General features: G+C 49.1%; 68 protein-coding genes and 2 other annotated features. All 68 genes read left to right on the forward strand.

Annotation, left to right across the window (positions count from 1 at the left end; genetic code table 11):
• Positions 1-195 precede the first annotated feature (195 nt).
• The 68 genes from KNP75_RS14870 (at position 196) to KNP75_RS15205 (ending at position 53,177) form a co-directional block, all read left to right on the forward strand.
• Positions 196-663 (forward strand): CtsR family transcriptional regulator, encoded by a 468-nt coding sequence (locus KNP75_RS14870; RefSeq protein ID WP_034781748.1) that lies wholly within the window; start codon positions 196-198, stop codon positions 661-663.
• Between the two features lie 148 nt (positions 664-811).
• Entirely contained in the window at positions 812-1,117 is a 306-nt protein-coding gene (locus KNP75_RS15890) for a UvrB/UvrC motif-containing protein (RefSeq protein ID WP_286038521.1), read from the forward strand.
• Positions 1,117-2,160: a protein arginine kinase gene (locus tag KNP75_RS14880; RefSeq protein WP_200881519.1), complete on the forward strand. Its 1,044-nt coding sequence runs from the start codon at positions 1,117-1,119 to the stop codon at positions 2,158-2,160. Before KNP75_RS15890 ends, KNP75_RS14880 begins: the two co-directional genes overlap by 1 nt.
• 24 nt (positions 2,161-2,184) lie before the next feature.
• Positions 2,185-4,620 (forward strand): ATP-dependent protease ATP-binding subunit ClpC, encoded by a 2,436-nt coding sequence (gene clpC / locus KNP75_RS14885; protein WP_034781743.1) that lies wholly within the window; start codon positions 2,185-2,187, stop codon positions 4,618-4,620.
• Positions 4,621-4,674: 54 nt separating this feature from the next.
• The gene (gene radA / locus KNP75_RS14890) at positions 4,675-6,051 is read left to right on the forward strand and encodes a DNA repair protein RadA (RefSeq protein ID WP_034781742.1); all 1,377 of its coding nucleotides are present in this window, start codon (positions 4,675-4,677) and stop codon (positions 6,049-6,051) included.
• Positions 6,052-6,166: 115 nt separating this feature from the next.
• The gene (locus KNP75_RS14895) at positions 6,167-7,231 is read left to right on the forward strand and encodes a PIN/TRAM domain-containing protein (protein WP_034781740.1); all 1,065 of its coding nucleotides are present in this window, start codon (positions 6,167-6,169) and stop codon (positions 7,229-7,231) included.
• A 59-nt stretch (positions 7,232-7,290) separates the two neighbouring features.
• Positions 7,291-7,968 carry a 2-C-methyl-D-erythritol 4-phosphate cytidylyltransferase gene (gene ispD / locus KNP75_RS14900; protein ID WP_332908975.1) on the forward strand — a complete coding sequence of 226 codons (678 nt, stop codon included), beginning with the start codon at positions 7,291-7,293 and terminating at the stop codon, positions 7,966-7,968.
• The gene (gene ispF, locus KNP75_RS14905; protein WP_021066582.1) at positions 7,965-8,438 is read left to right on the forward strand and encodes a 2-C-methyl-D-erythritol 2,4-cyclodiphosphate synthase; all 474 of its coding nucleotides are present in this window, start codon (positions 7,965-7,967) and stop codon (positions 8,436-8,438) included. Before ispD ends, ispF begins: the two co-directional genes overlap by 4 nt.
• 45 nt (positions 8,439-8,483) lie before the next feature.
• A complete protein-coding gene (gene gltX, locus KNP75_RS14910) occupies positions 8,484-9,941 on the forward strand; it encodes a glutamate--tRNA ligase (protein ID WP_215190755.1) in 1,458 nt (485 codons plus the stop codon).
• Positions 9,939-10,142 (forward strand) — a binding site (T-box leader). It overlaps the preceding gene by 3 nt.
• A 49-nt stretch (positions 10,143-10,191) precedes the next feature.
• Positions 10,192-10,881, forward strand: coding sequence for a serine O-acetyltransferase (gene cysE / locus KNP75_RS14915; RefSeq protein WP_034781737.1), 690 nt, complete (start codon positions 10,192-10,194; stop codon positions 10,879-10,881).
• Positions 10,850-12,247 carry a cysteine--tRNA ligase gene (cysS, locus tag KNP75_RS14920; protein ID WP_215190751.1) on the forward strand — a complete coding sequence of 466 codons (1,398 nt, stop codon included), beginning with the start codon at positions 10,850-10,852 and terminating at the stop codon, positions 12,245-12,247. The genes cysE and cysS overlap by 32 nt, the downstream gene beginning before the upstream one ends.
• Positions 12,244-12,651: a Mini-ribonuclease 3 gene (locus KNP75_RS14925; RefSeq protein WP_214755072.1), complete on the forward strand. Its 408-nt coding sequence runs from the start codon at positions 12,244-12,246 to the stop codon at positions 12,649-12,651. Before cysS ends, KNP75_RS14925 begins: the two co-directional genes overlap by 4 nt.
• A gap of 106 nt (positions 12,652-12,757) precedes the next feature.
• Entirely contained in the window at positions 12,758-13,510 is a 753-nt protein-coding gene (gene rlmB, locus KNP75_RS14930; RefSeq protein ID WP_034781752.1) for a 23S rRNA (guanosine(2251)-2'-O)-methyltransferase RlmB, read from the forward strand.
• A complete protein-coding gene (locus KNP75_RS14935) occupies positions 13,507-14,034 on the forward strand; it encodes a YacP-like NYN domain-containing protein (protein WP_034781731.1) in 528 nt (175 codons plus the stop codon). Before rlmB ends, KNP75_RS14935 begins: the two co-directional genes overlap by 4 nt.
• A gap of 221 nt (positions 14,035-14,255) precedes the next feature.
• Positions 14,256-14,897, forward strand: coding sequence for an RNA polymerase sporulation sigma factor SigH (sigH, locus tag KNP75_RS14940; RefSeq protein ID WP_034781729.1), 642 nt, complete (start codon positions 14,256-14,258; stop codon positions 14,895-14,897).
• Between the two features lie 127 nt (positions 14,898-15,024).
• Entirely contained in the window at positions 15,025-15,171 is a 147-nt protein-coding gene (gene rpmG, locus KNP75_RS14945) for a 50S ribosomal protein L33 (RefSeq protein ID WP_034781727.1), read from the forward strand.
• A gap of 34 nt (positions 15,172-15,205) precedes the next feature.
• Positions 15,206-15,376: a preprotein translocase subunit SecE gene (gene secE / locus KNP75_RS14950; RefSeq protein ID WP_012727692.1), complete on the forward strand. Its 171-nt coding sequence runs from the start codon at positions 15,206-15,208 to the stop codon at positions 15,374-15,376.
• 17 nt (positions 15,377-15,393) lie between these two features.
• Positions 15,394-15,945 carry a transcription termination/antitermination protein NusG gene (nusG, locus tag KNP75_RS14955; protein WP_034781725.1) on the forward strand — a complete coding sequence of 184 codons (552 nt, stop codon included), beginning with the start codon at positions 15,394-15,396 and terminating at the stop codon, positions 15,943-15,945.
• A 148-nt stretch (positions 15,946-16,093) separates the two neighbouring features.
• Positions 16,094-16,519, forward strand: a complete 426-nt coding sequence (gene rplK / locus KNP75_RS14960) for a 50S ribosomal protein L11 (protein WP_021066593.1) — start codon at positions 16,094-16,096, stop codon at positions 16,517-16,519.
• Positions 16,520-16,617: 98 nt separating this feature from the next.
• Positions 16,618-17,304, forward strand: a complete 687-nt coding sequence (gene rplA, locus KNP75_RS14965; RefSeq protein WP_034781720.1) for a 50S ribosomal protein L1 — start codon at positions 16,618-16,620, stop codon at positions 17,302-17,304.
• 59 nt (positions 17,305-17,363) lie between these two features.
• Positions 17,364-17,517: a sequence feature (ribosomal protein L10 leader region), on the forward strand.
• Between the two features lie 45 nt (positions 17,518-17,562).
• Positions 17,563-18,069, forward strand: a complete 507-nt coding sequence (gene rplJ, locus KNP75_RS14970; RefSeq protein WP_215190752.1) for a 50S ribosomal protein L10 — start codon at positions 17,563-17,565, stop codon at positions 18,067-18,069.
• Between the two features lie 59 nt (positions 18,070-18,128).
• On the forward strand, positions 18,129-18,494 hold the full coding sequence (gene rplL / locus KNP75_RS14975; protein ID WP_024372175.1) for a 50S ribosomal protein L7/L12: 366 nt from the start codon (positions 18,129-18,131) through the stop codon (positions 18,492-18,494).
• 85 nt (positions 18,495-18,579) lie between these two features.
• Positions 18,580-19,176 (forward strand): class I SAM-dependent methyltransferase, encoded by a 597-nt coding sequence (locus KNP75_RS14980; RefSeq protein ID WP_034781715.1) that lies wholly within the window; start codon positions 18,580-18,582, stop codon positions 19,174-19,176.
• 193 nt (positions 19,177-19,369) lie between these two features.
• Positions 19,370-22,918: a DNA-directed RNA polymerase subunit beta gene (gene rpoB / locus KNP75_RS14985; RefSeq protein WP_034781750.1), complete on the forward strand. Its 3,549-nt coding sequence runs from the start codon at positions 19,370-19,372 to the stop codon at positions 22,916-22,918.
• A 22-nt stretch (positions 22,919-22,940) separates the two neighbouring features.
• Entirely contained in the window at positions 22,941-26,540 is a 3,600-nt protein-coding gene (rpoC, locus tag KNP75_RS14990; RefSeq protein WP_034781713.1) for a DNA-directed RNA polymerase subunit beta', read from the forward strand.
• Positions 26,541-26,828: 288 nt separating this feature from the next.
• Positions 26,829-27,251 (forward strand): 30S ribosomal protein S12, encoded by a 423-nt coding sequence (rpsL, locus tag KNP75_RS14995; RefSeq protein WP_012727683.1) that lies wholly within the window; start codon positions 26,829-26,831, stop codon positions 27,249-27,251.
• A gap of 48 nt (positions 27,252-27,299) precedes the next feature.
• Positions 27,300-27,767: a 30S ribosomal protein S7 gene (rpsG, locus tag KNP75_RS15000; protein ID WP_021066600.1), complete on the forward strand. Its 468-nt coding sequence runs from the start codon at positions 27,300-27,302 to the stop codon at positions 27,765-27,767.
• A gap of 116 nt (positions 27,768-27,883) precedes the next feature.
• A complete protein-coding gene (fusA, locus tag KNP75_RS15005; protein WP_214755078.1) occupies positions 27,884-29,962 on the forward strand; it encodes an elongation factor G in 2,079 nt (692 codons plus the stop codon).
• 115 nt (positions 29,963-30,077) lie between these two features.
• Positions 30,078-31,265, forward strand: coding sequence for an elongation factor Tu (tuf, locus tag KNP75_RS15010; RefSeq protein ID WP_131437953.1), 1,188 nt, complete (start codon positions 30,078-30,080; stop codon positions 31,263-31,265).
• Positions 31,266-31,375: 110 nt separating this feature from the next.
• A complete protein-coding gene (locus KNP75_RS15015) occupies positions 31,376-31,885 on the forward strand; it encodes a nucleotidyltransferase family protein (protein WP_214755080.1) in 510 nt (169 codons plus the stop codon).
• 378 nt (positions 31,886-32,263) lie between these two features.
• Complete coding sequence (gene rpsJ, locus KNP75_RS15020) at positions 32,264-32,572, forward strand: 30S ribosomal protein S10 (RefSeq protein ID WP_012727678.1); 309 nt, start codon at positions 32,264-32,266, stop codon at positions 32,570-32,572.
• A gap of 61 nt (positions 32,573-32,633) precedes the next feature.
• A complete protein-coding gene (gene rplC, locus KNP75_RS15025) occupies positions 32,634-33,260 on the forward strand; it encodes a 50S ribosomal protein L3 (RefSeq protein WP_034781707.1) in 627 nt (208 codons plus the stop codon).
• A 28-nt stretch (positions 33,261-33,288) separates the two neighbouring features.
• The gene (gene rplD / locus KNP75_RS15030; RefSeq protein ID WP_034781706.1) at positions 33,289-33,912 is read left to right on the forward strand and encodes a 50S ribosomal protein L4; all 624 of its coding nucleotides are present in this window, start codon (positions 33,289-33,291) and stop codon (positions 33,910-33,912) included.
• Positions 33,912-34,193, forward strand: a complete 282-nt coding sequence (gene rplW, locus KNP75_RS15035) for a 50S ribosomal protein L23 (protein WP_034781704.1) — start codon at positions 33,912-33,914, stop codon at positions 34,191-34,193. Before rplD ends, rplW begins: the two co-directional genes overlap by 1 nt.
• Positions 34,194-34,227: 34 nt before the next feature.
• The gene (gene rplB, locus KNP75_RS15040) at positions 34,228-35,058 is read left to right on the forward strand and encodes a 50S ribosomal protein L2 (protein WP_034781701.1); all 831 of its coding nucleotides are present in this window, start codon (positions 34,228-34,230) and stop codon (positions 35,056-35,058) included.
• 66 nt (positions 35,059-35,124) lie between these two features.
• The gene (gene rpsS, locus KNP75_RS15045; RefSeq protein ID WP_012727673.1) at positions 35,125-35,400 is read left to right on the forward strand and encodes a 30S ribosomal protein S19; all 276 of its coding nucleotides are present in this window, start codon (positions 35,125-35,127) and stop codon (positions 35,398-35,400) included.
• Positions 35,401-35,420: 20 nt separating this feature from the next.
• On the forward strand, positions 35,421-35,753 hold the full coding sequence (rplV, locus tag KNP75_RS15050; RefSeq protein ID WP_034781699.1) for a 50S ribosomal protein L22: 333 nt from the start codon (positions 35,421-35,423) through the stop codon (positions 35,751-35,753).
• A 13-nt stretch (positions 35,754-35,766) separates the two neighbouring features.
• On the forward strand, positions 35,767-36,426 hold the full coding sequence (gene rpsC, locus KNP75_RS15055; protein WP_034781696.1) for a 30S ribosomal protein S3: 660 nt from the start codon (positions 35,767-35,769) through the stop codon (positions 36,424-36,426).
• Positions 36,427-36,458: 32 nt separating this feature from the next.
• Positions 36,459-36,896: a 50S ribosomal protein L16 gene (rplP, locus tag KNP75_RS15060; protein WP_016508922.1), complete on the forward strand. Its 438-nt coding sequence runs from the start codon at positions 36,459-36,461 to the stop codon at positions 36,894-36,896.
• A complete protein-coding gene (gene rpmC / locus KNP75_RS15065) occupies positions 36,883-37,086 on the forward strand; it encodes a 50S ribosomal protein L29 (protein WP_012727669.1) in 204 nt (67 codons plus the stop codon). The genes rplP and rpmC overlap by 14 nt, the downstream gene beginning before the upstream one ends.
• 33 nt (positions 37,087-37,119) lie before the next feature.
• Positions 37,120-37,380 carry a 30S ribosomal protein S17 gene (gene rpsQ, locus KNP75_RS15070; protein ID WP_021066611.1) on the forward strand — a complete coding sequence of 87 codons (261 nt, stop codon included), beginning with the start codon at positions 37,120-37,122 and terminating at the stop codon, positions 37,378-37,380.
• 43 nt (positions 37,381-37,423) lie between these two features.
• Complete coding sequence (gene rplN, locus KNP75_RS15075) at positions 37,424-37,792, forward strand: 50S ribosomal protein L14 (RefSeq protein WP_012727667.1); 369 nt, start codon at positions 37,424-37,426, stop codon at positions 37,790-37,792.
• A gap of 37 nt (positions 37,793-37,829) precedes the next feature.
• On the forward strand, positions 37,830-38,138 hold the full coding sequence (gene rplX, locus KNP75_RS15080) for a 50S ribosomal protein L24 (protein ID WP_021066612.1): 309 nt from the start codon (positions 37,830-37,832) through the stop codon (positions 38,136-38,138).
• Positions 38,139-38,170: 32 nt separating this feature from the next.
• A complete protein-coding gene (gene rplE / locus KNP75_RS15085) occupies positions 38,171-38,710 on the forward strand; it encodes a 50S ribosomal protein L5 (RefSeq protein WP_016508927.1) in 540 nt (179 codons plus the stop codon).
• Positions 38,711-38,730: 20 nt separating this feature from the next.
• Positions 38,731-39,000 carry a 30S ribosomal protein S14 gene (gene rpsN / locus KNP75_RS15090; protein WP_034781694.1) on the forward strand — a complete coding sequence of 90 codons (270 nt, stop codon included), beginning with the start codon at positions 38,731-38,733 and terminating at the stop codon, positions 38,998-39,000.
• A gap of 31 nt (positions 39,001-39,031) precedes the next feature.
• Entirely contained in the window at positions 39,032-39,430 is a 399-nt protein-coding gene (gene rpsH, locus KNP75_RS15095) for a 30S ribosomal protein S8 (protein WP_021066614.1), read from the forward strand.
• Positions 39,431-39,463: 33 nt separating this feature from the next.
• A complete protein-coding gene (gene rplF / locus KNP75_RS15100) occupies positions 39,464-40,003 on the forward strand; it encodes a 50S ribosomal protein L6 (RefSeq protein ID WP_034781691.1) in 540 nt (179 codons plus the stop codon).
• 34 nt (positions 40,004-40,037) lie between these two features.
• Positions 40,038-40,400, forward strand: coding sequence for a 50S ribosomal protein L18 (gene rplR, locus KNP75_RS15105; protein WP_012727661.1), 363 nt, complete (start codon positions 40,038-40,040; stop codon positions 40,398-40,400).
• A 20-nt stretch (positions 40,401-40,420) separates the two neighbouring features.
• A complete protein-coding gene (gene rpsE, locus KNP75_RS15110) occupies positions 40,421-40,921 on the forward strand; it encodes a 30S ribosomal protein S5 (RefSeq protein WP_021066616.1) in 501 nt (166 codons plus the stop codon).
• A gap of 15 nt (positions 40,922-40,936) precedes the next feature.
• The gene (gene rpmD / locus KNP75_RS15115) at positions 40,937-41,122 is read left to right on the forward strand and encodes a 50S ribosomal protein L30 (RefSeq protein ID WP_021066617.1); all 186 of its coding nucleotides are present in this window, start codon (positions 40,937-40,939) and stop codon (positions 41,120-41,122) included.
• A gap of 31 nt (positions 41,123-41,153) precedes the next feature.
• Entirely contained in the window at positions 41,154-41,594 is a 441-nt protein-coding gene (rplO, locus tag KNP75_RS15120) for a 50S ribosomal protein L15 (RefSeq protein WP_021066618.1), read from the forward strand.
• Positions 41,594-42,883, forward strand: a complete 1,290-nt coding sequence (secY, locus tag KNP75_RS15125; RefSeq protein ID WP_034781688.1) for a preprotein translocase subunit SecY — start codon at positions 41,594-41,596, stop codon at positions 42,881-42,883. The genes rplO and secY overlap by 1 nt, the downstream gene beginning before the upstream one ends.
• Before the next feature lie 78 nt (positions 42,884-42,961).
• Positions 42,962-43,612: an adenylate kinase gene (locus KNP75_RS15130; protein ID WP_215190753.1), complete on the forward strand. Its 651-nt coding sequence runs from the start codon at positions 42,962-42,964 to the stop codon at positions 43,610-43,612.
• On the forward strand, positions 43,609-44,367 hold the full coding sequence (gene map, locus KNP75_RS15135; RefSeq protein WP_034781687.1) for a type I methionyl aminopeptidase: 759 nt from the start codon (positions 43,609-43,611) through the stop codon (positions 44,365-44,367). The genes KNP75_RS15130 and map overlap by 4 nt, the downstream gene beginning before the upstream one ends.
• 105 nt (positions 44,368-44,472) lie before the next feature.
• A complete protein-coding gene (gene infA, locus KNP75_RS15140) occupies positions 44,473-44,691 on the forward strand; it encodes a translation initiation factor IF-1 (protein ID WP_021066622.1) in 219 nt (72 codons plus the stop codon).
• 30 nt (positions 44,692-44,721) lie between these two features.
• Positions 44,722-44,835: a 50S ribosomal protein L36 gene (rpmJ, locus tag KNP75_RS15145; protein ID WP_003156543.1), complete on the forward strand. Its 114-nt coding sequence runs from the start codon at positions 44,722-44,724 to the stop codon at positions 44,833-44,835.
• Positions 44,836-44,854: 19 nt separating this feature from the next.
• A complete protein-coding gene (gene rpsM / locus KNP75_RS15150) occupies positions 44,855-45,220 on the forward strand; it encodes a 30S ribosomal protein S13 (RefSeq protein ID WP_024372197.1) in 366 nt (121 codons plus the stop codon).
• A 16-nt stretch (positions 45,221-45,236) separates the two neighbouring features.
• Positions 45,237-45,632, forward strand: coding sequence for a 30S ribosomal protein S11 (gene rpsK / locus KNP75_RS15155; protein ID WP_021066624.1), 396 nt, complete (start codon positions 45,237-45,239; stop codon positions 45,630-45,632).
• A 92-nt stretch (positions 45,633-45,724) separates the two neighbouring features.
• Positions 45,725-46,669, forward strand: a complete 945-nt coding sequence (locus KNP75_RS15160) for a DNA-directed RNA polymerase subunit alpha (RefSeq protein WP_021066625.1) — start codon at positions 45,725-45,727, stop codon at positions 46,667-46,669.
• A 24-nt stretch (positions 46,670-46,693) separates the two neighbouring features.
• Positions 46,694-47,047 carry a 50S ribosomal protein L17 gene (gene rplQ / locus KNP75_RS15165; protein ID WP_012727650.1) on the forward strand — a complete coding sequence of 118 codons (354 nt, stop codon included), beginning with the start codon at positions 46,694-46,696 and terminating at the stop codon, positions 47,045-47,047.
• Positions 47,048-47,116: 69 nt separating this feature from the next.
• Positions 47,117-47,953: an energy-coupling factor transporter ATPase gene (locus KNP75_RS15170; RefSeq protein ID WP_021066626.1), complete on the forward strand. Its 837-nt coding sequence runs from the start codon at positions 47,117-47,119 to the stop codon at positions 47,951-47,953.
• The gene (locus KNP75_RS15175; protein WP_034781683.1) at positions 47,929-48,807 is read left to right on the forward strand and encodes an energy-coupling factor transporter ATPase; all 879 of its coding nucleotides are present in this window, start codon (positions 47,929-47,931) and stop codon (positions 48,805-48,807) included. Before KNP75_RS15170 ends, KNP75_RS15175 begins: the two co-directional genes overlap by 25 nt.
• Positions 48,804-49,595 carry an energy-coupling factor transporter transmembrane component T family protein gene (locus KNP75_RS15180; RefSeq protein ID WP_034781681.1) on the forward strand — a complete coding sequence of 264 codons (792 nt, stop codon included), beginning with the start codon at positions 48,804-48,806 and terminating at the stop codon, positions 49,593-49,595. Before KNP75_RS15175 ends, KNP75_RS15180 begins: the two co-directional genes overlap by 4 nt.
• Positions 49,592-50,332 carry a tRNA pseudouridine(38-40) synthase TruA gene (gene truA, locus KNP75_RS15185; RefSeq protein WP_215190754.1) on the forward strand — a complete coding sequence of 247 codons (741 nt, stop codon included), beginning with the start codon at positions 49,592-49,594 and terminating at the stop codon, positions 50,330-50,332. The genes KNP75_RS15180 and truA overlap by 4 nt, the downstream gene beginning before the upstream one ends.
• A gap of 154 nt (positions 50,333-50,486) precedes the next feature.
• On the forward strand, positions 50,487-50,924 hold the full coding sequence (rplM, locus tag KNP75_RS15190) for a 50S ribosomal protein L13 (protein ID WP_034781675.1): 438 nt from the start codon (positions 50,487-50,489) through the stop codon (positions 50,922-50,924).
• A 25-nt stretch (positions 50,925-50,949) separates the two neighbouring features.
• Complete coding sequence (gene rpsI / locus KNP75_RS15195; RefSeq protein WP_021066631.1) at positions 50,950-51,342, forward strand: 30S ribosomal protein S9; 393 nt, start codon at positions 50,950-50,952, stop codon at positions 51,340-51,342.
• Positions 51,343-51,484: 142 nt separating this feature from the next.
• A complete protein-coding gene (locus KNP75_RS15200; RefSeq protein ID WP_021066632.1) occupies positions 51,485-52,516 on the forward strand; it encodes an Mrp/NBP35 family ATP-binding protein in 1,032 nt (343 codons plus the stop codon).
• Between the two features lie 10 nt (positions 52,517-52,526).
• Complete coding sequence (locus KNP75_RS15205) at positions 52,527-53,177, forward strand: KinB-signaling pathway activation protein (RefSeq protein ID WP_034781671.1); 651 nt, start codon at positions 52,527-52,529, stop codon at positions 53,175-53,177.
• Positions 53,178-53,576 lie beyond the last annotated feature (399 nt).

The raw sequence follows: 53,576 nt of genomic DNA on the forward strand, positions 1-53,576 counted from the left end.
AAGTAGTTGGGGGTCTCCCCCTGTGAGGATAGGACGTTGCCAGGCCAACGCGAAGGACGATCAAGCATCCGCTTGGTCGTTCTTTTTTTTGTATATCTAGCGATGTCGCAGTTGCGACATCGCTTTTCGTTTGCCTTTTTTTGAATCAATGATAGAATATAGTCAAAAGTCAAAGATGGTCAGAGGGTGGTGGAGATGAGAAACATATCGGATGTAATCGAACAGTATTTAAAACAAGTGCTGAAGGAGAGCCAGGCCGAAGCAATCGAGATTAAACGGCAAGATATTGCCAAGCGTTTCGAATGTGTTCCGTCTCAAATCAACTACGTCATCAATACGCGCTTTACGGTCGAGAAGGGCTATTTGGTCGAAAGTAAGCGTGGGGGCGGAGGATATATTCGCATTCGCCGCGTAATTTTACATGAAAAGCAAGACGTGTTGGTCAGCTTGATGGATATTTTACAAGACCATCCTCGTCTTTCCGAACAGCTTGTCGAGAACATCTTGATTCGCTTATTTGAAGAAGGGATGTTGAGTGAGCGGGAAGTGCGCTTGTTGTATCATTTATTGTCTGATGAAGCGCTCGGCTTGAACGCTGAAGATCGACACTTGATTCGAAGACAACAGTTACTCGCATTAATGAAATTACTTAGTTACCATTGACTGACGGAGGCATACATCTATGCTATGTGAACGATGCAAACGGCGACCTGCCGTCAATGAAATTCAAGTAGTGGAGAATGGAATTCCTGTAACGCGTAAACTATGTCGTAATTGTACAGTAGAACTCATGTCAGGTTATGTGCCGGTCGTGAAACGCTGTCCCACGTGTCAACTGACACAAAACGAGCTGGCTCATTTACGAAAAGCTGGATGCGCTACTTGTTATACGGTATTTCGTGATGAACTGATTAAAATCACTCGGCAGTACCAGCAAGGCCATGATGTTCACGTCGGTTCGATGCCTGATGCCTTGCGCACACCCGACGAGCGAATCGAAGAGCGACTCCAAAAGTTAGCAGGGGAGTTACAACGAGCCGTCGAACAAGAAGATTATGAACGTGCAGCGCGAATTAAAAAAGAAATAATTCAGCTGAAAGGACAAGGTGAGGCATGATGGAACCATTTCTCAAGCATCCACTCGGTCCGAAGATGAAAGAGCGAGCGAAACTTGATGACTTAGTCATCTCCACTCGTATCCGTCTAGCGCGTAACTTAAAAGATACAGTCTTTTCTCCGGTTTTATCTAAAGAAAGTCAACATCAGCTTTGTCAACGTGTTGAAACGTCACTTGGCGGATTGCAAGGCTTCGAATATTTGCACATGGGCACTTACGATGTAGTGACACGACAAGCACTCGTTGAAAAACATTTGATTAGCCCAACGATTGCTGGAAAAGAAGAAAGTGCCGTCTTGTTAAGTGAAGATGAAACGATCAGTGTGCTTATTAATGAAGAAGATCACTTACGAATTCAAACGTTACTCCCGGGTTATCAAGTGGAAGAAGCGTTTGAACTCGCGAAACGAGTCGATGTTCTCTGTGGCGAATCTCTCCCATACGCATATGACGAACAGCTCGGATATTTAACGACTTGTCCAAGTAATATCGGTACAGGACTTCGAGCGTCAGTGATGCTCCATCTCCCAGGGCTAACGTTGACAGGGCGAATTACTCCTATATTGAAAGAGCTTCGCAAGCTCGGATATACGATTCGGGGACGGTATGGAGAAGGTAGCGACGCGGCGGGACGATTGTTTCAATTATCGAATCAACGCACACTCGGCAGTCATGAATCACAGTTGTTGACAGATTTTATGGAAGTTACGGAGCAAGTCATTCAGGCGGAACGACAAGCACGGGAAGAGCTACTGGCTAGCAACCAAGACGAGTTAGAGGACCAGTTTTATCGCTCATACGGAATTTTACGTTATGCGAAACTGTTATCATCGACAGAAGCGATTGAACGTCTGTCGGATTTGCATTTGGCGAGTGACCTTGGTATTTTGTCCGACTGGAGTCCACCTCAGTTTCACGAATTAATTGTAAAGCTTCAATCAGGTTTCCTACAAAAACATTTCGGGAAAACATTATCTACGAAAGAACGAGATCGCGAACGAGCGACTCTCGTTCGTCGAACGTTAGATCATGGCTTAGTTTGATCCAACTTTAAGGAGGTTTTGTCAATGATGTTTGGTCGATTTACAGAACGAGCTCAGCGCGTATTAGCTTTAGCACAAGAGGAAGCGGTACGACTTGGCCATCATAATATTGGTACGGAACATATTTTACTCGGACTCGTCCGTGAAGGGGAAGGGATTGCTGCTAAAGCACTGTTCGCCCTCGGACTCACGTCTGAAAAGATTCAACAAGAAGTAGAGGCACTCATTGGCCGTGGATCAGAAAACGGCTCAACGATTCACTATACACCGCGTGCAAAAAAAGTAATCGAACTCTCGATGGACGAGGCTCGAAAACTTGGACATTCTTACGTCGGCACCGAGCACATTTTACTCGGCGTGATTCGTGAAGGCGAAGGTGTGGCGGCTCGTGTTTTGAACAACCTTGGAGTCAGTTTGACGAAGGCACGTCAGCAAGTACTTCAACTCTTAGGAAACACGGAGTCATCTTCTAATGCGTCACAACCTGGAACGAGTGCCGCGACACCAACGCTAGACGGCTTGGCCCGTGACTTGACCCAACAGGCGCGTGAGTCGCGTCTTGACCCAGTCATCGGCCGCGCTGGCGAGATTCAACGCGTCATCGAAGTGTTGTCTCGCCGGACAAAAAATAACCCGGTCCTCATCGGGGAACCAGGGGTCGGGAAAACGGCAGTCGTCGAAGGTCTCGCTCAACAGATCATTAATAACGAAGTTCCAGAAACTCTTCGTAATAAACGTGTCATGGTACTTGATATGGGAACACTCGTCGCCGGAACGAAATACCGCGGTGAATTTGAGGACCGATTGAAAAAGGTAATGGATGAGATTCGCCAAGCTGGGAACGTCATTCTTTTCATCGACGAATTGCACACATTGATTGGAGCTGGCGGCGCTGAAGGCGCAATCGACGCGTCGAACATTTTGAAACCGTCACTCGCACGTGGTGAACTCCAATGTATCGGAGCGACGACACTTGATGAGTACCGGAAGTATATCGAGAAAGATGCGGCACTCGAACGCCGGTTCCAACCGATCCAAGTCAATGAACCGACAACGGATGAGGCAGAACAAATCCTCTTCGGGTTACGTGACCGTTACGAGGCGCACCATCGCGTCACGATCACAGATGAAGCGATTCATGAAGCCGTCGTTCTCTCGGACCGCTACATCTCGGACCGTTTCCTTCCGGATAAAGCGATCGACCTCGTCGATGAGGCTGCTTCGAAAGTAAGACTTCGTTCGTTCACGGCACCGCCGAATTTGAAAGAACTCGAGGCTCGTCTTGAGTCGATTCGCAAAGAGAAAGATTCGGCTGTACAGAGTCAAGAGTTCGAGAAGGCTGCCTCGTTACGTGATACCGAACAGAAACTCCGGGATGAGCTCGAACAGCTCAAGTCGGAATGGCAGAATAAGCAAGGGAACGAAAAACTCGAAGTAACGAAAGAAGATATCGCGCAAGTCGTCGCCAACTGGACAGGTGTCCCGGTGACGAAGATTGCCGAAGAAGAGACAGATCGTCTCCTCAAACTCGAATCGATTCTCCACGGCCGGGTCATCGGTCAAGATGAGGCCGTCAAATCGATTTCGCGGGCGATTCGCCGGGCTCGTGCCGGATTGAAAGATCCGAAACGTCCGATTGGTTCGTTCGTATTCCTCGGACCAACTGGTGTCGGGAAAACCGAGTTGGCTCGTGCTGTGGCTGAAGCGTTGTTCGGTGACGAAGACGCCATCATCCGAATCGACATGTCTGAGTATATGGAGAAACACGCGACGAGCCGTCTCGTCGGGTCGCCTCCAGGTTACGTCGGCTATGAAGAAGGCGGTCAATTGACTGAGAAGGTTCGTCGCAAGCCATATTCGGTCATCTTGCTTGATGAGATTGAGAAGGCCCATCCTGAAGTGTTCAACATCTTGCTTCAAGTGCTCGATGACGGTCGCTTGACTGACTCGAAAGGGCGTACGGTCGACTTCCGGAACACGGTCATCATCATGACGTCAAACGTCGGTGCGGCAGCCCTCAAACGCAACAAATATGTCGGGTTCACGGTTGAAGATGATGTGAAACGTGAATATACCGAAATGAAAGACAAAGTCATGGAAGAGTTGAAAAAAGCGTTCCGTCCCGAGTTCTTGAACCGGATTGACGAGATCACCGTCTTCCACTCGCTCCAAAAAGAGCACATCCAAGAAATTGTCAAACTTATGGCCGAGACACTTACGAAACGTCTCGGAGAACAAGGCATTGATTTCAGTCTCACCGAATCAGCGCTCGAGAAAATCGCTGAAGTCGGGTACGACCCGGAATACGGGGCTCGTCCACTCCGCCGTGCGCTCCAGCGTGAGGTTGAGGACCGACTCTCAGAGGCGATGCTCAGCGGCAGCATCACAAAAGGCAGCAAAGTGGCGCTCGATGTACAAGACGGCGAATTCGTCGTCCGTAATGAAGGTGTCGTTCAGTAACTACAAGGCTCCCTCTCTCATGTGAGGGGGCTTTTTTAGACGGAAAGGAACATCATGGCAAAAATTAAAACGAAGTACGTATGTCAGTCATGCGGATACGAATCCGCAAAATGGATGGGGCGTTGCCCAGGTTGTAACGAGTGGAATACGCTCGTTGAAGAGTTTGTCGAAGAGAAAAAGGCGAAGCGGGGGGCCGCATTCGTCCATAGCTCCTCGAGACAGCTGAAGCCGGAGCGTCTGTCGGACGTTGTGTCACAAGAAGAGACGCGGGTCCATACGAACAGTCAGGAGTTTGACCGCGTGCTTGGGGGCGGAATCGTTCCAGGCTCACTCGTCCTCGTCGGTGGCGATCCGGGAATCGGAAAGTCGACGATTTTGCTTCAAGTGAGCGCCCATTTGGCGCACAGTGGACGGAAAGTGCTCTATATTTCCGGGGAAGAATCGCTCAAACAGACGAAACTTCGCGCCGAGCGGCTCGGCCTCCCGACCGAGGACTTATATGTCCTCGCGGAGACGGATATGTTGATGATTGAACGGGTCATCGATGAAGAGGAACCAGGGTTCGTCATTATCGACTCGATTCAAACCGTCTATATGGATGAGATCCAGTCGGCGCCAGGTAGTGTCGCCCAAGTTCGGGAATGTACGGCAGCGCTCATGAAAATCGCCAAGACCCGTGGAATTGCCGTCTTTATCGTCGGTCACGTGACAAAACAAGGTTCGATTGCGGGACCTCGTTTGCTCGAGCATATGGTCGATGCCGTCCTTTACTTTGAAGGCGAACGTCACCACACGTTCCGTATTTTACGGGCCGTCAAAAATCGGTTCGGATCGACGAACGAGATCGGTATCTTTGAAATGAAGGAAGGCGGTCTCGAAGAAGTGCTCAATCCGTCTGAAATTTTCCTAGAAGAACGGACTGCCGGGGTCTCGGGCTCAACTGTCGTCGCGTCGATGGAAGGGACGCGGACGGTGCTCGTCGAGCTGCAGGCATTAATTTCCCCGACCTCATTCGGAAATCCACGTCGGATGGCAACAGGGATCGACCAGAACCGGGTCGCGCTCCTCATGGCCGTCCTTGAGAAACGATCAGGGCTTTTACTCCAAACGCAAGATGCTTATTTAAAAGCTGCGGGCGGTGTCAAGTTGGATGAGCCTGCGATTGATTTGGCGATTTGCATCTCGATTGCGTCAAGTTTCCGCGATCGTCCGACCCGTCCGACGGATGTGTGCATCGGCGAAGTTGGATTGACCGGGGAAGTGCGACGGGTGTCACGGATTGAACAGCGTGTCGCCGAAGCGGCCAAGCTCGGATTTACGCGGGCGATTATCCCGAAAAATAACCTCGGGGGCTGGACGGCCCCACCTGGTATCGATGTCGTCGGTGTCAGTACTGTCGATGAAGCGCTCCAACTTGCCATCCCGTTCTGACGGGGCGCTTCCGGCAGTTTTTAACGCTTTGTAACGAACGCTTTCAAAAAAACCATGTTACAATGAAAGTGTTAATTTCTTGAAATTTTAATTCATAATAAAGGAGGTGGAATGAGTGAAGATTGCTGTACGAATCGGATTTATTTTAATCGGACTCGTCGTCGGTTGGTTCGGTATTATCGAAGCGATGTTGCTGTTAGGTGACCTCGGAGTGAATGTACCGGCTTGGTTGACGATTCCTTATGTGGCTAGTTTGATTGGTGGACTTATCTTCTTCATTCTTAGTTTATTCTTGACCGATGGGGTCGTTAAATTTATCCGTTTTGTTGAAGAACGGCTTGTCCGTTTACCGGTCGGTGATATTTTGTTCGGGTCGATCGGATTGATTATTGGTTTATTGATTGCCTTTTTGATCAGTGTCTCATTAGAAGTAACAAATATCTTCTTACTCAGCAAAATCGTACCGATTTTCGTGACCGCCTTGTTCGGGTACTTCGGTTTCGCTGTCGGCTATCGGAAGCGGAACGAATGGATTAAACTGTTCGTCAAGAGTGAACGCGAGAAGCCGGAAGCAGAACCGTTGCGCCGCTCGAACGATAAAATTTTGGATACGAGCGTCATTATCGACGGTCGGATCGCCGACATTTCGAAGACCGGTTTCATCGAAGGCACGCTCATCGTGCCACAATTCGTCATCGGCGAGCTCCAATATATCGCCGATTCGTCTGATACGTTGAAGCGGAACCGTGGTCGTCGTGGCCTCGATATTTTGAAGGAGTTACAAGACAACGACCGCATCGAAGTGGAGATTTACGATGGCGATTTCGAAGACGTCGCCGAAGTGGACATTAAATTGATCAAGTTGGCCGAATTGAAAAAAGGGATTGTCGTCACGAACGACTATAACTTGAATAAAGTGTGCGAAGTTCGAAATGTCCCTGTGCTGAACATTAATGATTTGGCAAATTCAGTCAAACAGATTGTCATCCCGGGGGAAGAGATGGTCGTGACGGTCATTAAAGAAGGTAAAGAACAAAATCAAGGCGTCGCGTACCTCGAAGACGGCACGATGGTCGTCGTTGAAGGTGGGCGCAAGTTGATTTCGAAGACATTGCCTGTTGTCGTGACGAGCGTTCTTCAAACATCGGCTGGCCGTATGATTTTTGCGCGTCCTGAATAAGCATGGAAAAAGAGACGCATTAGCGCTCTCTTTTTTCACGAACAGAGGTGAATGGAATGGTGCGTTATACAGTGGTCATCCCAGCCGCAGGGAAAGGGAAGCGGATGGGAGCCGATGAGAATAAATTGATGCTGACGTTACAAGGGAAGCCGATTATCGTATGGACGGTCGAAGCGTTCTCGAAAGATGCATGGTGTGAGCGCATCGTGCTCGCAGTGCGCCCTGAGGAACAAGGGTGGTTCGAGCGACAGTTGCATCATTTAGAGACCCCGATTACATACGTGACGGGTGGGGAAGAACGACAACAGAGCGTTCGGTCGGGTTTACAAGTCGTCGACCCGGATGCCGTCGTCTTGATTCATGATGGGGCACGGCCGTTTGTGCGTATTGATCAACTTCACGCTATCGCAGAAGCTGCCCGAACGGAAGGTGCGATTCTTGCTGTGCCGGTCAAAGATACGGTCAAACAAGTCGCAACCGGACACATCACACAGACTGTGCCGCGTGAGGCGCTCTGGCTGGCGCAAACCCCGCAAGCATTTCCTGCGGCTGACATCCGAGCGGTTCATGATCAGGCGGAAGCGTCAGGATTTATCGGGACGGACGATGCGAGTTTATTCGAGTGGGCTGGTAAAAAAGTGATTGTCCTTACAGGGGACTATCACAACATTAAAATGACAACCCCAGAAGATTTATTATTTGGAGAAGCGATTTTAACGAAGGAGGATTATCGATGAGAATCGGACAAGGATTTGATGTACACGCGTTCGCGGAAGGGCGCCCGCTTATTTTAGGAGGAATCGAGATTCCGCATGACCGCGGCCTACTTGGCCACTCAGATGCGGACGTCTTGTTGCATACGATTGCCGACGCGGCGCTCGGGGCGATTGCAGCGGGCGATATTGGCAAGCATTTCCCGGACACGGACCCTGAGTTTAAGGATGCAGACTCGAAAGTGTTGTTACAACACGTGTGGCAACTCGTCAAAGCAGAAGGCTATGTGCTTGGCAACGTCGATGCGACGGTGATGGCGGAACGACCGAAGCTCCGAACGTACATCGACGACATGCGAGCGGTTATCGCCGAGTTGCTTGAAGCGGATATCAGCCAAGTGAACGTCAAAGCGACGACGACCGAAAAGCTCGGCTTCACAGGACGTGAAGAAGGAATTGCCGCTCAGGCGGTCATCCTGCTCAACCGCGCTTGACAAAAGTGGTATACTATTTGGGCAGAAGAGAAGAAAGGTGGAAATATTATGAGTGAAGTGCGCGTACGCTATGCGCCGAGTCCGACGGGTCACCTTCATATCGGGAACGCCCGGACCGCGCTATTTAACTATTTATACGCTCGCCATGCTGGCGGAAAGATGATTCTCCGAATTGAGGATACGGACCAGAAACGGAACGTCGAGAACGGTGTCGAGAGCCAAATGAAATACTTGGAATGGCTCGGCATCGATTGGGATGAAGGCCCAGGCCGCGGCGGCGACTTCGGCCCGTACTTCCAAATGGAACGCCTCGACCTTTACAATCAATACGTGAACGAGTTGATGGACAAGGGACTCGCATATAAGTGCTATATGACGTCTGAAGAACTTGAGGCGGAGCGCGAAGCCCAAATCGCACGTGGCGAAGCACCTCGTTATTCGGGTGCCCATCGTAACTTGAGCGAAGAAGAACGTGCGGCGTTCGAAGCCGAGGGACGTAAACCATCGATTCGGATTCGCGTACCAGAAGCGGTCACGTACAAGTGGACGGATGTCGTCAAAGGGGATGTCTCGTTCGAATCGAAAGACTTCGGCGACTGGGTCATTGTCAAACAGGATGGGATCCCGACATATAACTTTGCTGTCGTCGTCGACGACCACTTGATGAAAATCAGCCACGTATTGCGTGGGGACGATCATATCGCCAACACACCGAAACAGATGATGGTGTATGATGCGCTCGGTTGGGACTACCCTTCGTTCGGCCATATGACATTGATCTATAACGAAAACCATAAGAAGCTCTCGAAACGTGATGAGTCGATCATCCAATTCATCGAGCAGTATGCCGACCTCGGGTATCTCCCAGGGGCGCTCTTTAACTTCATCTCGCTTCTCGGCTGGTCGCCTGTCGGAGAAGAAGAGATCTTCACGAAAGAAGCGTTCATCGAGATGTTTGACGCCGGTCGTCTTTCGAAGAGCCCGGCCGTCTTCGACCAACAGAAACTCGCTTGGATCAACAGTGTCTACATGAAACAGGCTTCGCTTGACGAAGTGGTGGCACTCAGTTTACCATTCTTACAAGAAGCAGGACGTTTACCGAACGCCTTGTCGATGGAACAGGCGGATTGGGCGACGGCGCTCATCGCCCTCTATAAAGAACAAATGACGCACGGTGCTGAAATCGTGTCGTTGACGGACCTATTCTTTAAAGATGAGGTCGATTACGACGAAGAGGCCAATACGGTTCTCGCTGGTGAAACGGTACCGGCTGTCCTCGCCGAATTCAAGACTCAACTTGAAGCGATTGAGGATTTCACGCCTGAAGCTATCAAAGCAGCGACGAAAGCGACACAAAAAGCAACAGGTCAAAAAGGGAAAAACTTGTTCATGCCGATCCGGGTCGCCACGACTGGGCAGACGCACGGACCAGAGCTTCCGAACGCCATTTCATTGATTGGCAAAGAGCGTGTCTTGGCACGTCTCACAACATTATTAACTTAAAAGGCAACGATGAGGAAAGTAAGCGGTATGACACTTAACAGAGACTAGAACCTAGGCTGGAAGTTCTAGAAGCGTCCCCCGTCGAAGTGCACCTCGGAGCCGTTCCGGCGATATGTAGTCGGGACCGCGACTCGGCGTTAACGAGACTTGAGAGGGGAACTTTCCCAAACAGAGTGGAACCGCGCTTACGGCGTCTCTGTGCCTTGGCACAGGGGCGTCTTTGTTTTTGATATGGAAAAGGAGAACAATTATGGGATTTTGGAAAAGTGTGAGTGAGGATATTCGGAACGTGCTCGAGCTCGATCCGGCTGCCCGATCGAAAGCAGAAGTCATCTTAACATATCCTGGTTTGCATGCGCTTTGGGCACATCGGATTGCGCACGGACTGTGGACGCGTAACGTGAAATTGTTGGCGAAAATGATTGCTCAGACGAGCCGTTGGTTGACAGGGATTGAGATTCATCCCGGGGCGGTCATCGGCGAAGGGGTGTTCATCGATCACGGGTTCGGCATCGTCATCGGCGAGACCGCCATCATCGGTAATAACGTGACCATTTATCAAGGCGTGACGCTTGGTGGGACGGGCAAAGAGAAAGGGAAGCGACATCCGACCATCGGGAACGATGTGCTCATCTCAGCTGGGGCCAAAGTGCTCGGAAATATCACGATTGGCGATTGCGTCAAAATCGGGGCGAGTTCCGTCGTTTTAAAAGACGTCCCGTCTGACTCGACCGTCGTCGGGATTCCAGGCCGAGTCGTCATCCGAAACGGGGAGCGGGTCAAACAACATGACCTCGATCATCGATTGCCGGACCCGGATCGTGAATGCCAAGAGCGGCTCGAAAATGCCGTCGCTGATTTGCAGCGGAAGCTTGCGTCATTAGAGAAACGGATGGAGGAAAAAACACATGATTCAGTTTTACAACAGCCTCACGAATAAGAAAGAACCGTTCGTCCCAATCGTTCCGGGAAAAGTGTCGATGTACGTATGCGGACCGACCGTCTACAATTACATTCACGTCGGTAACGCCCGGCCGGCCATCGCCTTCGATACAGTTCGTCGTTATTTAACGTACCGAGGTTATGAGGTCAAATATGTGCTCAACTTCACGGATGTGGACGATAAAATCATCCGGACCGCGAACGAACTCGGTGAAGACGTCGGGACGCTGACGAACCGTTTTATCGACGCCTATTTAGAAGACACTGGTGCTTTGAACGTGTTACCGGCTGACGTCCATCCACGCGTTACAGACACGATGGACGAGATTATCACGTTCATCCGCGAACTTGAGACGCAAGATTTTGCGTATGAGGCAGGGGGGGACGTCTATTTCCGTACTCGTAAGTTCGAGACGTACGGAAAATTGAGTCAGCAATCAATCGAAGACTTGCGCGCAGGTTCACGTGTCGACGTTGGGGAAAAGAAAGAAGACCCGCTCGATTTCGTCTTATGGAAAGCGGCGAAGCCAGGCGAGCCGGCGTGGGAGAGCCCATGGGGACAAGGTCGTCCAGGTTGGCATATCGAGTGCTCGGCGATGGCAAAGAAACACCTCGGCGAAACGATTGATATTCATGCTGGAGGACACGACCTCAAGTTCCCGCACCACGAGAACGAGATTGCCCAGTCGGAGGCGTGCAATCATACGAAGTTCGCCAACTACTGGCTGCATAACGGATTCATCAATATCGAGAATGAAAAGATGTCAAAATCGCTCGGGAACTTCCTGCTCGTCCATGAGGCGTTGAAGGAAGTGGATGCGATGGTGCTCCGCTTCTTCATGTTATCGGTCCACTATCGTCATCCGATCAACTATAGCCGTGAGTTGATCGAGCAAGCGGCGAACGGATGGGATCGCATCAAGGAGTCGTATCAAAACGTTGAATACCGCTTATCGGTCACGGCCGGCCTTGAAGAGCCGAGCGAGGCGATGGAACGCAAGCTTGCGACGATTAAAACAACGTTTATCGAAGCGATGGATGATGATATCAATACGGCGAATGCAGTGACCGTCCTATTTGACTTGGCACGTGAAGCGAACATCTACGCAAAAGCGGACCACGTCTCAAAAGTCACGCTCGAACACGTGATCGCTCTCTTCGAAGAATTGACAGGTGTGCTTGGTTTGACAATCAAGAAAGAGCTAGAGCTTCTTGACGCGGAAATTGATCAATTGATTCAAGAGCGGAACACGGCTCGGGCGGAGCGGAATTTCGCGCGTGCCGATGAGATTCGAGATCTCTTGAAAGAACAGAAGATTCAACTCGAGGATACAGCCCAAGGGGTGCGGTGGAAACGGTTATGAAACAACTCGCCCCTCAACTGAACGCCCTCGCCCTCGCCTATATGGGGGACGCCGTCTATGAGATGGCGGTACGCAAACGACTGCTCGGACAAGGGATGACGAAGCCGAACGACCTACATCGTGGCGCCATCCGCTACGTGAATGCGGCAGCGCAGGCTGGGGTCGTGACCCACTGGCTCGAGACAGGTGTCTTGAGTGATGATGAGGCGGCTGTCGTCCGCCGTGGGAAGAACGCGAAATCCGGTTCAATCCCGAAGCGGACAGATGTTCATACGTATCGCTATTCGACAGCGTTCGAAGCATTGATTGGTTACACATATCTAATGGAAAGAAGGGATCGTCTTGAAGAACTCATCGAACAAGCGTTCACATGGCTCGAAACCGAGTCATTCGAAACGACATGACGGAGGAAGGGCGCATGAGCAACGGTCATTTGATCGTCCGCGCGGCGAACGAAATGATCGACCGAAGCGTCAAAAACTAGAACGACCAGACTATCAAGAAGTCGACGTGCTCGAGGAAGGAATCGACTTCCTTTACGGACGCAACCCGGTGATGGAAGCGCTCCGGAGCGGTCGCGATATGAACAAGGTCTTTATTATGGAAGGGCAACAGAAAGGGCCGCTCGCTCAAATCATCGGCATGGCCAACGAGGCATCGGTTCAAGTCTCGTTCGTCCCGAAAACGAAACTCGAGAAGATGGCCGGTAGCGAACATCACCAAGGTGTCGTCGCTGCGGTCGCCGCCTACGAATATAAGTCGATCGAAGATATGTTCGCCCTCGCCGAGTCAAAAGGAGAAACGCCGTTGTTCATCCTACTCGATGAACTCGAAGACCCGCATAACCTCGGTTCGATTTTACGGACAGCGGATGCGGTCGGGGCGCACGGGATTATCATTCCGAAGCGCCGCTCGGTCGGTTTGACGCAGACGGTGGCGAAAGCTTCGACAGGCGCGATTGAGTACATTCCGGTCGCACGCGTCACAAACTTGACGCGGACGCTTGAAGAACTGAAAGAGAAAGGACTATGGGTTGTCGGGACAGACGCGAGCGAGAGCCAAGATTATCGTCGCCTCGATGGGAACATGCCGCTCGTCGTTGTCATCGGTAGTGAAGGTAAAGGGATGAGCCGCCTCGTACGCGAATCGTGTGACTTCCTCGTCCACATGCCGATGGTCGGTCACGTCACATCGCTGAACGCCTCGGTCGCGGCCGCGCTTCTCTTGTATGAAGTGCATCGCTCACGTAACCCATTGTCATGAGCATCAAGAAACGGGAATTGCTCCTCGTGGATGGATATAACATTATTGGCGCATGGCCGCACCTTCGAAAGCTGCGCGACATCGACTTTGAGAAAGCGCGAAACGATTTGATTGAAGCGATGGCCGAGTACCAAGCGGTCACGGGTCGCGAAGTGACAATCGTCTTCGATGCCCATATGCGATACGGGCGGGAATCGAAAGCGAATCAGAGTCGTGTCGCGGTCGTCTATACGAAAGAAAACGAGACGGCGGATGAATGGATTGAACGCCGTGCGCACGCCCTTGTCGATGATCGGCTCGTGACGTTGTTTGTCGCGACGAACGACTTCACCGAACAGTGGGTTATCTTCGGACAAGGAGCGCTCCGGGTTCCTGCCAATGAGTTACTGAAGGATTGGAAGCACGCCCAGGTGTTGATCGAAAAAGAACGGTCGGCACTCGAGCAGGATCGGTCGAATCGAAAAACGATTGACCTTTCACCAGACATAAGAGCCCGATTGGAAGAAATACGCCGTCGTAAATGAGGCGGTGAAGGATATCGCAGACGAGTTCATCAAATGGACTCGTCTTTTGTTTTTAATTTGACATTTATTTGGAAAGAAATGTTGTATACTAATAGATGTATGAGTTACACGACATGTAATTGACGGAATTTTTAGAATTTTATTTGACGGTCGTTTTAACCGACGCCTATAATGAGAGCACAAACTTACATAAGTTCATCAATCGCCGGGGGGTATGAAACATGAACGGATGGCCATACGAGCAATTTGAAAGCATGTCCGACGAAGAGCTGGTCTTTCTTGCGCGTAATGAGGGGGATAGCGACGCTCTTGAGTTTTTGATTGAACGTTACCGATATTTCGTCCGGGCGAAGGCAAGGTCTTACTTTTTGATCGGTGCCGATCACGAGGACATCGTGCAAGAAGGCATGATCGGTCTGTATAAAGGTGTCCGGGATTACCGCGATGAGCGGCTCGCCTCGTTTAAAAGTTTTGCCGAGATGTGCATTACCCGTCAAATGATCACTGCCATCAAAACGGCGACCCGTCAAAAGCACATCCCGCTCAATTCTTACGTCTCGCTCGACAAGCCAATCTTTGACGACGAGTCGGACCGGACACTGCTCGATGTGATCTTGCCGCCGCATCCGACGGACCCGCAGGATTTGCTCGTGACGCGAGAAGAACAACTGTTCATGGAAGAAAAGATGGAAGAGCTCCTGAGTGACTTGGAACGAAAAGTGTTGCGTCTTTATTTGGACGGCCGTTCGTACCAAGAAATCTCGGACGACCTCGACCGCCATGTGAAATCGATTGATAATGCGTTACAGCGTGTGAAGAAAAAGTTTGAGCGGCATGTCGACGTCAAAACGATGACGAGCTAACCGATATTGACCGCACGCCTCCTATGTGATACTTTTAAGGCAGCGCCTTGTCCGTAGACGCCATTTACAGGAGGCGTTTTTTTTTCGCTCTTTTTTATAGGAGAGCTGTCGAAAGGGGCGCTCATGAATGGCAAAGAAAGTAAGTCTCGCGTGTTCGGATTGCGGGTCGAGCGGTTATTCGACCATGAAACAAGACGACGTGACGACACGGCTCGAGCTGAAAAAGTTCTGTCGGCGTTGCAATGCGCATACGACACACCGAGAATCGAAGTAATGTAGATTGGCATTCAACGTAGGAGGAAGCTACCATGAACTTTTTGCGCGATGTATGGAAAGAGTTAAAGAAAACGAGTTGGCCGACTCGTAAAGAGCTCACAAAATATACCATCACGGTCATCGCGACGGTCGTCGTGATCGGCCTGTTCGTGTTCGGCGTAGATACTGGTGTCAGCTATCTCGTCAACCTATTAATCAACTAAGGAAAGAGGTGAAAGCCGTGGAGAAACAATGGTTTGTTGTCCAGACGTATTCTGGATTTGAAAACAACGTCAAAGAAAACCTAGAACGTCGGATCGGTTCGATGAACATGGAAGATAAAATTTTCCGCGTCCTCGTTCCGACTGAAACAACGCAAGAAGAAGTCACGCTCAAGAGTGGCGAGAAGAAGATTAAAGAAAAAGAAGTGAAGAGCTTCCCAGGTTACGTCTTCGTCGAGATGGTCATGACTGACGACTCGTGGTATGTCGTGCGGAACACGCCGAACGTCACCGGCTTCCTCGGTTCAACGGGCGGCGGCGCCAAGCCGATCCCGCTTCAACCGGACGAAGTGACGAACGTCTTGTCACAGATGGGTCTCATCGAGAAGAAAGATCGTTACAACTACGAACTCGGCGACCTCGTCCGTGTCAAAGAAGGCGCATTTGAGAACTTCGAAGGAACGATTGATGAAATCGAAGCCGATAAAGAGAAGCTCAAAGTTGTCGTTGACATGTTCGGCCGTGAAACAAAAATTGAGCTTGATTTCGAACAAGTTCAGAAAATTAACTAATACCCACTTGCCATTCTCGGAAACGGATGGTACAATCGGAAATGTTTGATGTTGTGCTATATTTCGGTACAAACTCGACCTAATAGATTGAGTGGGAGGGCGCACAACGTCCAAGAAACCACATTTTAGACTTAAGGAGGTGTGTCTCGTGGCGAAAAAAGTTACTAAACTCGTTAAACTTCAAATCCCAGCTGGTAAAGCTAACCCAGCACCACCAGTAGGTCCAGCACTTGGTCAAGCAGGTGTTAACATCATGGGATTCTGTAAAGAGTTCAACGCTCGTACACAAGACCAAGCCGGATTGATTATTCCTGTAGTCATTACGGTATACGAAGATCGTTCGTTTACATTCATTACGAAAACTCCACCAGCTGCAGTTCTTTTGAAGAAAGCTGCTGGTATCGAGAGCGGTTCTGGTGAACCAAACCGTAAGAAGGTAGCAACGGTTAAGCGTGATAAAGTTCGCGAAATCGCTGAACTTAAAATGCCTGACCTTAACGCGTCGTCTGTTGAAACAGCGATGCTTATGGTTGAAGGTACTGCGCGTAGTATGGGTATTGTAATCGAAGACTAATTTATTAGTCTCTGGGATTGTCGGTGAATATTATGCTCACCTTCAATCCCTTCATTATGTGGGAGGAAATTCCGCTAACCACAAGGAGGAAAAGAATCATGGGTAAAAAACACCAAGAAGCAGCTAAGCTTGTTGACCGCATGAAGTCATACGAACTCGCTGAGGCCGTTGAACTCGTTCAGAAAACAGCTACTGCTAAATTCGATGAAACAATCGAAGTTGCTGTCCGTCTCGGCGTAGATCCGAAGAAAGCGGACCAACAAATCCGCGGTGCCGTCGTACTTCCACACGGTACTGGTAAAACACAAAAAGTTCTCGTCTTCGCAAAAGGCGAAAAAGTTAAAGAAGCTGAAGCGGCTGGCGCTGACTACGTCGGTGACTCTGAGTTCATCACTAAAATCCAACAAGGATGGTTCGACTTCGATGTAATCGTTGCGACACCTGACATGATGGGTGAAGTTGGTAAACTTGGTCGCGTTCTCGGACCAAAAGGCCTCATGCCTAACCCGAAAACAGGCACAGTCACGTTCGACGTTGCGAAAGCAATCGCGGACATCAAAGCTGGTAAAGTAGAATACCGCGTTGACAAAGCCGGTAACATCCACGTACCAGTTGGTAAGAAGTCATTTGAAGCAACAAAACTCTCTGAGAACATCGAGACAATCATCGAGACACTCATGAAAGTGAAGCCTGCTACTGCAAAAGGAACTTACCTTAAAAACATCGCGCTTTCTTCGACAATGGGTCCTGGAATCCGTGTCGCGACTGCCGACTTTATCAAGTAATCTACTTGAAATAAACTGTTGACAACGTGTGATACCGCTGTTAAAGTAATACACGTTCAACCGAATATGTTGGATTACCGTAGACAGAAGGTGGACATCGGTCCGTAAACCCTTCCGAGGTGTCTTTGCTCGAACTTGAGCCTGTTGTCACAGGTTTACTTTCAAACAATTACGCCCTCGTATGTCTTCATACGAGGGATTTCTTTTTGGAGAGCAGCCTCTCGTCCGGTATAAGAATTGACTAGGAGGTGCAAACACATGGCAAGCGAAAAAATCGTATCTCAAAAATCGGCACTCGTCGATGAGATCGCTGAAAAAATGCAAGCGAGCGTCGGAACAATCGTTGTTGACTACCGTGGACTTACAGTTGAAGAAGTGACTACACTCCGTAAATCACTCCGTGACGCTGGAATCGATTTCAAAGTATACAAAAACGGTCTTCTTCGCCGCGCGGCAGTTCAGTCGAACTTCGAAGGTCTTGACGAAGTCTTCACAGGTCCTACAGCAATCGCCTTCTCTAACGAAGACGTTGTTGCCCCTGCGAAGATCTTGAACGACTTCTCGAAAGAGCACAAAGCGCTCGAATTGAAAGGCGGAATCATCGAAGGCAAAGTAACTTCACTCGAAGAAGTTAAAGCCCTTGCAGAACTTCCATCACGCGATGGTCTTCTCTCGATGCTTCTCAGCGTCCTTCAAGCTCCAATCCGTGGGCTCGCAGTCGCAACAAACGCAATCGCAGAACAAAAAGAAGAGCAAACTGCTTAATTTTTGTCTCGTAGCGTAACCAAAACCAATCTTTACAACATCAAAGGAGGAAAACCATAATGGCTTTCAACAAAGAGCAATTCATCGAAGACCTCAAATCAATGACGGTTCTCGAACTTAACGAACTCGTAAAAACAATCGAAGAAGAATTCGGCGTATCAGCAGCAGCTCCAGTAGCAGTTGCAGGTGCAGGCGCAGCAGCAGCTGAAGAGCAAACTGAATTCGACGTAATCCTCACAAACGCTGGCGCTGGTAAAATCAACGTCATCAAAGCAGTTCGTGAACTTACAGGCCTCGGTCTTAAAGAAGCGAAAGCACTCGTTGACGGAACTCCGGCTCCAGTCAAAGAAGGCGTTTCTAAAGAAGACGCAGACGCAGTCAAAGCTAAGCTTGAAGAAGCTGGCGCAACTGTCGAAGTTAAGTAATCCAACTTTTACTTCACAACCTATAGAAGCTCGCTATGGCGAGCTTCTTTTATTTCCTTGAAGAGTGGGTTAGGAGGTTCAATGCATGGGAGATCATTACTATACGAACGACCCTAGTTCGAAAAGTGCCCCTGAGACATGGACGTACGAGTTGCGAGGGAAGACATATCGCTTCACCTCGGACCGCGGCGTGTTCTCGAAAGGATCGGTCGATTTTGGGTCACGTCTCTTAATCGAATCATTTGAAGTGCCTGACGTCGAAGGGCGCATTTTAGATGTGGGCTGTGGCTACGGTCCGATGGGGATCTCGCTTGCCGACGCCTCTGGGCGTGAAGCACTCCTCGTCGACGTGAACGAGCGAGCGCTTGCCTTGTCAGAGCAAAACGCCGCCCAGAACGGAGTGACGATCGAGACGCGGCTCAGCCACGCTTACGACGCGGTCGGTGACGAACAGTTCGCCGCAATCGTGACCAATCCGCCAATTCGGGCCGGAAAGCAAGTGGTCCACACGATTCTGCGAGGCGCGCATGCGCATCTCGTCGTAGGTGGAGCGCTCTATGTCGTCATCCAAAAGAAACAAGGAGCGCCTTCTGCCAAGAAGTTGCTTGAAGATGTGTTTGGTCAAGTCGAGACGGTTGTGAAAGAAAAAGGCTATTTCATTTTCCGAGCAATTCGCTCTTGACAAACGGTGAAGTCTTGTTGACTCGCTATAACGTATATGCTAACATTATAAAATGCCATTGGAATGGAATTCGCCTTGAACTGCCGCGTTTGCCGCTTTTTAGACGCGGAAAAGAGACGACATTCAATGACAATGTTCGATTATTACGCCCGAAAAATTCGATAGAGAATTGGGGGTCTGAGAGGTGAATCAGTTGACTGGTCAACTTGTTCAGTACGGTCGTCACCGTCAGAGAAGAAGCTTTGCCCGTATCAGTGAGGTATTAGAGCTTCCGAATTTGATTGAAATTCAAACTGCTTCTTACGAGTGGTTCTTACGTGAAGGATTGAAAGAGATGTTTACGGACATTTCGCCAATCTCCGACTTCACTGGAAACCTTGTGCTCGAGTTCATCGATTATTCGCTCAGTGAGCCGAAGTATTCGATTGATGAATCGAAGGAGCGAGACGTTACTTACTCTGCGCCATTGCGCGTAAAAGTACGTCTGCAAAACAAAGAAACAGGTGAGCTCAAAGAACAAGAAGTGTTCATGGGAGATTTCCCACTCATGACAGAATCGGGAACATTTATCATTAACGGTGCAGAACGCGTTATCGTTTCCCAGCTTGTTCGTTCGCCGAGCGTTTATTACAACGCCAAACTCGATAAAAACGGTAAGCGTGGTTTCGGTGCGACAGTCATTCCGAACCGCGGTGCATGGCTCGAACTTGAGACAGATGCCAAAGATATCGTTTACGTTCGTATCGACCGTACCCGTAAGATCCCGGTAACGGTGTTGTTGCGTGCCCTCGGATTCGGTACGGACCAAGAGATTATCGACCTTCTCGGGGATGATGAATATCTTCGCAATACCCTTGAAAAAGATAATACAGAATCAACAGAAAAAGCGTTGATCGAAATTTACGAGCGTCTCCGCCCTGGTGAACCACCAACGGTTGAGAACGCGAAGTCACTTCTCGTATCTCGTTTCTTCGACCCAAAACGTTACGACCTTGCAAACGTCGGTCGCTACAAGATGAACAAAAAACTTCATCTTAAAAACCGTCTCTTCGGTCAAAAATTGGCCGAAACGCTCGTTGACCCAGAAACAGGCGAAGTCATCGCTGAAGCTGGAACAATCCTCGATCGTCGCAACCTTGACCGCGTTCTTCCACATTTGGAAAACGGCCTCGGTTATATGGATGCTGAGCCGACAGGCGGCGTCGCTGAAGGTGAACCGTTCGGTCTTCAATCGATCAAAGTTATCTCACCAGATGACCCAGATGGAGAGCGCATCTTGAACATTATCGGTAACGGCAATATCGACCGCAGCGTGAAACACATCACGCCGGCTGATATCATCGCATCGATCAACTACTTCTTTAACTTGCTACACGAAGTCGGAACAACAGATGACATCGACCACCTAGGAAACCGTCGTCTTCGTTCAGTCGGAGAACTTCTCCAAAACCAATTCCGGATCGGGCTTTCTCGTATGGAACGTGTTGTTAAAGAGCGGATGTCGATTCAAGATCAAAACGCGATCACACCACAGGCACTCATCAACATTCGCCCGGTAATCGCGTCGCTAAAAGAGTTCTTTGGTAGCTCGCAGTTGTCACAGTTCATGGACCAAACAAACCCGCTCGCAGAGCTCACGCACAAGCGTCGTCTCTCTGCACTTGGACCGGGTGGTTTGACACGTGAGCGTGCCGGTTTCGAAGTTCGAGATGTTCACTATTCGCACTACGGTCGGATGTGTCCAATCGAAACACCAGAAGGACCGAACATCGGTCTCATCAACTCGCTTTCGTCTTATGCGAAAGTAAACGAGTACGGCTTCATCGAAGCACCGTACCGTCGAGTCGACCCAGAAACAGGTCTCGTCACGAGCGAGATTCAATATATGACGGCGGATGAAGAAGATCTCTACGTCGTTGCCCAGGCGAACATGCCGCTCACAGAAGAAGGCGGTTTCGCCAACGAACAAGTCCTTTGCCGTTTCCGCGGACAAAACTTGTCAGTTGAGCCGAACCGAGTCGATTACATGGACGTTTCGCCGAAACAGGTTGTTTCTGCCGCGACGGCATGTATCCCGTTCCTCGAGAACGATGACTCGAACCGTGCCCTCATGGGAGCGAACATGCAACGTCAAGCTGTACCGCTTCTCCAACCTGATTCACCGATTATCGGTACTGGTATGGAGTACGTGTCAGCGAAAGACTCTGGAGCCGCGATTATCGCGAAATTCCCAGGTGTCGTCGAGCGTGTCACAGCGCGCGAAATCTTGGTCCGCCGCACGTCTGACGTGAACGGTTCTGAGGTGTCGGGTGACCTTGACCGCTACAAACTTCAAAAGTATGTTCGTTCGAACCAAGGGACATGCTACAACCAGAAGCCGATCATCGCTGCTGGCGACCGTGTCGAAAAAGGAGAAATCCTTGCTGACGGTCCATCGATGGATATGGGTGAGCTCGCGCTCGGCCGTAACGTCGTTGTCGCCTTCATGACATGGGACGGTTACAACTATGAGGATGCGATCATCATGAGTGAGCGTCTCGTGAAAGATGACGTGTACACATCGATTCATATCGAAGAGTACGAGTCAGAATCACGCGACACGAAACTCGGACCTGAGGAAATCACACGTGATATTCCAAACGTCGGCGATGACGCGCTTCGCAACTTGGACGATCGTGGAATCATCCGCATCGGTGCGGAAGTCAAGGATGGCGATATCCTCGTCGGTAAAGTAACGCCTAAAGGCGTGACTGAATTGACGGCGGAAGAGCGTCTCTTGCACGCGATCTTCGGTGAGAAAGCACGTGAAGTCCGTGATACGTCACTCCGTGTACCAAACGGCGGCGACGGCATCATCTTGGACGTCAAAGTGTTCGATCGTGAAAACGGTGACGAACTCTCACCAGGCGTGAACCAAATGGTTCGTGTCTACATCGTTCAAAAACGTAAGATTCACGAAGGGGATAAGATGGCGGGACGTCACGGTAACAAAGGTGTTATCTCGCGGATCCTCCCTGAAGAAGACATGCCATACATGCCGGACGGCACACCGATTGACATCATGCTTAACCCACTAGGTGTACCATCACGGATGAACATCGGTCAGGTACTCGAACTCCACCTTGGAATGGCGGCTAAAAAGCTCGGCATCAAAGTGGCGACACCTGTATTCGATGGTGCGCGTGAGGAAGACGTATGGGCAACGATTGAAGAAGCTGGAATGGACAAAGATGCCAAGACTCGTCTCTATGACGGTCGTACTGGTGAAGCGTTCGATAACCGCGTCTCGGTCGGTGTCATGTATATGATCAAACTCGCGCACATGGTTGATGATAAACTTCACGCTCGTTCGACAGGACCATACTCGCTCGTTACACAACAACCGCTCGGTGGTAAAGCACAGTTCGGTGGACAGCGTTTCGGTGAGATGGAAGTATGGGCACTTGAAGCGTACGGCGCAGCCTACACGCTCCAAGAGATCCTTACAATCAAGTCGGATGACACGGTTGGCCGTGTGAAAGCATACGAGGCCATCGTGAAAGGTGAGAGCGTTCCGAAAGCGGGCGTTCCTGAGTCGTTCCGCGTCTTGATCAAAGAGCTCCAAGCGCTCGGTATGGAAGTCAAGATGATGTCTGCGGACGATGAAGAAGTTGAAATGAAAGATGAAGATGACGACAACATCCCGAACGCAACATCGGCGTTAGAACAAGTCGTTCAACCGACTGTTACGGAAGAGGAATAAGGCGAAAAGGGAGGTCGGCCCCTTGGTAGATGTTAATCGATTTGAATATATGAAAATCGGCTTGGCTTCACCTGAGAAGATCCGTTCGTGGTCTTACGGGGAAGTCAAAAAGCCGGAAACGATCAACTATCGTACACTCAAACCAGAGAAGGACGGATTGTTCTGTGAACGAATCTTCGGTCCTACGAAAGACTGGGAATGTTACTGCGGAAAGTACAAACGGATCCGTTATAAAGGAGTCATTTGTGACCGCTGTGGCGTTGAAGTGACGAAAGCGAAAGTGCGTCGCGAGCGTATGGGCCATATCGAGCTCGCGGCACCAGTTTCGCACATCTGGTACTTCAAAGGGATTCCAAGCCGAATGGGGCTTGTTCTCGACATGTCACCACGTGCACTCGAAGAAGTGATCTACTTCGCGTCGTACGTCGTGACGGAGCCAGGTGACACTCCGCTCGAGAAGAAACAACTTCTCTCGGAAAAAGAATACCGTCTCTACCGTGAAAAATACGGTAGTGACTTCAAAGCAGACATGGGTGCGGAAGCAATCCGGACACTCCTTCAAGACGTGCAACTCGAGAAGGAAGTCGGAGAACTCCGCGAAGAATTGAAGACAGTTCAAGGTCAGCGTCGTACACGTGCGATCAAACGCCTTGAAGTGCTCGATGCATTCTTCACATCAGGCAATGATCCAGATTGGATGATCCTCGAAGTACTTCCTGTCATTCCGCCTGAGCTTCGCCCGATGGTGCAGCTCGACGGTGGACGCTTTGCGACATCTGACTTGAACGATTTATATCGTCGAGTCATCAACCGTAACAACCGTCTCAAACGTTTGCTCGACCTCGGCGCGCCGAACATCATCGTGCAAAACGAGAAGCGTATGCTTCAAGAAGCGGTTGACGCCCTCATCGACAATGGTCGTCGTGGTCGTCCGGTAACAGGTCCAGGTAACCGTCCATTGAAATCACTTTCACACATGTTGAAAGGGAAACAAGGTCGTTTCCGTCAAAACCTTCTTGGTAAACGGGTCGACTATTCAGGACGTTCAGTTATCGTCGTTGGACCGAACTTGAAGATGTACCAGTGTGGTCTCCCGAAAGAGATGGCGCTTGAACTCTTCAAACCGTTCGTGATGAAAGAACTTGTCGGTCGCGGCATTGCTTCGAACATCAAGAACGCCAAACGTAAAATTGAGAAGATGCAACCAGAAATCTGGGGCGTCCTCGAAGAAGTCATTCGTGAGCACCCGGTTCTCTTGAACCGTGCCCCTACGCTTCACCGCCTAGGGATTCAAGCTTTCGAACCGATTCTCGTCGAGGGTCGTGCGATTCGTCTTCACCCGCTCGTATGTACGGCCTACAACGCCGACTTCGATGGTGACCAAATGGCGGTCCACGTACCACTTTCTGCCGAAGCGCAAGCCGAAGCTCGTCTTCTTATGCTCGCGGCGCAAAACATCTTGAACCCGAAAGATGGAAAACCAGTCGTTACACCATCGCAGGATATGGTCCTCGGTAACTACTACATCTCGCTTGAACGCGACGATGCCATCGGACAAGGGAAAGTGTTGTCGAACGTGAACGAAGCGCTCATCGCGTATCAAAATGGCTACGTCCACTTGCATACACGTGTGGCTCTTCCGGCACGGACGCTCAACAACCCGACGTTCACAGATGAGCAAAACGAGAAATTGTTGATCACAACGGTCGGTAAGATGATCTTTAACGAGATCTTGCCGAACACGTTCCCATACTTGAACGAACCGACGATGGAAAACTTGCAGGAAGCAACGCCTGATAAGTACTTCATCGACAAAGGTGCCAACGTGGCGGAAGAAATTGCCTCACGTCCACTCATCGAACCGTTCAAAAAAGGATTCCTTGGAAAAGTCATCGCGGAAGTGTTCCAGAAGTTTGAAACGACTGAAACAAGCCGCATGCTTGACCGGATGAAAGATCTCGGCTTCAAACACTCGACGAAAGCCGGTGTGACGGTCGGAATCGCTGATATCATCGTTCTTCCGGACAAACAAGAAATCCTCGATGAAGCGCAAGCCCAAGTCGATCAAATCATGAAGTCATTCCGCCGCGGTCTCATCACTGAAGATGAGCGTTACGAGCGCGTTGTACGCTCTTGGAACGAAGCTAAAGATGAGATTCAATCACGATTGATGAAATCCCTCAATCGCTTGAACCCAATCTTCATGATGTCTGACTCAGGTGCCCGTGGTAACGCGTCCAACTTCACGCAGCTCGCAGGGATGCGTGGTTTGATGGCCGCTCCATCTGGCCGCATCATCGAACTTCCGATCAAATCTTCATTCCGTGAAGGTCTGACGGTACAGGAATACTTCATCTCGACACACGGTGCGCGTAAAGGTCTTGCCGATACAGCCCTTAAGACGGCTGACTCAGGTTACTTGACACGTCGTCTCGTTGACGTAGCCCAAGATGTCATCATCCGTGAAGAAGATTGTGGAACGGACCGCGGTATCCGCGTCGCCGCTCTCCGCGAAGGCACGGAAGAAATCGAAAACTTGTATGACCGCCTCGTCGGCCGTACAGCGTTCGAGACAGTGGCACATCCGGAAACGGGTGAAGTCATGGTCGAGAAGAACCAATTGATTACCGAAGATCTCGCTCGCGACATCGTCGACGCTGGAATCGAACGAGTTGAAATCCGGACAGCCTTTACATGTAACACGTCACACGGCGTATGTAAAAAATGTTACGGCCGCAACTTGGCGACTGGCTCGAACGTTGAAGTCGGCGAAGCTGTCGGAATCATCGCCGCGCAATCGATCGGTGAGCCAGGAACGCAGCTTACAATGCGTACCTTCCACACAGGTGGGGTAGCCGGAGATGATATCACACAAGGTCTTCCGCGTATCCAAGAGGTATTCGAGGCTCGTAACCCGAAAGGGCAAGCGGTCATCTCGGAAATCCCGGGTACGGTCATCGATTTCACAGAATCGCGTGACAAACGTGAACTCACGGTCGAAGGACTTAGCGAGACACGTACGTACACGATTCCGTTTGGAGCACGTCTTCGTGTTCAAATCGGAGATACGGTAGAAGCTGGGGAAGTCTTCACGGAAGGTTCGATCGATCCGAAAGAATTGCTCGCCGTCCGTGGTGTATCTGGCGTACAAAACTACCTTCTCCAAGAAGTACAAAAAGTTTACCGGATGCAAGGGGTAGAGATCGGCGACAAACACGTCGAAGTTATGGTTCGCCAAATGCTTCGCCGCGTCAAAGTCATCGAGTCTGGTGATACGCCGCTCCTCCCTGGTTCGCTCGTCGACATCAGCGTCTTCAAAGAAGCATGTAAAGATGCGCTCCGCGAAGGCAAGAGCCCGGCAACAGCGAAACCGGTCCTTCTCGGAATCACGAAAGCGTCGCTTGAGACAGATTCGTTCCTCTCGGCCGCTTCGTTCCAAGAAACAACTCGTGTGTTGACAGATGCTGCCATCAAAGGCAAGCGCGACTATCTGCTCGGACTCAAAGAGAACGTCATCATCGGGAAACTCGTTCCAGCTGGTACTGGGATGCCGGTTTACCGCGATGTACAGCTCAAAGAAGATGAGACGAAAGCCGTCCTCGAAGACACGACTGTAGAATAAAAACGTCTTGACAGCATAGGTTGGCGGTGCTACTATGATTTAGTGCCGCCAATCGGTTGTTGTCGATGACAACGGTGTCCAGCAGTCGGCAAGCTACTCGGACGTCACCCGATCTTTCTTCGGAAAGGTTTGGCTGCTATTATTGCCACTTTCAAGGTATAACTCACGTTTTTGCGAGGTCATGGAATGCCTACGCCTCGTAAAAGCGTTTCGTTATGACCTTAAATGAACCACCCGGGTCGGTGGGTCTAGAAAATAGCATAATTCAGGAAGGGAGGATCTTCAAAGATGCCTACTATCAACCAGTTAGTCCGTAAAGGACGTAAATCGAAAGTCGTTAAATCTGACTCTCCAGCACTTAACAAAGGTTACAACAGTTTCATCAAGTCACAAACTAACGTGAGCTCGCCACAGAAACGTGGTGTTTGTACACGTGTTGGTACAATGACTCCGAAGAAACCGAACTCGGCATTACGTAAGTATGCTCGTGTTCGTTTGACTAACCAAATCGAAGTGACTGCGTACATTCCAGGTATTGGCCACAACCTTCAAGAGCACAGCGTTGTTCTTATCCGTGGAGGACGTGTAAAAGACTTACCAGGGGTACGTTACCACATCGTTCGTGGTGCGCTTGACACTGCAGGTGTTGACGGACGTATGCAAGGCCGTTCTAAATACGGTACGAAACGTCCGAAAGCTGCGAAGAAGTAATTCTCGCAAAACTAAAAACTACTGAAATTTTGAAAGGAGGGTACTCGGATGCGTAAAAACCGTGCAGAACGTCGTGACGTTATCGCAGATCCGATCTACAACTCGAAATTGGTAACTCGCCTCATTAACCGTGTCATGTTAGACGGTAAAAAAGGTACAGCTCAAACTATCATTTACAACGCATTTGGCCTCATCGCTGAACGCTCAGGCAAAGAGCCTATGGAAGTGTTCGAAGAAGCAATGAACAACATCATGCCTGTACTTGAAGTTAAAGCTCGCCGTGTTGGTGGAGCAAACTACCAAGTTCCTGTTGAAGTTCGTCCAGAGCGCCGTACGACACTTGGTCTTCGTTACCTCGTGAACTACGCTCGTCTCCGCAACGAGAAAACGATGGAGCAACGTATCGCGAACGAAATCATGGATGCAGCCAACAACACTGGTGCGTCTGTTAAGAAACGCGAAGACATGCATAAGATGGCAGAAGCGAACAAAGCGTTTGCTCACTATCGTTGGTAAGTTAAACGTAAAGACCACTCCACGTCACCAAGCGGTGGCTTAATGGAGTGGCTTTCGGGTATAATCATATCGTGTGCCAGCACACGAAAAACACATGCGGAAGGAGAATACCCAGTATGGCAAGAGAATTCTCCCTAAAGAATACTCGTAACATCGGGATCATGGCTCACATCGATGCCGGTAAAACGACAACAACTGAACGTATTCTTTATTACACAGGTCGTATCCATAAAATTGGTGAAACTCATGAAGGAGCTTCACAAATGGACTGGATGGAGCAGGAGCAAGAGCGTGGAATCACGATCACTTCTGCTGCGACAACTGCACAGTGGAATGGCCACCGTGTAAACATCATCGATACACCTGGACACGTAGACTTCACGGTTGAAGTTGAACGTTCACTCCGTGTACTTGATGGCGCAGTTGCAGTACTTGACGCTCAGTCAGGTGTTGAACCACAAACAGAAACTGTATGGCGTCAAGCGACGACTTACGGTGTTCCACGTGTCGTATTCGTCAACAAGATGGATAAGATCGGTGCGGACTTCTTGTACTCGGTGAAAACACTTCACGAGCGCTTGCATGCAAATGCACACCCAATCCAACTTCCAATCGGTGCGGAAGACGAATTCAAAGGAATCGTCGACCTCGTCGAAATGAAGACGTACATGTACTCGAACGACCTCGGTACCGACATCGAAGTAACAGATGGCTTCCCAGCTGACATGGCTGACCAAGCTGAAGAACTTCGCGGTCAATTGATCGAAGCGGTCGCAGACTACAACGAAGAGTTGATGATGAAATACCTCGAAGGCGAAGAGATCTCAATCGACGAACTCAAAGCTGGTATTCGTAAAGCAACACTCAGCGTAGAATTCTACCCTGTACTCGTTGGTTCGGCCTTCAAAAACAAAGGTGTTCAATTGATGTTGAACGCTGTTGTTGATTACCTCCCATCACCAGTTGATGTTGAGTCAATCAAAGGGATCAACCTCGACACAGAAGAAGAAATCACGCGTGAGCCTTCAGATGACGCGCCGTTCTCGGCACTTGCGTTCAAAGTCATGACGGATCCTTACGTCGGTAAATTGACGTTCTTCCGTGTGTACTCTGGTACAGCACAAGCTGGTTCGTATGTGAAGAACTCGACTAAAGGCAAGCGTGAGCGCCTCGGTCGTATCCTTCAAATGCACGCGAACAGCCGTGAAGAGATTCCAATGGTATACGCTGGTGACATCGCCGCGGCTGTTGGTCTCAAAGATACTACGACTGGTGATACACTTTGCTCAGAGAAAGACAACGTCGTTCTCGAGTCAATGACATTCCCAGAACCAGTTATCTCGGTCGCTATCGAGCCTAAATCGAAAGCTGACCAAGACAAGATGGGTCAAGCCCTCGCGAAACTCGCAGAAGAGGATCCAACTTTCCGCACTGAAACAAACCAAGAGACTGGTCAAACAATCATCTCTGGTATGGGTGAGCTTCACCTTGATATCCTCGTTGACCGTATGCGTCGCGAATTCAAAGTAGAAGCAAACGTCGGTGCACCACAAGTTGCTTACCGTGAGACAATCCGTGGCGCTGCGAAGATCGATTCGAAATTCGTACGTCAATCTGGTGGACGCGGTCAGTACGGTCACGTTGTCGTAGAATTCGAGCCGAACGAAGAAGGCGCTGGATTCGCATTCGAGAACAAGATCGTCGGTGGTGTTGTACCACGTGAATACGTCCCAGCTGTTCAAAACGGGATTGAAGAAGCTCTCGAAAACGGTATCCTCGCTGGTTACCCAGTAGTTGACGTTAAAGCTGCCCTCGTCTTCGGATCGTACCACGATGTCGACTCGAACGAGATGGCGTTTAAAGTTGCTGCTTCGATGGCGGTTAAACAACTTAAGGAGCAAGCGAAAGCTGTTATCCTTGAGCCAATGATGCGTGTTGAAGTTGTCATCCCAGAAGAATACTTGGGAGACATCATGGGTGACGTCACGTCACGCCGTGGACGCGTAGAAGGTATGGAAGCACGCGGTAACGCTCAAGTCGTTAAAGCAATGGTTCCACTTTCAGAAATGTTCGGCTATGCGACATCGCTTCGTTCACGTACGCAAGGACGCGGAACGTACTCGATGCACTTCGATCACTATGAAGAAGTACCGAAGTCAATCGCAGAAGAAATCATCAAAAAAGCGAACGGCTAATAACGGTTGTAACGCTTAATTGATTGTTGTAAGCTAAGGAGGACGTATGTTAAAAGTAGCCTACGTCTTCCTAGTTAAATAAAAAACTAATTGTCTAATAGAGGAGGAATCTAGAATGGGTAAAGAAAAATTCGACCGTTCTAAACCGCACGTTAACGTTGGTACAATCGGCCACGTCGACCACGGTAAAACAACTTTGACTGCAGCGATCTCAGCTGTACTTTCAAAAGCACAAGGGAAAACAGCTACAAAGTTTGACGCAATCGATGGTGCTCCTGAAGAGCGTGAGCGCGGTATCACAATCGCAACAGCTCACATCGAGTACGAAACAGAAAAACGCCACTATGCACACGTTGACTGCCCAGGTCACGCTGACTATGTTAAAAACATGATCACTGGTGCTGCACAAATGGACGGCGCGATCCTCGTTGTTTCGGCAACTGATGGCCCAATGCCACAAACACGTGAGCACATCCTTCTTTCACGTCAAGTAGGTGTTCCTTTCATCGTCGTATTCATGAACAAAGTTGACATGGTTGACGACGAAGAACTCCTTGAGCTCGTTGAAATGGAAATCCGTGAACTTCTTTCTGAATATGACTTCCCAGGCGACGACCTCCCTGTAATCAAAGGTTCAGCACTTGGCGCGCTTAACGGCGAAGCTCAGTGGGAAGAAAAAATCATGGAACTCATGAACGCAGTTGATGAGTACATCCCTGAGCCAGTTCGTGACACGGACAAAGAATTCATGATGCCAGTTGAGGACGTATTCTCAATCACTGGTCGCGGTACTGTAGCGACTGGTCGTGTTGAGCGTGGTGTTCTCCGCGTCAACGACGAAGTTGAAATCGTTGGTCTTACAGAAGAAACTAAGAAAACTGTATGTACTGGTGTAGAGATGTTCCGTAAGCTTCTCGACTACGCTGAAGCTGGCGACAACATCGGTGCTCTTCTCCGTGGTGTATCACGTGAAGACATCGAGCGTGGACAAGTACTTGCTAAGCCAGGTTCAATCACGCCGCACTCAAAATTCAAAGCTTCAATCTACGTTCTTTCTAAAGAAGAGGGTGGCCGTCACACGCCATTCTTCGCGAACTACCGTCCGCAGTTCTACTTCCGTACAACTGACGTAACAGGTATCGTTCACCTTCCAGAAGGTACTGAAATGGTAATGCCAGGAGACAACATCGAGTTGACGATCGAATTGATTTCTACAATCGCGATCGAAGACGGAACACGTTTCTCAATCCGTGAGGGTGGCCGTACAGTAGGCGCTGGTTCAGTAACTGAAATCATCGAGTAATCGATTGATTCACTGACCTTTCAAGCAGTCCGCATTTTGCGGGCTGCTTTTTTGTTTTGTAGCAAGACGTGGTAAGATGGGACATATGTCGAACGAAAGGGGAGACGAAGATGGAGAAGCAAGTCGAAACGTTATGTCGGCTGAACGGGATCGCGTGTCGGTTCGGTGGGTCGACGTTACTGAAGCATCATGGGCTAATTGAAACGGCGAACGACTTGGATGTGTTTGTCGAACCGGATCAATTCGAGCGAGTCGATCAAGTACTGAGCCGTGCTGGAAAGAAAGTCGAGTCGACGCCTCATCCAGATTACGTGACGACCTATTTTGGCGAATATGAGTTCGAGGGCGGAGACATTGATGTGATGGCCAGCTTTCGGATGAAGTGCACCGATGGGATCTATACACATCCATATATTGAACCGGTCGGCAGTTGGATGCATCTCGAAGAGTGGGTCGTACTGTATACGGTAATGAACCGTATCGATAAGCTTGAACGGTTAAGCCAATACTTCGAGACTCATCCAATGAATGAAACGATCGTCCAAACCTGCTTGAAACGAGCCCCAGCCTCGGTCATCGAATCCGTCACGGAACGCTTCGGAGCACGTATGAAACGCTAGGTAGAGTTGGCATGGCGGTTCTTGTAACAAATAGTTCAACAAAAGAAGGAAAATAGCTTGCAAATGGGTTCAAATCTTGTTACATTAGTGAACGTTGAACAACTCATCAGACATCCGGCGCAATTTAAAAATCAAATCTTGCATTTCATATGTAGATTCGATATAATGATTAAGTGTTTGTGCGAGTGGTGAGAGACTTTACAGCAGAAATCGGGTCCAATCGTTGATTTGCAATGATCGGATACCTCTGCTGACACAAGCACGCTGCGATGAAGCGGGAGGTTATGACACGCCAGGCAGCTTTGCCATGGCCGGTGTGGAAATTTCCGCGGAGAACTGTCTATTTTTAAAAATAGGCGACAAAGGAGGGAAACTTACATGGCAAATGAAAAAATCCGTATTCGTTTAAAAGCATACGACCATCGCGTACTCGATCAATCAGCTGAGAAAATCGTTGATACTGCGAAGCGTTCAGGTGCAAAGGTTTCGGGACCAATCCCGCTTCCAACTGAAAAATCGATCTACACGATCCTTCGTGCGGTTCACAAGTACAAAGATGCTCGTGAGCAGTTCGAGATGCGTACACACAAACGCTTGATCGACATCGTTAACCCAACACCAAAAACGGTTGATGCGCTTATGCGCCTCGAATTACCATCAGGTGTTGACATCGAAATCAAACTTTAATTCTTCATATAGTAGATACTAGCCAGAAGAGACAATAATTATTAAACAGGAGGTGTATCTCATGGCTAAAGGAATCTTAGGAACAAAACTTGGTATGACTCAAATCTTCAACGAAGCAGGCGAAGTCGTACCGGTAACAGTAGTTGCTGTCGAAGGAAACGTTGTGCTTCAACTTAAAACAGTTGAAACAGACGGTTACGAAGCAGTTCAACTCGGTTTCGGCGACATCAAAGAATCACGTCAAAACAAACCGGCAAAAGGTCACGCTGCGAAAGCAAACGCGACACCTAAGCGCTTCATGAAAGAGATTCGTACTTCAGTAGAAGGATACGAAATCGGTCAAGAGATCAAGGCGGACATTTTCGCTGCAGGTGAATTAGTAGACGTAACAGGTACATCGAAAGGTAAAGGATTCCAAGGTGCGATCAAGCGTCACGGACAATCACGTGGACCAATGGCTCACGGTTCGCGCTACCACCGTCGTCCTGGTTCGATGGGTCCTGTAGCTCCTAACCGCGTATTTAAAGGGAAGCTTCTTCCTGGTCAAATGGGTGGCGAGCGTAAAACGATTCAAAACCTTGAAGTTGTCAAAGTTGACGCGGAACGCGGCCTTGTACTCGTTAAAGGCGCAATCCCAGGCGCTCGCAAGTCGAACGTCATCATCAAAACAGCGGTAAAAGGTAACTAATTAACTGCACGGAAAGGAGGAATTACGAATGCCTAAAGTAGCTTTGCTTAACCAAACAGGTTCACAAGTTGGCGAGATCGAATTGGCAGAAGCCATTTTCGGTATCGAGCCTAACGACTCAGTACTTTACGACGCGATCGTCATGCAACAAGCATCACGCCGTCAAGGTACTCACGATACGAAAGGTCGCTCGGAAGTACGCGGTGGCGGCCGTAAACCATGGAAACAAAAGGGAACTGGTCGTGCGCGCCAAGGTTCTATCCGCTCACCACAATGGGTTGGTGGTGGTACAGTCTTCGGTCCAACACCACGTTCATACTCTTACAAGCTTCCTAAAAAAGTTCGTCGTTTAGCACTTCTCTCGGCGCTTTCGTCGAAAGTGAAAAACAACGAAATGATCGTCCTCGAAGGCCTTGCTTTCGATGCACCAAAAACAAAAGACATGGCTGCTGTTTTGAACAGCTTGTCAGTAGAACGTAAGGCTCTTGTAGTCACAGCGGACTACAATGAGACTATCGCTCTCGCAGCTCGTAACATCCCAGGAGTGACTGTGATCGAGGCAGCAGGCGTTAACGTTCTTGACCTCGTTGCTAACGACAAAGTCATCTTCACTAAAGATGCGGTTGCGAAGGTAGAGGAGGTGCTTGCATAATGGCTCAAGCATACGATATCATCAAACGTCCTATCATCACTGAGCGTTCTGTTAGCCTCATGGAAGCTAACAAATACGTTTTCGAGATCGACGTTAAAGCGACTAAATCGCAAGTGAAGTACGCTATCGAAACAATCTTCAATGTGAAAGTTGCTTCGGTAAACACAATGAACATGAAACCGAAAGCGAAACGTGTCGGTCGTCACTCTGGTTACACAGCTCGTCGTAAAAAAGCGATCGTAACCCTTGCTGAAGGCAACACAATCGACTTCCTCGGTTAATTTACTACCTTAGAAGAAAAGGAGGGAATCCTCGATGGCAATTAAAAAGTTTAAGCCGACCACTAACGGTCGCCGTAACATGACATCTCTCGACTTTGCAGAGATCACAACGAACCGTCCTGAAAAATCGTTAACTGAAAAGCTTTCGAAAAAAGGCGGTCGTAACAACCAAGGTCGTTTGACTGTACGTCACCAAGGTGGCGGGCACAAACGCAAATACCGTATCATCGATTTCAAACGTAACAAAGATGGCATCGTCGGACGCGTTGCTACGATCGAATACGATCCAAACCGTTCAGCGAACATCGCCCTCATCAACTATGCAGATGGTGAGAAACGTTACATCCTCGCTCCTAAGGGCATCAAAGTAGGCATGGAAATCATGTCTGGTCCTGAGGCGGATATCAAAGTGGGGAACGCTCTTCCACTCGTGAACATCCCTGTCGGTACTACTATCCACAACATCGAGCTTAAGCCTGGTAAGGGCGGTCAGCTTGTTCGTGCGGCTGGTGCATCGGCACAAATCCAAGGACGTGACGGCAAGTACGTCATCGTTCGTCTTCAATCAGGTGAATCACGCTTGTTCCTCGGCACTTGCCGCGCGACAGTCGGTTCAGTTGGTAACGAAGAACACGAACTCGTAAACATCGGTAAAGCAGGACGTTCACGTTGGTTAGGCAAACGCCCAACAGTACGTGGTTCTGTAATGAACCCGGTTGATCACCCACACGGTGGTGGTGAAGGTCGTGCGCCAATCGGTCGTTCGGGCCCACTTACTCCTTGGGGTAAACCAGCTCTTGGTCTTAAAACTCGTAAGAAAAACAAATCGAGCGACATGTACATTCTTCGTCGTCGCAAGAAATAATTACTACATGATTCTCGGGCGGTTCGAAAGAGCCGTTCCCGAATCATTCCAAAGGGAGGTTCTATCATGGGTCGCAGCTTGAAAAAAGGTCCATTCGCAGATCACCATTTGCTCGCTAAAGTTGACAAACTCAACGAATCTGGTGAGAAGCAAGTCATCAAAACTTGGTCACGTCGCTCGACAATCTTCCCAGAATTCATGGGTCACACGTTCGGTGTACACGATGGTCGTAAACACGTACCAGTATTCGTGACAGAAGACATGGTCGGTCACAAACTTGGTGAATTCGCTCCAACACGCACGTACAAAGGTCACGGATCAGACAAGAAAACGAAACGGTAATTTGAGGGGAGGTCAAATCCATGCAAGCTAAAGCATCAGCTAATATGGTCCGTCTTGCTCCTCGCAAAGCACGTCTCGTTGTAGACTTAATTCGCGGGAAACAAGTCGGCGAAGCGCTCTCTGTCCTTGCTCACACGAACAAGGCAGCGTCGCCAATCGTTGAAAAAGTATTGAAGTCAGCGATTGCAAACGCAGAGCACAACTACGATATGAATATTGAGAACCTTGTGGTGTCGGAAATCTACGTCAACGAAGGTCCAACACTCAAACGCTTCCGCCCACGTGCGATGGGTCGCGCAAGCCGTATTAACAAACGCACAAGCCACATCCACATCGTGGTAACTGAGAAATAAGGAGGGATATGTAGTGGGTCAAAAGGTAAATCCGCACGGTCTTCGCGTTGGTATTATCAAAGACTGGGATTCGCGTTGGTACGCTGAGAAAGACTACGCAGATCTCCTTCATGAAGACTTCGTTATTCGTGAATACATCGAAAACAAAATGAAGGATGCTAGTATTTCTAAAGTAGAAATCGAACGCGCTGCAAATCGCGTGAACATTTCGCTTCACACTGCGAAACCAGGTATGGTTATCGGTAAGGGTGGTTCGGAAATCGAGTCACTCCGCAAAAACATCATCAAGCTTGCTGAAGGCAAACGTGTTCACATCAACGTTGTTGAAGTGAAAAACGCGGACGCTGTCGCTAAACTTGTTGCTGAAAACATCGCTCGTCAATTGGAAGGCCGTGTGTCATTCCGTCGTGCAATGAAACAATCAATCCAACGTTCGATGCGCACTGGCATCAAAGGGATCAAAACAGAAGTTTCTGGTCGTCTTGGTGGCGCTGATATCGCTCGTTCAGAGAAGTACTCGGAAGGAACAGTTCCACTTCACACACTCCGTGCCGATATCGATTACGGAACAGCTGAAGCTGACACAACTTATGGTAAAATCGGAATTAAAGTCTGGTTGTACCATGGTGAAGTTCTTCCAACAAAAAACAACACAGCTAAAAACGCTGAATAATAAACACTCTTTCAGGAAGGAGGCAACACACTATGTTGTTACCTAAACGCGTGAAATATCGTCGTGTACACCGTGGTAAAATGCGCGGAAATGCAAAACGCGGCACAACAGTACATTTCGGTGAATTCGGTCTCCAATCGCTCGAAGCGAGCTGGATCACAAACCGTCAAATCGAATCAGCACGTATCGCAATGACACGTTATATGAAACGTGGTGGTAAAGTGTGGATCAAGATCTTCCCACACAAACCATACACGAAAAAGCCTCTCGAAGTCCGAATGGGTTCGGGTAAAGGTGCTCCAGAAGGCTGGGTAGCTGTAGTTAAGCCTGGCAAAGTAATGTTCGAAATCGCGGGTGTATCTGAGGAAGTTGCACGTGAGGCACTTCGTCTTGCAGCGCACAAACTTCCAGTGAAATGTAAGTTCGTGAAACGTGAAGAAAATGGTGGTGATACGAATGAAAGCAACTGATCTCCGTCAATCAACAACTGAAGAGCTCAACGGTAAAGTAGGCGAGTGGAAAGAAGAACTCTTTAACCTTCGTTTCCAATTAGCTACAGGTCAGCTTGAGAATCCTGCTCGTATCCGTGAAGTACGCAAGTCGATTGCGCGTGCTAAAACGATTCTTCGTGAACGCGAACTCGGCATCAACAACGGCTAATCTAATCGGATTCTTTAAGAGGAGGTAACACTCATGGAACGCAATAAGCGTAAAGTACTCACTGGACGCGTCGTGTCTGACAAAATGGACAAAACGATCGTCGTTGCAGTTGAAACAAAAGTACGTCATAAGCTTTATGGCAAACGTGTAAACTACACGAAGAAATTTAAAGCGCACGATGAGAACAATGTCGCTAAAATCGGCGATGTCGTCCGCATCGCGGAAACACGTCCGCTTTCTAAAGACAAACGTTTCCGTCTCGTAACAGTAGTAGAAGAATCAGTAATCATCTAATAACAGTTCGGATCTATAAACATCCGGAGGGAGGTACACTCGCATGATTCAACAAGAATCTCGCTTGAAAGTAGCAGACAACTCTGGCGCGCGTGAACTGTTGACAATTAAAGTCCTCGGTGGTTCAGGTCGTAAGACTGCCAACATCGGTGACATCATCGTCGCGACGGTAAAACAAGCAACACCAGGTGGCGTTGTTAAAAAAGGTGACGTTGTCAGAGCAGTTGTCGTTCGTACAAAACGCGGCGCTCGTCGTAAAGATGGTTCGTACATCCGTTTCGATGAGAACGCAGCAGTCATCATCAAAGATGACAAGAGCCCACGCGGCACTCGGATCTTCGGGCCAGTTGCACGTGAACTTCGTGAAAAAGAATTCATGAAGATCGTTTCGTTGGCACCGGAAGTACTTTAATTTCCAATTTCAATCCTATAAGGAGGTGCGCAAAACGATGCATGTTAAAAAAGGCGATACAGTCCAGGTAATGTCTGGTAAAGATAAAGGCAAGCAAGGGGTTATCCTCAAAGCTATGCCAAGCAAGAACCGCGTAGTCGTAGAAGGTATCAACGTGATTAAAAAACACTCGAAACCATCACAAGCGAATCCACAAGGCGGTATCCTTGAAATCGAAGCACCAATTCACGTCTCGAACGTCATGCCACTCGACCCTAAAACGGGCAAACCGACTCGCGTTGGTTTCAAAGTAGTCGATGGTAAAAAAGTTCGTGTCGCGAAATCGGGCGAAGTACTCGATAAATAAGAAGAACGTGACGAAAGGAGGTCCATTCGACTATGAACCGTTTGCAAGAGAAGTATAAAAGCGACATCGTGAAAGCGATGATGGATAAATTCAACTATGACTCAGTCATGCAAGTCCCACAGGTCGACAAGATCGTCATCAACATGGGTGTAGGTGACGCTGTTTCGAACTCGAAGGCTCTTGACATGGCAGTGGAAGAATTATCAATTCTTTCTGGTCAAAAACCACTCGTAACGAAGGCTAAGAAATCAATCGCTGGTTTCAAACTTCGTGAAGGCATGCCAATCGGTGCGAAGGTTACTCTTCGTGGCGAGCGTATGTACGATTTCCTCGACAAATTGGTAACTGTTTCACTTCCACGTGTACGTGACTTCCGCGGTGTATCGAAGAAAGCATTCGACGGACGCGGTAACTACACGCTTGGTGTGAAAGAGCAACTTATTTTCCCTGAGATCGATTACGATAAAGTAACGAAAGTACGCGGTATGGACATCGTTGTTGTTACAACAGCGAACACAGACGAAGAAGCTCGTGAATTGCTCACACTTCTCGGAATGCCATTCCAAAAATAATCTAAAGGGAGGTCGACAACATGGCTAAAAAGTCAATGGTGAATCGCGAACACAAACGCGAGAAACTCGTTGCCCAGTACGCTGAGAAACGTGCACAATTGAAAGCTGAAGGCGACTACATCGGACTCAGCAAATTGCCACGTAACTCTTCACCTGTACGTCTTCATAACCGTTGCCGTATCACAGGTCGTCCACATGGTTACATGGGTAAATTCGGGATCAGCCGTATCAAGTTCCGTGATCTTGCATACAAAGGTCAAATCCCTGGTGTTAAAAAAGCAAGCTGGTAATCCACTAACAGTGTGAAAGGAGGTACATCGCATGGTAATGACAGACCCAATTGCAGATATGCTTACACGTATCCGTAACGCTAACATGGTTCGCCATGAAAAATTAGAGCTTCCAGCTTCTAATATCAAACGTGAGGTTGCAGAGATCCTCAAGCGTGAAGGTTTCATTCGCGATGTTGAATATATCGAGGACGCTAAGCAAGGTACACTTCGTCTGTTCCTTAAATACGGAGCAAGCAACGAACGTGTTATCACTGGTCTCAAACGCATTTCGAAACCAGGTCTTCGTGTATACGCAAAAGCTGATGAAGTACCAAAAGTACTCGGAGGACTCGGTATCGCAGTTCTTTCGACATCAAAAGGTCTTATGACTGATAAAGAAGCTCGCCAACAACAAGTCGGCGGCGAAGTGCTCGCCTACATCTGGTAAGTCACTTTTCTAACAAGAACGGAGGTGTAATCAATGTCACGTATTGGTAAAAAACCAGTTACGATTCCAGCTGGCGTTACTGTCACGGTTGCAGAAGACAACACGGTCACAGTAAAAGGTGCTAAAGGTGAACTTTCGCTTTCAGCTAACCCAGCCTTGGAAATCAAAGTTGAAGAGAACGAATTGAACGTCGTTCGTCCGGATGACTCGAAAGAGAACCGTACGATCCACGGGACGACACGTGCCCTTATCGCCAACATGGTGGAAGGTGTGTCTAACGGATTCCAGAAAACACTTGAGATCTCAGGGGTTGGTTACCGTGCAGCTAAGCAAGGTAACAAACTCGTCCTCAGCCTCGGTTACTCGCACCCAATCGAGTACGTTGCTGAAGAAGGTATCGAGATCGAAGTTCCTTCAAACACGCAAATCGTCGTTAAAGGGATTAACAAAGAGCGCGTCGGTCACGTTGCAGCTCAAATCCGCTCGTACCGTGCTCCAGAACCTTACAAAGGTAAAGGTGTTCGTTACTCTGATGAACGTATTCGCCGTAAAGAAGGTAAGACTGGTAAGTAATTCGTCACGAAATGAACGGAAAGGAGTGGCATAAATGATCACAAAAGCAGACAAAAATGCAGTTCGTAAGAAACGTCATGCTCGTGTACGTCGTACGATCACGGGGACAGCAGCTCGTCCACGTTTGAACGTATTCCGCTCGAGCAAGCACATCTACGTTCAACTCATCGATGATGCAGCACAAACAACGCTTGTGTCAGCATCTTCGAAAGATAAAGCTCTCGATCTTACAAACGGCGGCAACGTTGAAGCAGCGAAAGCTGTTGGTAAACTTGCAGCTGAACGTGCACTCGAGAAAGGTATCGACACTGTTGTGTTCGACCGTGGTGGATACCTCTATCATGGCCGCGTCAAAGCTGTTGCTGAAGCAGCTCGTGAAGCAGGTCTTAAATTCTAACAAAAAGGAGGGGACACTCGATGCGCCAGTTAGACGTTAACATGGAACAACTTGAAGAACGCGTTGTTACCGTAAACCGCGTCGCGAAAGTCGTGAAAGGTGGCCGTCGCTTCCGTTTCGCCGCTCTCGTCGTCGTAGGTGACAAAAATGGTCACGTCGGTTTCGGTACAGGTAAGGCACAAGAGGTGCCAGAAGCGATCCGCAAGGCTATTGAAGCCGCTAAGAAAAACATGGTTCAAGTACCGATGGTCGGTACAACAATTCCACACGAAATCACAGGAGTATTCGGAGCAGGTCGTGTATTCATGAAACCAGCTTCTGAAGGTACTGGGGTTATCGCTGGTGGTCCAGTTCGTGCAGTGCTCGAACTCGCAGGTGTAGGTGACATCCTTTCGAAATCGCTTGGATCTAACACACCAATCAACATCGTCCGTGCGACGGTTAAAGGCTTGACAGAGCTTAAAAAAGCAGAGGAAGTTGCTAAACTACGCGGTAAAAGCGTAGAAGAACTTCTTAAATAAGGGAGGGAATTAGACATGGCGAAACTCGCAATCACCCTCACACGCAGCACTATTGGTCGTCCGGAAGATCAGCGTGTAACAGTACGTACACTTGGTCTTCGTAAAATGCATCAGACTGTCGTTGTCCCTGACAACGTAGCGATGCGCGGTATGATCAAAAAAGTGTCGCACCTTGTGACTGTAAACGAAATCAACGAATAATAAAGATCTTACTAAATAAGGAGGTGCCACTATGAAACTCCATGAATTGAAGCCAACTCCAGGTTCGCGTCACGAACGCAACCGTGTCGGTCGCGGTATGGCGACTGGTAACGGTAAAACTTCTGGCCGTGGACATAAAGGTCAAAAAGCTCGTTCGGGCGGTGGCGTTCGTCCAGGATTCGAAGGTGGGCAAAACCCACTTTACCGTCGTCTTCCAAAACGCGGTTTCAACAACCCTACTCGTAAAGAGTATGCAGTTGTTTCCCTAGACACGCTTAACCGTTTCGAGGCAGGTACTGAAGTTACTCCAGAACTCTTAATTGAGACTGGTGTTGTCAGCTCTGCTAAAGACGGAATCAAAGTACTTGCTAACGGCAAGCTTGAAACAAAATTGACTGTAAAAGCCAACAAATTCTCGGGTGCAGCGAAAGAAGCGATCGAAGCAGCTGGCGGTTCAGTTGAGGTGATCTGATGTTTCAGACGATCTCCAATATGTGGCGCGTGAAAGATATTCGACAGCGTATTCTCTTCACACTCGCAATCATCATCATTTTCCGCATCGGGGCCCATATCCCGGTGCCGATGGTGAATACGGATGTGTTGCGTTTTGACTCAGGTGGTCTTTTAGACTTCTTGAACTTGTTTGGAGGAAATGCTTTACAGAACTTCTCCCTGTTCGCAATGGGGATCATGCCGTACATCACGGCATCGATCGTTGTGCAGCTCTTACAAATGGACGTCGTTCCGAAGTTTGCCGAATGGGCAAAACAAGGCGAGTCTGGGCGTAAAAAGCTAGCGACGGTCACGCGCTATGGGACGATCATGTTAGGGTTTATCCAAGCGACGTCATTGTCGTTCGGGTTTAACCGCCTCTATCCAGGTCTCGTCAACGAGACGTGGGGCACGGCAACCTATTTCGTGATCGCGATCGTGCTGACTGCAGGTACGGCGTTCTTGATGTTCCTTGGTGAGATGACGACGGAGAAAGGTGTTGGGAATGGTATTTCCATCATTATCTTCGCCGGTATCGTCGCTGGGTTCCCAAGAATCTTTACGCAGATTTATGAAACGAAGCTCCAAAATGCTGGAGACGCGTTATTCATTAACATCGTTTACTTGGTTGTGCTATTGCTCGTCATTCTTGCAGTGACCATGGGGATCATTTATGTTCAACAGGCCGCTCGCAAAATTCCGATTCAATACGCAAAACGCACGGCGAACCGTACCCCTGTGGGCGGACAGTCAACGCATTTGCCAATCAAACTAAACGCTGCCGGTGTCATCCCGGTCATCTTCGCGATTTCCTTCATGGTGACACCACCAACTGTTGCAAGCTTCATTGCTTCTCCGGAAACGACGCAGAAGTTGCAGACTTACTTCGATACGACGTCTCCAATCGGAATGTCGATCTACGTAGCGCTCATCATCGCGTTCGCTTACTTCTATACATTCATTCAGGTAAACCCTGAACAGATGGCAGAAAACCTGCAGAAGCAAGGTGGCTATATTCCTGGGATTCGTCCTGGGGCGCAAACAGAACAGTACATCACGAAGTTGCTTTATCGATTGACTTTCTTCGGAGCGATTTTCTTATCGCTCGTAGCGATCATGCCGACAATCTTCATTAAGCTTGCCGGTCTCCCAACTTCGGTGCAAATCGGAGGAACGAGCTTGTTGATCGTCATCGGGGTAGCCCTCGAAACGATGAAACAAATCGAGAGTCAACTCGTAAAACGACACTACAAAGGCTTTATCCGTTAAAGCGGAAGGAAGGGTACACCCTTCCTTCCTGTCGTGTTTACGACGTGTTGTGAAAATCAAAACTGGAGGCTAACTGAGATGAATCTAGTACTCATGGGCTTACCGGGTGCAGGGAAAGGGACTCAAGCGGCTAAAATCGTTGAAGAGTACCAAATCCCACACATTTCGACAGGCGACATGTTTCGTGCGGCAATCAAAGGCGGAACGCCACTCGGCAAAGAAGCAAAATCGTTCATGGATAAAGGCGAACTCGTACCGGATGAGGTAACAATCGGAATCGTACGCGAACGCTTGATTCAAGATGATACGAAAAACGGCTTCCTGCTCGATGGATTCCCGCGTACTGTTGCTCAAGCAGAGGCACTCGAAAGTTTGCTTAAAGATTTGGGAAAACAGATTGACCATGTCGTGAATATCGATGTGGATGCGGAAATTCTCGTCCCGCGTTTGACAGGTCGTTGGATCTGCCCGACGTGTGGTGCGACATATCACGTGATCTTCAACCCACCTAAAGTGGAAGGCATCTGTGATGTGGATGGGTCGGCTCTCATGCAACGTGAAGACGATAAAGAGGAAACGGTCCGCCGTCGCCTTGACGTCAACATCGAGCAATCGAAACCACTCATTGACTTTTACGCTGAAAAAGGGTATCTTCGTACATTGGATGGAGATCGTCCAATCGATGTCGTATACGCCGATGTCAAAGCGTTACTCGGTGGTACTGAATGATCATCACGAAGACGCCTCGTGAAATAGCGATTATGCGTGAGGCTGGGCAAATTGTTGCTCGAACACACCAGGTGCTCAAAGAGCACATCAAACCAGGTATTACGACGCTTGAGCTCGACCGGATCGCGGAAGAATACATTCGCAGCCAAGGTGCGACACCGTCGTTCAAAGGCTATAACGGGTTTACCGGTAGCGTTTGTGCTTCAGTGAACGAAGAGCTTGTTCATGGGATTCCCGGAAAACGGGTATTGAACGATGGGGATATCATCTCGATCGACATCGGTGCCTACTATAACGGATACCATGGAGATTCCGCTTGGACGTATCCAGTGGGAACAATCTCGGAAGAGACACAGCAGTTACTTGACGTGACTGAAGAAAGTCTGTATAAAGGATTGGAGCACGCTAAGGCTGGACAGCGTTTGACAGACATTTCGCATGCGATTCAAGCGTATGTGGAATCTCATGATTTCTCTGTCGTCCGCGAATACGTCGGTCATGGTGTCGGACAAAATTTGCATGAAGAACCGCAAATTCCGCACTATGGTCCACCGGGGAAAGGGCCGCGCCTGAAGACTGGAATGACGTTAGCCATTGAACCAATGGTCAACGCTGGTCAACGCTATGTTCGGACACTGGCTGACAACTGGACAGTTGTGACAGTGGACGGTAGCATGTGCGCCCACTTTGAGCACACCATCGCCATCACAGACGATGGATACGAGATTTTAACGAAACTCGATTCCGGTGAATGAGGCTCTATTGCTTCGTGCTGATCCGTTACGGATCCTTCTCTCACAGTACAATGCGATAGATCGTCTGTGCTCCTAAATATCTTCATATAGAAAGGGGAATAAATGATGGCGAAACAAGATGTCATTGAAGTGGAAGGCACTGTTGTCGAACCACTTCCAAACGCAATGTTTAAAGTGGAGTTAGAAAACGGCCACACGGTGCTCGCGCACGTCTCAGGGAAAATTCGGATGCACTACATTCGAATCCTTCCAGGTGACCGCGTAACTGTCGAGTTGTCTCCGTACGACTTGACTCGCGGGCGGATTACGTACCGTTACAAGTAACTCCGATTTTTCCAGGAGGAGGGTATAATCATGAAAGTAAGACCGTCGGTAAAACCGATCTGCGAAAAATGTAAAGTTATTCGTCGTAAGGGTAAAGTAATGGTAATTTGCGAAAACCCGAAACACAAACAAAAACAAGGTTAATCTAAGAGGAGGTGCACACATGGCACGTATTGCTGGTGTAGATATTCCACGCGAAAAACGTATCGTTATTTCGCTCACATACATCTTTGGTATTGGTAAAACAAGAGCACAAGAAATTTTGAAGGCTGCAAACGTATCTGAAGATTCACGCACACGTGATCTTACAGAAGACGAAATCAACCGTATCCGTGAAGCAATTGACGGAATTAAAGTTGAAGGTGACCTTCGCCGTGAAGTTTCACTCAACATTAAACGTTTGATCGAGATCGGCGCATATCGCGGTGTTCGTCACCGTCGTAGTCTCCCTGTTCGCGGACAAAACACGAAGAACAACTCGCGTACTCGTAAAGGCCCACGCCGTACAGTAGCGAACAAGAAGAAGTAAAGGAGGGAATTGAACAATGGCGAAACGTAAGCAAAATGTACGTTCAAAACGTAAAGTCAAAAAACATGTTGAAGTCGGTGTGGTACACATCCGCTCTACATTCAACAACACAATCATTACAATCACTGACACGCAAGGTAACGCGATCTCATGGGCTACTTCTGGTAACCTTGGATTTAAAGGATCACGTAAATCGACTCCGTTCGCAGCACAATTGGCTGCTGAAACTGCAGCGAAAGTTGCAATGGACAACGGTATGCGTACAGTAGAAGTTAACGTTAAAGGTCCTGGTGCTGGACGTGAAGCGGCTATCCGTGCCCTCCAAGCTACTGGTCTTGAAGTAACTGCAATCCGTGACGTAACACCAGTTCCGCACAACGGTTGCCGCCCTCCAAAACGTCGCCGCGTATAATCGCTTGTGCGTGTGAAGGGCTTACCTAGCACAAACAGCATATACAATGCAGCTCGCGCTGCATGGCAGGATACACTCAAGGAGGGGTTCAGATGATCGAGATTGAAAAACCAAAGATCGAAACGGTCGAAATCAGCGAGGATGCTACGTTTGGTAAATTCGTGGTGGAACCGCTTGAACGTGGATATGGCACTACTCTCGGCAACTCACTACGTCGAATTCTTTTGTCATCGCTCCCTGGTGCAGCGGTAACAGCGGTTCAAATCGATGGCGTTCTTCATGAGTTCTCTACGATTGACGGAGTCGTCGAAGACGTCACGCAAATCGTATTAAACCTCAAGAAGTTGGCTCTCAAAGTGTACTCGGACGAAGAGAAAACGCTTGAGATTAACGTTTCAAGTGCCGGTGCTGTCACTGCGGCAGACATTACCCATGATAGCGACGTTGAAATCTTGAATCCTGAGCTCCACATCGCGACTCTCGCTGACAACGCGACGCTTCGCATGCGTTTGACTGCTCGCCGTGGTCGTGGTTACGTCCAGGCAGAAGATAACAAACGTGATGATATGCCGATTGGCGTTATTCCAATCGATTCGATCTACACACCGATTCAACGCGTGAACTACGAAGTAGATAAAACACGTGTCGGTCAAGATGCTAGCTTCGATAAGCTTCTATTAGACGTGTGGACAGATGGTTCAATCCGTCCGGAAGAAGCGGTATCGCTCGGGGCGAAAATTTTGACAGAACACTTGAACATCTTTGTTGGCTTGACTGACGAGGCTCTCAATGCAGAAATTATGGTCGAGAAAGAAGAAGACCAAAAAGAAAAAGTACTCGAAATGACGATCGAAGAACTCGATCTCTCAGTTCGTTCGTACAACTGCTTGAAGCGCGCGGGCATCAACACTGTTCAAGAACTCGCAAACAAATCAGAGGAAGAGATGATGAAAGTTCGTAACCTCGGACGTAAATCACTCGAAGAAGTTCAACTCAAGTTGGACGAGCTCGGTTTGGGCTTGCGTAAAGAAGACTAAGTTCAACCGAAGGAGGGAAATGTAATGGCTTATTCGAAACTCGGCCGTACAAGCTCACAACGTAAGGCACTTTTACGTGATCTTGCAACTGACCTTATTATCAACGAGCGCATTCAAACAACTGAACAAAAAGCGAAGGAACTTCGCCCAGTCGTTGAAAAATTGATCACTCTTGGGAAACGTGGCGATCTTCATGCCCGTCGTCAAGTAGCTTCATTCGTTCGTAAAGAGAACGCTGGAGAAAAAGACGCAATCCAAAAATTGTTCGAAGACGTGGCACCACGCTACGCTGAACGTCAAGGTGGATACACACGCATCATGAAAGTCGGCCCACGCCGCGGTGACGGTGCAGAAGTCGTAATCATCGAACTCGTCTAATTCATTAGGCAGTCAACAGGGCATGCGGTGACGTATTGCCCTGTTTCCACATCGGAAAGGAGTCGGCAGATGGAATCTCAAATTATGGTACGCGATATCGTGTTTCGTTACCCGGGACAAACCGAGCCAGCCTTAAACGGGCTGTCACTCGACGTATACAAAGGGGAATGGCTCGCTATCGTTGGCCATAACGGTTCTGGCAAGTCGACTTTGACGAAGTTGTGGAATGGGCTTTTGCTTCCTCAAGAAGGAGAAGTCCGGGTTGAGACACTCGATCCAACGGACGCCACAGACGTGTGGGACGTTCGGAAACGGATCGGTGTCGTCTTCCAAAATCCTGACAACCAGTTTGTCGGGGCGACCGTGCGCGATGATGTGGCATTTTCTCTCGAAAACATGGGACTTCCACGTCAAGAAATGGTTCGTCGAATTGATGACAGTCTAGCGCGCGTTGGATTATCGGAACTAGCGGACCGTGAACCGCATCAGTTATCCGGTGGACAAAAGCAGCGCGTTGCGATTGCTTCGGCACTCGCAATGCGCCCGCATGTCCTCGTGCTCGATGAAGCTACCTCAATGCTCGACCCGATTGGGCGCAAAGAGGTGATTGAAACGGTACAACAGCTCGTCTCAGAAGGGATGACCGTTGTCGCCATTACCCACGAGCTCGACGAAGTGTTGTTTGCCGACCGTATCATTGCATTGTCAAAAGGCAAGATTGCGATGACCGGTACACCCGAAGACGTGTTTCAAAATCCGGAGGCGTTACGAGCCATTCAGCTCGACGTACCGTTTATTGTCCGGATGCAACTCGAACTGAAGGAACGGGGCATACCACTCGATCGTCTGATGCTACAACATTCGGAGTTGGTGAACCATCTATGCCGATTAGCATTGAAGAAGTGACTTACCAATATCAATTGAATACTCCGTTTGAACGAACCGCGCTGCGCGATGTGAATGTAATGATTCCGTCGGGGGCGCTTGTTGCGTTTCTTGGCCATACTGGGTCAGGCAAGTCAACGCTCGTTCAACATATGAACGGACTGCTGCGACCGACAAAAGGGCGTGTCGTCGTCGATGACATCGAAGTCCGTGCGATTACGAAGCGTCGCGACAAAAAGCAAAGCCTGCTACCGCTTCGGCGCCGCGTTGGGCTCGTCTTTCAATATCCGGAGCATCAACTATTTGAAGAGACGGTCGAACGCGACGTCATGTTTGGTCCACGAAACTTTGGGGCGTCTGAAGACGAAGCGAAAGAGCGGGCTCATGCTGCGTTGCGCCTCGTCGGCCTGGATGAAACGTTATGGGGCCGTTCCCCGTTCGATCTCTCGGGCGGACAGATGCGTCGCGTCGCCATTGCCGGCGTGCTCGCTAGTCGGCCTGATGTTCTCGTCGTAGATGAGCCGACGGCTGGACTCGACCCGCTCGGCCGTCGTGAGATGCTGGCGCTATTCAAACGGCTAAAACAAGAACTCGATTTGACGCTCATTCTCGTTTCGCACGATATGGACGACGTGTTAGCGTACGCAGAACGAGTCGTCGTCATGGAACGGGGCGAGGTCGCCTTTGATGGGAATCCATTTGACTTGTTCAAAGATGAGGCGCTTGTCAAAGGGCTCCAGCTTGAAATCCCACATGTGCTTCGCTTCGCGAGTGAGCTTGCCCCTGCGTTCGGTGTTGCGACACCGGCCTTACGGACCGAAGGCGAATTGGCGGACTGGATCGCGCTCGAATTGAGAAAGGGGAGAGCGACATGATCATCGGACAGTACATTCCCGGACATTCATGGCTCCATACACTTGATGCGCGAGCCAAGACGTTGTTCATCCTCGGCTTCATTCCCATCGTCTTTTTGGCTGATAACTTATGGACGAACGTGTTCTTGCTTGGCTTTACCTTGTTCGCCGTGAGACTGTCTCAATTGTCATGGCGGTATTTATGGAATGGATTGAAGATGATTTTATTCCTCATCATTTTTACACTGTTGTTGCAACTGTTCTTTAACCGGGACGGGACGGAGTTGATTGCATTCGGTCCGTTCGCGATTTATTCGGAAGGCGTCCGGATGGGCTTGATCGTCTCGCTCCGTTTCTTCTATCTCGTCATGTTGACGACACTCGTCACACTGACGACAACACCGATGGAACTGACCGATTCGATTGAAGCAGGGCTCCGCCCCCTCGAACGATTCCGAGTGCCTGCCCATGAGATCGCCCTCATGCTGTCGATCTCGCTCCGGTTCCTTCCGACCTTGGCCGACGAGACCGATCGCATCATGAAGGCTCAGCAGGCGCGAGGCGTCGATTTGAAGAGCGGTCCGCTCAAGGATCGCTTGAAGGCAGTCGTCCCGCTCATGATCCCATTGTTTGTATCGGCGTTTAAACGTGCTGAGGACCTCGCTACGGCAATGGAGGCCCGCGGGTACCGTGGGGGTGAAGGACGGACGCGCTTGCGTGAGATGACGTGGCACCGTCGTGACACGGTGTTACTCATCATCTTCGTGGTCATCACACTCATCTTGATTGGATTGCGAGGGATAGGATGAAGCGAATTAAATTGACGATTGCGTATGATGGAACGAACTATGCCGGTTATCAGGTCCAACCGAACGGGAATACGGTTCAAGCCGAAGTGGAGGGTGTGCTGGCGCGGATGCATAGTCAGACCGTCAAAGTAGTGGCCTCGGGTCGTACGGACGCCCGTGTGCATGCTCGGGGGCAAGTGCTACACTTCGATACGCACCTCGCTATGCCAGCCGACCGGTTCGTCAAAGCGCTGAATGCAATGTTGCCCGATGATATTCTTGTCCGGTCCGCCGAAGAGGTCGATACGTCGTTTCACGCGCGTTACGGGGCAAAACGGAAAGAGTATCGCTATTTCTTCCGAAGCGACGCGGACCCGTTCCGGCGCCACCATGCTGTAACGGTCACGTACACGCTCGACCATGAGCGGATCCGACAGGCGCTACGCATGTTCGTCGGGACTCACGACTTCACCTCCTTTTCAGTGACGAAGGCTGAGGTAGAGGATCGTGTCCGCACAATCTATGAAGCGGAGCTCGTCGAAGCGGGCGATGAGATGTATATTCGTTTCGTCGGCTCGGGCTTTCTTTATAACCAAGTCCGTATTATGGTAGGGACGTTGTTAGAGGTCGGGCGTGGGAAATATGAGCCGGCAGACGTGAGCCGGATGCTCGCCTCAAAAGACCGGCGTAGCGCTGGGATTACAGCCCCACCGCACGGTCTATACTTGTGGAATGTGAATTATGAAAAAGTAGATTGACATTCCCCCTATAAAATCGTATTATATTCATTGGCATTTCATTTTCACATTGAGAGATGAACCACAATCTTAGCCCCGTAAACTAGGATTATGATAAAGCATCAAACAAGCACTAAAAAAATTAAGCAAACAGACATTTTAGGAGGTATTCCACATGCGCACGACATTCATGGCAAAAGCATCTGAAGTAGAACGCAAATGGCTCCTTATCGACGCAGAAGGCAAAACACTTGGTCGTTTGACTAGTGAAGTAGCATCACTTCTTCGCGGTAAGCACAAGCCGACTTTCACACCAAACGTTGATTGCGGAGACCACGTCATCATCATCAACGCTGAGAAAATCCACTTGACTGGTAACAAAATGAACGACAAGATTTACTACCGTCATTCAGGTCATCCAGGCGGTTTGAAATCACAAACTGCAAAAGAGCTTCTCGCAAAACGCCCAGAGCGTATGCTTGAACTCGCAATCAAAGGGATGCTTCCAAAAGGATCACTTGGTCGTCAATCATTCACTAAACTCCACGTTTACGCTGGAGCTGAGCACAACCACGCAGCACAAAAACCAGAAGTTTACGAACTTCGCGGTTAATCGGGACACAGGGAGGAACTAAACGATGGCAGATGTACGTTACTACGGAACAGGCCGCCGCAAACACTCGGTGGCTCGCGTTCACCTCGTTGCAGGTGACGGCAAAGTTGTTGTAAATGGCCGTGATATTTCAGAATACTTCGGACATGAGACTTTGATCATGATGGCAAAATCACCACTCGTATTGACTGAAACAGAAGGTAAATACGATGTAATCGTTAACGTTAACGGTGGTGGATTCACTGGACAAGCTGGAGCAATTCGCCACGGCGTATCGCGTGCGCTTCTTCAAGCGGACCCAGAATTCCGTCCAAGCCTCAAAGAAAAAGGCTTCTTGACTCGTGACGCTCGCATGAAAGAACGTAAAAAATACGGTCTTAAAGCTGCACGTCGCGCACCACAATTCTCGAAGCGTTAATCTTCGAACAATTTGGTTCAAACTCTCTGCCCATCGGGGTAGAGAGTTTTTTTGTTGCTCATGAAATTGTTGGTTTCCATTCCCTCAAGAAAACGCTTTTTTTGATATACTGTTAGCGAGACAGAAATTAGGGGGAAACCACATGCTTACAGTAGAACAAGTTCGTGAAGAATTGGCGGGGTTGATCGATCCAACAATCAACCGTACGCTTGGAGATACAGCTGGCGTGAAGGATATTCGCATTAAAGAAGATTATGTCAGTGTAAAAGTGGCACTCGGTCAAACCGGGAGCGGCGAGCAACTCCAACTTCAACAAGAGATTGTCACGTTGCTCAAAGGAAAAGGATTCAAGACGGTCGGTCTTCGCTTCGAGGCGCTCAATGACGAAAGTTTGAAAGAAGCGACGAAGCCTGCTATTCTCCGTGAAAATGCTGGCACGACATTCATTGCGATTGCTTCGGGCAAAGGTGGCGTCGGGAAATCGACAGTCTCGGTCAACTTGGCAGTCGCGCTAGCGCGGGCAGGGAAGAAGGTCGGATTGATTGATGCGGATATTTACGGCTTCAGTGTACCTGACATGCTCGGGATTGAAGAGCGGCCGGTCGTCCGTGGCGAGAAAATCATTCCTGTCGAGCGTTTCGGCGTGAAAGTGATTTCGATGGGCTTCTTTGTAGAAGATAACGCTCCAGTCATCTGGCGTGGACCAATGCTCGGGAAGATGCTTAATAACTTCTTCAACGATGTGGAGTGGGGCGACCTAGACTACTTGCTCCTCGATTTGCCACCAGGGACGGGTGATGTCGCCCTCGATATTCATTCGATGCTCCCGGCATGTCAAGAGTTGATCGTCACGACGCCACACGCAACAGCTGCTTTTGTCGCTGCGCGTGCTGGGGCAATGGCCATCAAGACAAACCACAAAGTGCTTGGTATCATCGAAAACATGGCGTATTTTGAAAGTAAAGTGACAGGGGAGAAAGAGTACGTCTTCGGCTATGGCGGCGGCGAAAAATTGTCTGAAGCGTTGAAGAGCAAATTGCTCGCGCAAATTCCGCTCGGTCAGCCGTATGAGAATGAAGAAGACTTTGCACCATCGGTTTACCGAGATGGGCATCCGTTTGAGAAGACATACGACGGACTAGCGCAAGCGGTCATTCAACAGATAGAAGGGTAATGGTTTATAGATGAAGGTACAAGGATTTTTAAGGTTATTTTGGACGACGCTCGTCTTCGGGACGTTGTTTGGGTTCGTTATGAACTTGCTGGCCAATCCTGGCTATTTAGTGAGTCAATCGTGGGAAGCAATCGTGACGGCACTCAGTTACTCGAGCACATGGACCGGGATTAGCATGATGGGCTTCTTCGCCTACTTGATTGTCCACCGGGTCGGATTGGATTTGTTCCGTGGCCCAAGACTATGGAATCGTGTACAAGTGCTGTTAATCGCCTTCGCACTATTTGATGCGGTTTACCTTCGTATGCTCGCTTTTGGTAACGATCATATGTGGCGGTATATCGGGGAGATGGTCGTGTTAGTGATCGTTTCATGGATTATCGCAACGAGTAAGGCGAAACAGACGAACGCGAGTGCGTTCATCCCGACGCTCTTCTTGATGATCGTTATAACATTGATCGAATGGATTCCAGCCCTTCAGGCGACGGATGAGATTGCGCTCTTGTGGCCAGCGTTAGCGACGCTCGTATTTGCTAACGCGTATCAAGTATTGATGCTACATCGATTCCAAGCGCCTGCTCAAGCAGAGGATGCCAAACCATCGACGAAGAATCAGGCTAAAGCTAAATCTAAGAAACGGGTGTCTTCTAAATCGTCCTAACACCAATAGGAACGGAAGCACTCGATAGTTACACTCTTCAACAACGTAGCGTCGCCCTAGGTGGGAGGACGCTACGTTGTTTTTATGTGAGGAAAGTCGGTTTTCAACGTTGGAAAAAAGATTCCCGAAGAAAATAAAGTTTTTTTAGAAAAACAGTTGACGAAAATGCGGGGCGCTGATATATTAATAAACGTCGCTGCTGTTCAAATCTGAACAACAGAAAGCGGATGAAAAAAATAATAAAAAACGGTTGACTTTCAAAAGACAAATCGCTATTATTAAAAAGTCGCTAACACGACAGACACTTGGTCTTTGAAAACTGAACGATGAGGCAAAAATGTTTTACAATTTTTGAATGAAGCGCAAGCTTCGTCATTTTTAAAGAGCTATATCAAATTC

This window comes from Exiguobacterium sp. s6 (assembly GCF_018618155.1).
GTDB lineage: Bacteria > Bacillota > Bacilli > Exiguobacteriales > Exiguobacteriaceae > Exiguobacterium > Exiguobacterium mexicanum_A.

Excerpts from the sequence above, each read along its gene's own strand:
- KNP75_RS14870 (WP_034781748.1), top strand. The coding sequence starts at position 196 with ATGAGAAACATATCGGATGTAATCGAACAGTATTTAAAACAAGTGCTG.
- KNP75_RS14880 (WP_200881519.1), top strand. The coding sequence starts at position 1,117 with ATGGAACCATTTCTCAAGCATCCACTCGGTCCGAAGATGAAAGAGCGA.
- clpC (WP_034781743.1), top strand. The coding sequence starts at position 2,185 with ATGATGTTTGGTCGATTTACAGAACGAGCTCAGCGCGTATTAGCTTTA.
- radA (WP_034781742.1), top strand. The coding sequence starts at position 4,675 with ATGGCAAAAATTAAAACGAAGTACGTATGTCAGTCATGCGGATACGAA.
- ispF (WP_021066582.1), top strand. The coding sequence starts at position 7,965 with ATGAGAATCGGACAAGGATTTGATGTACACGCGTTCGCGGAAGGGCGC.
- cysE (WP_034781737.1), top strand. The coding sequence starts at position 10,192 with ATGGGATTTTGGAAAAGTGTGAGTGAGGATATTCGGAACGTGCTCGAG.
- cysS (WP_215190751.1), top strand. The coding sequence starts at position 10,850 with ATGATTCAGTTTTACAACAGCCTCACGAATAAGAAAGAACCGTTCGTC.
- KNP75_RS14925 (WP_214755072.1), top strand. The coding sequence starts at position 12,244 with ATGAAACAACTCGCCCCTCAACTGAACGCCCTCGCCCTCGCCTATATG.
- KNP75_RS14935 (WP_034781731.1), top strand. The coding sequence starts at position 13,507 with ATGAGCATCAAGAAACGGGAATTGCTCCTCGTGGATGGATATAACATT.
- sigH (WP_034781729.1), top strand. The coding sequence starts at position 14,256 with ATGAACGGATGGCCATACGAGCAATTTGAAAGCATGTCCGACGAAGAG.
- rpmG (WP_034781727.1), top strand. The coding sequence starts at position 15,025 with ATGGCAAAGAAAGTAAGTCTCGCGTGTTCGGATTGCGGGTCGAGCGGT.
- secE (WP_012727692.1), top strand. The coding sequence starts at position 15,206 with ATGAACTTTTTGCGCGATGTATGGAAAGAGTTAAAGAAAACGAGTTGG.
- rplA (WP_034781720.1), top strand. The coding sequence starts at position 16,618 with ATGGGTAAAAAACACCAAGAAGCAGCTAAGCTTGTTGACCGCATGAAG.
- rplJ (WP_215190752.1), top strand. The coding sequence starts at position 17,563 with ATGGCAAGCGAAAAAATCGTATCTCAAAAATCGGCACTCGTCGATGAG.
- rplL (WP_024372175.1), top strand. The coding sequence starts at position 18,129 with ATGGCTTTCAACAAAGAGCAATTCATCGAAGACCTCAAATCAATGACG.
- KNP75_RS14980 (WP_034781715.1), top strand. The coding sequence starts at position 18,580 with ATGGGAGATCATTACTATACGAACGACCCTAGTTCGAAAAGTGCCCCT.
- rpsL (WP_012727683.1), top strand. The coding sequence starts at position 26,829 with ATGCCTACTATCAACCAGTTAGTCCGTAAAGGACGTAAATCGAAAGTC.
- rpsG (WP_021066600.1), top strand. The coding sequence starts at position 27,300 with ATGCGTAAAAACCGTGCAGAACGTCGTGACGTTATCGCAGATCCGATC.
- fusA (WP_214755078.1), top strand. The coding sequence starts at position 27,884 with ATGGCAAGAGAATTCTCCCTAAAGAATACTCGTAACATCGGGATCATG.
- tuf (WP_131437953.1), top strand. The coding sequence starts at position 30,078 with ATGGGTAAAGAAAAATTCGACCGTTCTAAACCGCACGTTAACGTTGGT.
- KNP75_RS15015 (WP_214755080.1), top strand. The coding sequence starts at position 31,376 with ATGGAGAAGCAAGTCGAAACGTTATGTCGGCTGAACGGGATCGCGTGT.
- rpsJ (WP_012727678.1), top strand. The coding sequence starts at position 32,264 with ATGGCAAATGAAAAAATCCGTATTCGTTTAAAAGCATACGACCATCGC.
- rplC (WP_034781707.1), top strand. The coding sequence starts at position 32,634 with ATGGCTAAAGGAATCTTAGGAACAAAACTTGGTATGACTCAAATCTTC.
- rplD (WP_034781706.1), top strand. The coding sequence starts at position 33,289 with ATGCCTAAAGTAGCTTTGCTTAACCAAACAGGTTCACAAGTTGGCGAG.
- rplW (WP_034781704.1), top strand. The coding sequence starts at position 33,912 with ATGGCTCAAGCATACGATATCATCAAACGTCCTATCATCACTGAGCGT.
- rplB (WP_034781701.1), top strand. The coding sequence starts at position 34,228 with ATGGCAATTAAAAAGTTTAAGCCGACCACTAACGGTCGCCGTAACATG.
- rpsS (WP_012727673.1), top strand. The coding sequence starts at position 35,125 with ATGGGTCGCAGCTTGAAAAAAGGTCCATTCGCAGATCACCATTTGCTC.
- rplV (WP_034781699.1), top strand. The coding sequence starts at position 35,421 with ATGCAAGCTAAAGCATCAGCTAATATGGTCCGTCTTGCTCCTCGCAAA.
- rplP (WP_016508922.1), top strand. The coding sequence starts at position 36,459 with ATGTTGTTACCTAAACGCGTGAAATATCGTCGTGTACACCGTGGTAAA.
- rpmC (WP_012727669.1), top strand. The coding sequence starts at position 36,883 with ATGAAAGCAACTGATCTCCGTCAATCAACAACTGAAGAGCTCAACGGT.
- rpsQ (WP_021066611.1), top strand. The coding sequence starts at position 37,120 with ATGGAACGCAATAAGCGTAAAGTACTCACTGGACGCGTCGTGTCTGAC.
- rplN (WP_012727667.1), top strand. The coding sequence starts at position 37,424 with ATGATTCAACAAGAATCTCGCTTGAAAGTAGCAGACAACTCTGGCGCG.
- rplX (WP_021066612.1), top strand. The coding sequence starts at position 37,830 with ATGCATGTTAAAAAAGGCGATACAGTCCAGGTAATGTCTGGTAAAGAT.
- rplE (WP_016508927.1), top strand. The coding sequence starts at position 38,171 with ATGAACCGTTTGCAAGAGAAGTATAAAAGCGACATCGTGAAAGCGATG.
- rpsN (WP_034781694.1), top strand. The coding sequence starts at position 38,731 with ATGGCTAAAAAGTCAATGGTGAATCGCGAACACAAACGCGAGAAACTC.
- rpsH (WP_021066614.1), top strand. The coding sequence starts at position 39,032 with ATGGTAATGACAGACCCAATTGCAGATATGCTTACACGTATCCGTAAC.
- rplF (WP_034781691.1), top strand. The coding sequence starts at position 39,464 with ATGTCACGTATTGGTAAAAAACCAGTTACGATTCCAGCTGGCGTTACT.
- rplR (WP_012727661.1), top strand. The coding sequence starts at position 40,038 with ATGATCACAAAAGCAGACAAAAATGCAGTTCGTAAGAAACGTCATGCT.
- rpsE (WP_021066616.1), top strand. The coding sequence starts at position 40,421 with ATGCGCCAGTTAGACGTTAACATGGAACAACTTGAAGAACGCGTTGTT.
- rpmD (WP_021066617.1), top strand. The coding sequence starts at position 40,937 with ATGGCGAAACTCGCAATCACCCTCACACGCAGCACTATTGGTCGTCCG.
- rplO (WP_021066618.1), top strand. The coding sequence starts at position 41,154 with ATGAAACTCCATGAATTGAAGCCAACTCCAGGTTCGCGTCACGAACGC.
- secY (WP_034781688.1), top strand. The coding sequence starts at position 41,594 with ATGTTTCAGACGATCTCCAATATGTGGCGCGTGAAAGATATTCGACAG.
- KNP75_RS15130 (WP_215190753.1), top strand. The coding sequence starts at position 42,962 with ATGAATCTAGTACTCATGGGCTTACCGGGTGCAGGGAAAGGGACTCAA.
- map (WP_034781687.1), top strand. The coding sequence starts at position 43,609 with ATGATCATCACGAAGACGCCTCGTGAAATAGCGATTATGCGTGAGGCT.
- infA (WP_021066622.1), top strand. The coding sequence starts at position 44,473 with ATGGCGAAACAAGATGTCATTGAAGTGGAAGGCACTGTTGTCGAACCA.
- rpmJ (WP_003156543.1), top strand. The coding sequence starts at position 44,722 with ATGAAAGTAAGACCGTCGGTAAAACCGATCTGCGAAAAATGTAAAGTT.
- rpsM (WP_024372197.1), top strand. The coding sequence starts at position 44,855 with ATGGCACGTATTGCTGGTGTAGATATTCCACGCGAAAAACGTATCGTT.
- rpsK (WP_021066624.1), top strand. The coding sequence starts at position 45,237 with ATGGCGAAACGTAAGCAAAATGTACGTTCAAAACGTAAAGTCAAAAAA.
- KNP75_RS15160 (WP_021066625.1), top strand. The coding sequence starts at position 45,725 with ATGATCGAGATTGAAAAACCAAAGATCGAAACGGTCGAAATCAGCGAG.
- rplQ (WP_012727650.1), top strand. The coding sequence starts at position 46,694 with ATGGCTTATTCGAAACTCGGCCGTACAAGCTCACAACGTAAGGCACTT.
- KNP75_RS15170 (WP_021066626.1), top strand. The coding sequence starts at position 47,117 with ATGGAATCTCAAATTATGGTACGCGATATCGTGTTTCGTTACCCGGGA.
- KNP75_RS15175 (WP_034781683.1), top strand. The coding sequence starts at position 47,929 with ATGCCGATTAGCATTGAAGAAGTGACTTACCAATATCAATTGAATACT.
- KNP75_RS15180 (WP_034781681.1), top strand. The coding sequence starts at position 48,804 with ATGATCATCGGACAGTACATTCCCGGACATTCATGGCTCCATACACTT.
- truA (WP_215190754.1), top strand. The coding sequence starts at position 49,592 with ATGAAGCGAATTAAATTGACGATTGCGTATGATGGAACGAACTATGCC.
- rplM (WP_034781675.1), top strand. The coding sequence starts at position 50,487 with ATGCGCACGACATTCATGGCAAAAGCATCTGAAGTAGAACGCAAATGG.
- rpsI (WP_021066631.1), top strand. The coding sequence starts at position 50,950 with ATGGCAGATGTACGTTACTACGGAACAGGCCGCCGCAAACACTCGGTG.
- KNP75_RS15200 (WP_021066632.1), top strand. The coding sequence starts at position 51,485 with ATGCTTACAGTAGAACAAGTTCGTGAAGAATTGGCGGGGTTGATCGAT.
- KNP75_RS15205 (WP_034781671.1), top strand. The coding sequence starts at position 52,527 with ATGAAGGTACAAGGATTTTTAAGGTTATTTTGGACGACGCTCGTCTTC.